This is a genomic window from Kingella negevensis, assembly GCF_030177895.1.
GTDB lineage: Bacteria > Pseudomonadota > Gammaproteobacteria > Burkholderiales > Neisseriaceae > Kingella_C > Kingella_C negevensis.
In genome coordinates this window covers 961,891-1,017,687 of the sequence record NZ_CP123448.1, presented here as the reverse complement: position 1 = coordinate 1,017,687, position 55,797 = coordinate 961,891, and the positions used below count along the sequence as shown (strand labels likewise).

The window sequence follows — 55,797 nt, the reverse complement described above, 5'->3', positions numbered from 1 at the left end:
GCGCGCGGGCGTTATGTGCAGTTTGTGGACAGCGATGATTATTTGCTGGGGCAACATCAATATCCTTCACTGATTGCGTTTTCTGATAGCAAAAAAGTGGACGTGGTGAAAACGTTGATAACCAGCGTGAGTCTTGAAGGTATGCCTTATATGACGATGTTGCCACTGACGCATTTTGCTTTATCGCAAGATGGCTTTTTTTGTTCAGGGCAGCAGTATTTGATTGCGCTGCTGGCAAATTGGTTTCCATCTGTTTGGAATGGTTTATTCCGCACGGAATATCTGCGTGAGCATGATATTGGGTTTGAGGAATCCATCAGCAATAGTGAAGACGGGATTTTTATGGTGGACGTGCTGACGCGTAGTCCTGAAGTGCTGGTGTTGGAATGCAAATTGGTAGGGTATGCGTATTGTCATCATGCGGGCAGTGCTTCTACTACGGTGAACGATTTGAAGGCGTTTGTTTCGCGTTGTGAAGCGGCAAAAATTTTGGGACAACGGGCAGCGGCGTTGGCAGAAAGAGATAAGCAGCCTGAAAATGTGAAATGGGTGGGGTATTATCAAGCGTTGTCTGAATTGGTCAATATGACGATGTTGGTGGAATATTCGGATATTTACGACCGTTGTTATGTGCATTTGAATGATGAGCAAAAGGCGGCTGTGCGGCATTATTTTTCTGATGAGGTGATGGCGAAGTTGCTGCCTATTCGGAAAACGCCGATGATTTTGTGATTTGTGTGGCAGCCTGAAAAATGTTTTTCAGGCTGCGATTATTTGAGAGGAATATGATGATTTTTGATTTAAACCGCTATTCTTGGAAAGATTGGCGACATGAAATGCGTGAGTTGTTAAGTTTGGCTTTGCCGATGATGATTGGACAAGTGGCGACGCTGGCGATTGGGGTGGCGGATACGGTGATGTCGGGTCGCGCGAGTAAGGCGGACTTGGCGGCGGTGGGCTTGGGCAGTTCGGTGTTTTCTACGGTGTTTATCACGCTGTTGGGTGTGATGGCGGCGTTGAACCCGATTATTGCGCAGTTGCATGGTTCGGGCAAAAAAGGGGAAGTGGGCGAATGCGGTCGGCAAGGACTTTGGTTTGGCTTGATTTGGGGCGTGGTGGGCGCGGCTTTGCTGGGCGTGTTGATTGAGCCAATGAAGAATTATTTGCAGCTTGATGATTATGTGAAGCAGCAATTGGGCGATTATTTGTTTTATGTGGCGTTGGGTATGCCTGCGGCGTTGCTTTATCGGGCGTTGCATGCGTATGCAAGCAGCCTGAATCAGCCTAAACCGATTATGTGGATTAGTTGGGCGGCGTTGTTGCTGAATATTCCGTTGAATTATGTGTTTATTTATGGGGAACTGGGTTTTCCAAAATTGGGCGGTTCGGGTACGGGTGTGGCGACTGCGGTGGTGTATTGGTTTAGTTTGGCTGCGCTGTGGTGGCATATTGCGCGTTCGCCGAAGTTTGGTGAATTTGGTTTGTTTGAGCGATTTAGTCGCCCTGATTTTGCGGCGTTGAAATCGTTTTGGCATTTGGGCTGGGTGATTGGGTTTTCTTACTTTTTGGAAGTGAGTTTGTTTAGCTTTATTGTGTGGCTGATTGCGCCTTTGGGGGCGAATTTTGTGGCGGCGCAGCAGGTGGTGATGAGCATTAGTGGCACGATTTATATGATTCCGCAGGCGGTGGGTGCGGCTGCGACGGTGCGTGTGGGTTATGCGATTGGGCGTCGGCAGTTTGCGCGTTCGCGTTATATTTCGGGCGTGGCTTTGGTGGTTGGGTGGCTGCTTTCTGTGGGGACGGTGCTGTTTATGGCGTTTGGGCGATTTGATTTGGTGGGGGCTTATACGAGTGATGTGGACGTGGCGAAATTGGCGGTGGTGTTGATGTTGTTTTCGGCGGCTTATCAGGTGGTGGACTTCACGCAAACGATTGCTTCTTATGCGCTGCGTGGCTATAAATTGACGCGTGTGCCGATGTGTATTCATGCGGTGGCGTTTTGGTTGTTGGGGTTGCTACCAGGGTATGTGTTGGCGTATCCGTTTGGTATGGGCATTTATGGCTTTTGGACGGCGTTGATTGTGTCGCTAACGGCGGCTGCGGTGGCGTTGGTTTGGTATTTGGAGAAGAGTAGTTTGTTGGCGAAAATTAATCGTGGATTGTGATGTGAAAAGCAGCCTGAAAAGTATTTTTCAGGCTGCTTTTTTTGAGTGTTGTATTTTTGTTAAATTTGTTAAGTTTTTGGTTGGATTTGATTACGTTTTGTAAAAATGGGTGTATGCTTGACTTTGTTTATTTAACAAAAACTGCAGCATCTGATGATAGTGATGAATATAAGCAAGTATATGAAAAAGCAAAAGAATTGTATGTTCAACGCCTAAAAGAACAAAATGAAGTAAATACTTATCATGCTGCTCATACTGCTTTCAACGGCGTTCTAGGCGAAACTAACACCAGCAAACCTAACGGTTCTCATAATTTGGTGGTGGAAAATAGCGGCAAAGAAGTGGTCAATGCACGTTTATCTTTGTTGAAATTGGAAAATGCTACGCAAACCAGCAATGACCTTAGCGTGAAGTTGAACAACGGCAAAGATGTGGATTTAGGTACTTATCGTTATACCTTATTAAACGAGAATAATGATTACCGACTATACAATCCAAAAGCAGAGGAGCAAATCAAAGAGGAAGAAGCCAAACGACAAGAAGAGGCTAAAAAAGCTGAAGAAGCCCACAAACGAGAAGAAGCCGTCAAAGCCGAACAGGCTCGATAAATTCAACCGCAACGCATACTTTCAATTAACGCAAAAATTCAACCGACAATTTATGCACGAATTGGGCTTTGGCATTTACTCAGGCGGCTGGCGTAACACGCTGTATGGCGGTTACAGCACAGGCAGCGAATCCGCTAAAAAACGCTTTGGCGGTTTCAAAACAGAGTATCAATGGTAAAACTGTAGCATGAAAAAACAGCCGTTATTCATCAAAGAATAACGGCTGTTTTATAGTTGATGTTAATACAAGGCGACAACGCCTGCCGTGTGCATTTAGCACATAAGGGCGTTGGCAACGCTGTATTAAAAGATAAGGGCATTAACTATATGTTTTCAGGCTGCGATAAAGATTAAATACCGTAGAATGGGCTTCAGCCCATCAAATCTCTTTTCGGGCTGCATTCGCCCCATATTTCTTCCAAGCCCACATCACATAGCCAGACAAGCTGTATCCCAAAAAGAACACAAACAAAACCAATGCAGGTTGCAAAATCAAGAACACAAACAGCAACATCAAGCCAATCATGCCAGCAAATGAAACGCGGCGGCGCAAGTTGAATTCCTTGAAGCTCCAAAACGGAATTTGCACCACCATAGATAAGCCAGCAAACAAGGTCAGCAACAACACCCAAACGCTCGCTTCATCAAACACGCCGTCAAAGCTGCGGTCTAGCCAAATCATGCCGACCATTAACGCGGCAGCAGACGGACTTGGCACACCGATAAACCATTTTTTGTCCACTTTACCAATCAGCGTGTTAAACAATGCTAAACGCAAAGCGGCACACGCGCAGTAAATAAACGCCACGCAATAGCCCAGTTTGCCGAAGTTATAAAGCTGCCAGTTATACACAATCAACGCAGGCGCAACACCAAAGCTGACCATATCCGCCAAACTGTCCAACTGTTCGCCAAATGCGCTTTGGCTGTTGGTTAACCGTGCTACACGACCGTCGCAGCCGTCCAAAATCATGGACAAACACACGGCAATCGCTGCGCTTTCAAAGCGTCCGTGCATGGATTGCGTAATCGCATAAAATGCGGAAAACAGTGCGGCAATCGTGAACGAGTTGGGCAGCAAATAAATGCTGTTTTGGCGGATTAACTGGCGTTTGGTGAGCTGTTTGGTTTGGGCTAATTTCTCACATTCTTTGATTAGCTCTTCACATTCCGTATCGTCTAGATTTTCATCAACCAAATTGTTTTCAGGCTGCGTGATTTCAGGTTCTTCAATGGGTTTGTTTTCCATTTTATTCTCCTTAGATTTTCAGGCTGCGATATAGATTTGTAGGTCGGATTCTTGAATCCAACATTCGCTATTTTTGTCGGATACGAGTATCTGACCTACATTCATGCAGCCTGAAAAATATGATTAACGGTTTTTTAAGCCCAACACGTCTTGCATGTCAAACAAACCTTTATCTTGGCTGCGCAACCAAACGGCAGCACGAACCGCACCTGCGGCAAACGTCATGCGGCTGCTGGCTTTGTGCGTGATTTCCACACGCTCGCCCTCAGTGGCAAACATCGCTGTGTGTTCGCCCACAATATCACCTGCGCGAACAGTCGCGAAACCGATGGTTTGTGCTTCAGGTGCGCCCGTGTGTCCTTCGCGACCATAAACCGCGCATTCTTTCAAATCGCGTCCCAACGCATTGGCAATCACTTCGCCCATACGCAACGCTGTGCCGCTTGGCGCATCGACTTTATGACGGTGGTGCGCTTCCAAAATTTCAATGTCGTAGCCTTCGTTCAGCACACGCGCAACGGTGTCCAAAATATGGAACGTCAAGTTCACGCCCAAGCTGTAATTTGCGGCAAACACGATACCGATTTTTTCAGCCGCAGCCTGAATCGCCGCTTTGCCGTCCGCGTCAAAACCTGTTGTACCGATAATCATCTTCACGCCTTTTTCTGCGCATTTGGCAATCAATGGCAAAGACACGTTGGCGCGTGTGAAGTCAATCATCAAATCTGCGTTTGCCAACACAGCGTCCACGTCTGCACTAATTGCCACGCCTGTTTTTACGCCCACTGCGTAACCAGCGTCCAAGCCCAAAGCGTTCGATTCAGCGTGTTCCAACGCGCCGACTAATACGGTGTTTGGGTTGGCTGCTACGGCTTGCACCAAAGTTTTGCCCATGCGACCGTTTGCGCCTGCAATGGCTACTTTTAATTGTGTCATGATGAAATCCTTGTGAATTATTGTTGAACTGGAGTCAATACCGTTTCAGGCTGCATTTGTGCTGGTGTACTGGCAGCTTGTGGCGTGTAAAGTGATGATTGAGCAGGCTCTTTGCCTTGCATTTGTTGGCGAGCTGCTTCCAATGCGTCGCCTTCCACGCTGCTTACAACGTCGCCATTAAAATGCACGGTTAGAGAAGTTTTCTGTTTGATTTTGCCGCCGCGCACAATTTCGTAAACATAATCCCAACGGTTTTCACGGAATACGGATTTAAGCAGTGGCGTACCCAATTCTAGGGCGACTTGTTGGCGTGTCATGCCTGGCTGGATAGACAAAACGGGTTGCGGGTCAAATGGCACGCCTTGCACCACGTCTAATTTGTAGTAGGGCAGTTTGTCTACTAAAACGGGGGTGCAAGCGTTTAATCCAACTAAGATGCTTGCGGCTAAAAGTAATGGTTTCAAGATGCTGCCTTTCGCGTAAATATCAGATAAAAATAAAGATACCACCAAAAAAGTTTATTGAAAACTTTTATTATTTAGACCAGTGGAAAAGTGCTATTATATACGCAATCTGTGTTCATCAATATCAATAGGAAAATCATGAAAAATATTTCGCAATTAAAAGACAATGGTTTGAAGGTTACGGGCCCGCGCCTGAAAATTTTGGATTTGTTTGAGCAACATGCTGATGAGCATTTGAGCGCGGAAGATGTGTATCGGATTTTGTTGGACGAGGGCATTGAAATTGGCGTGGCAACGATTTATCGCGTGCTGACGCAATTTGAACAGGCAGACATTTTGTTGCGCCACCATTTTGAAACGGGCAAGGCGGTTTATGAGCTGAACAAGGGCGGTCATCACGACCATTTGGTGTGTGTGAAATGCGGCTTGGTGTCTGAGTTTCATAATGAAGAGATTGAGAAGTTGCAAGACAAAATTGCAGCAGAAAATGGTTATCGTGTGGTAGACCATGCGCTGTATATGTATGGCGTGTGTGGGAAATGCCAGAAGAAAGAAAAACGTTGATTTAGTGATAAAAAAGCAGCCTGAAAAAGTTTTCAGGCTGCTTTTTTTCAGGCTGTATTTCACTTCATTGTCAGCAACATCATCAACAAGCGTTTTTCATCGGCGGTTAAATCGCTGCCTTTTTGCCGCAAAATTTGCACTTGTTCACGCGCTGCATCGCGCATTAAACGAGAAACGCCGTCTTGAAACTCGGTGCGCTTTTCTTCGCTGCAATCTTCCAATTCTTCATTGTTCAAACTGTGCAAGAAAATGTGTTCAATCGTGTGGGCAAATGGGCTATCGCGGAAATGTTCCATGGCTTGCGCAGCGGTGAATGTGGGGTGTGCGCGATACACGTCTGCCAGCGCAATCAGGCAGGCAAAATCGCCGTGCGCGGGCAAGTAATCAGGAAACACGACAAACTGCGCCCATTCGGGATTAAGCAGCAGCGTGCGAATTTGTTTTTGCACCAGTGTGGTGCTTTCAGGCTGCCTGAAACTTTCGCGCGGCAAACGGTAATTTTTCGCGCTAACGTGGCGTTGTGGTGCAGCTTGTCCCATTAAATGCGCGAGATTGGCTGGGTCAATCCCAACGAGTTCGCTGAGTTTTTGCTTGAGCAAAAAGGCGAGCGTGGGTGCGGTAATCTGTGCCAATAATGGCGTGGCGCGTTTGACGAGTTCGGCTTTGCTTTCTTGTGTGTTCAACTCTAAATCGGCTGTGAGCGCGTCCCAAAAGTATTGCGATAGGGGTTTGCTTTCGTGCAGCAGGGCTTGTTCAAATTGGTCTTTGCTGTATTGGCGGATGTAGCTGTCGGGGTCGTGTTCTGCTGGCAAAAAGAGAAAGTGTAGGGCTTTGTCGTCTTTGAGCTGCGGTAGGGCGTTTTCTAATGCTCTCCACGCGGCTTTTTTGCCTGCGCTGTCGCCGTCAAAACAGAAATAGATGCTGTCGGTTTGGCGCATGAGTAGTTTGACGTGTTCGGCGGTGGTGGCTGTGCCAAGCGCGGCGACGGCGTATCCAATGCCGAATTGGGCGAGCGCAACCACGTCCATATAACCTTCTACGACTAAAATTCGTCCTGCGTCTTTAACGGCGGCGCGGGCTTCCCATAATCCGTAGAGGTTTTTGCTTTTGTCAAACAAGGGTGTGTCGGGGGAGTTGAGGTATTTGGGTTTGCTGTCGTCTAATACGCGTCCGCCAAAGCCGATGATGTTGCCTGAAATGTTGCGAATGGGGAACATGAGGCGGTGGCGGAAGCGGTCGTATTGCTTGCCTTCGTTGTCTAACACCATGCCGCTGGTGATGAGTTCGGCGGTGGGATAGGGTTGGAAAACTTGGGCGAGCGGTGTCCAGCCTTCGGGTGCGTAGCCAATGCCGTAGTGGGCGATGATTTCGGGGGATAAGCCGCGTTTGTTGGCGTAGGCTTGGGCTTGGGCGTGGATTTTGAGTTGCGCGGCGTAATAGCTTGCGGCGGTTTGGACGGTGCTTTCTAGGGTTTGTTGTTGCTGTTTGCGGCGTGTGCGTTCTTCGGGGTTGTCATTCAGGCTGCCTTTGGTGCGTGGCACGGTCATGCCAACGCGGTCGGCGAGTTGTTGCACGGCTTCGGGAAAGGTTAAGCCTTGGTGTTCCATGATGAAGCCGATGGCTGAGCCGTGTGCGCCGCAACTGAAGCAGTGATAAAACTGTTTGCTGGGACTGACGGAGAAACTGGGGGTTTTTTCTTTGTGAAACGGGCAGCATGCCATGTAGTTTGCGCCGCCTTTTTTGAGTGGGACGTATTGGTCAATCACGTCTACGATGTCGGTTTTGGCTAGGAGTTCGTCTATGAAGTCGTGGGGTATCATGGTTTTTCAGGCTGCGTTTTTTTGGGGGAATAGGATTATAAATAGATTTAGGCAGCCTGAAAATTCAGGCTGCCATTTTTTGACACATTATGCACGGTTTAGGTGGATAGAGTGTGTGAATGGGGTGTGGATAACTGGGGTAATAGGTTGTTTTGTTATGGTTATTTTGTTTTTGCTTAAAATTTGTGCAGTTTTTTTAAACTTTCAGGCTGCTTGAGATTTGTCAAGCAGCCTGAAAGGGTTTTTTTATGGAATTATGTAGTGATACCAAGTAACGTGTCCCATGTTAAACACTTCTGCTGCTTTGTCTTGCTGGGCAAAAGGTGGCATATGGTCGCCTGCAATCACCACTTCTACACCTTTCATTTCTGGGCGGGTGTTGATGTCGGCAATTTGGTCGAGTAGTTGGGCTTGGAGTTGTAAATTGTGGCAGGCTTCTTCGGTTAGGGAAGGGTAGCGCGCGCAGTCAAAACGATGATTGATAATATCGGTTGTTTGGTAAGGGTAATGCCCGTTCAATGTCATCCAATAGAAGAATAATTTATCGTGTTGTGCAAATGCGCGGGTGATTTCTGGGGTTAATTCATAATCACATGCGCCGTCAAAAAGTGAGCATTGTTTATATTTGCTTAATTGGTCTACAAATAAAGTTTTTTGAAAACCTGCTTTTGGGTACCAATATAAACGCCCATAAATTGCGCTGTCTGCGTTGTGCATACCAATGGTGGTTAAACCTTTTTGTGCATATTGGTTAGGCAAACAGCTGGCATATTGTGATTTTGGTGCACGTGTGATTTGAATAGAGCTGATTTTGACGTGGCACACTTCGCGCATTTCACCTTCTACGGTTGAACTATCCACAGGCATATGTCCTGTGCTGAAGGATTTGATTTTACCTTCGGCTGCTTGCTTGTGGAGTAGTTTAGCAATGTCTTTTTGCAATACTTCATCTTTGGTTGAGCCTAATGATTCGGCTGTTATCATTAAGATTCGGTTTTGCTGTGGATTAAGTTGTGCGGAGGCAGGTTTAATTGGGTATGGGGTAAAAGTTGGGATTTCTGAATATTCTTTTTGTAGAGCCGCTTCGTGAGTCCATAATGCATTTGCTTGGCTTTTGCTATACACATATTTTGATTTATCTGCTAATGGGAGGTTATTCAAAGTTAATGTGGTGATTAAGCCTAAGGTAAACACCGCGATTAAACTTTCGCTTGTGCTTCGTTTGGTGATTTTTATGATAACAAAAGGCAGCACAATCAAATACACCACAAAAATAGCGGATAGCATGATATAAGTAGTGGGTGCAGTCGGTAAAAATGGGAGTAAATATAAGACACTTTCTAGATTTAAAAATGGGAAAATTTGCTGGATAAACTGAAAGCTGTCAATACTGCTGCTTAAAATAAGGCAAGCTACTGTAATGATAAAAATAGGTTTTTTGGGAAATTTTAACCAAATGGCTAGCAGTAGTAACAGCCAGCAATAATCCATATTTAGGATAGGTCTGGTTGTTCCTGTGTAAGAAGCGACTGCTAGAAAAATTATATTCGGCAACACTAAAATGCAGAGTGCTGCAATGATTGCTGGTGCATGGAGTGATTTTTTGGAAAAGAAACGAGAAAGCATAAAAGTAACCTTCAATAAAAATAAATCTGTATATGTAGCCTGAAAATACACACAGGCTGTGTTTTGCTACAAGGATAATATGTGGATAAGTTGATAAACTATTTGTTTTAAAATGTAAATTTTACTATGCTTAAAAATTAAGCAGTCTGAAAATCATTAATCAACTGCGCCAATTTAGGCAAATCCTGCAGCGTTAAACCTGTGTGTGGCTTACACAAATAAACGCGGTCTAAATGGCGACTGAAATAGCTGCGAACATCATCAAGCGCAATCCACGGCTCGGCTTCGCGCTGCGTGTCGTGCAGGTATTGCAAAATTTCTTGTTCGCGTGAACCGATGCGCGTGGTGGCGACATCTTCGGGTGTTTTGCCGATGATTCTGGCGGCGATGTCGGGTGAAAAGGGCTGGCGCAAAGCGTGCAAATCGCGCCCGTATCGCCATGTGGACGAAATCACGAATTGTATATTGGCGTTTTCAGGCTGCCTGAAAAATTGCTCAAATATGGGGATTTGGCTGTATAACTGTTTGGTATTGAAGGAATAGGCGGAATGGAGTACGCCGTCAAAGTCTAGGAATAGGAGCATGGATAAATCCTTTTTCAGGTTGCGTGAATTTGATGGAGAGTCGGTGAGCCGCTGACGCTCCAGTTTTTCGCTGTGTATAAAACGCAGCCTGAAAATACACACAGTTTGTGTTTTACACAGGGATAATCTGTGGATAAGCAGTTTATTTATTTGTTTCAGAAATGGTTTTTCAGGTTGCTTAAAATATAGGCAGTCTAAAAACTATTCAGGCTGATTCAGTCCAAAATGTTCAAACGCACTTGCCGTCGCCATGCGTCCGCGTGGTGTGCGCTGCAAAAAACCTTGTTGAATCAAATACGGTTCAATCACATCTTCAATCGTGTCCGTGCTTTCGCCAATCGCGGCAGCTACGTTATCCAAACCCACAGGCCCGCCTGAAAATTTCTGCAACACGGCTTCCAAAAATTTCCTGTCCATCATGTCCAAGCCAATTTTATCCACATCAAGCATCGACAGCGCGGCATCGGCAATTTCTGCGCCAATGCTGCCTGAATGTTTCACATCGGCATAATCGCGCACGCGGCGTAATAAACGGTTGGCAATGCGCGGCGTGCCACGACTTCTTTGCGCTACTTCCCACGCGCCGTTCTCGTCCAAATCCATGTTCAGTAATTGCGCGGAACGGCGGACGATGGTTGCCAAATCTTGCGTTTCGTAAAATTCCAAACGGGCAACGATGCCGAAACGGTCGCGCAAGGGATTGGTGAGCATGCCTGCGCGTGTGGTCGCGCCAATTAGGGTGAACGGCGGCAAATCAATTTTGACGCTGCGGGCGGCTGGACCTTCGCCAATCATAATATCAAGCTGATAATCTTCCATGGCGGGGTACAAAATTTCTTCCACGACGGGGCTAAGGCGATGAATTTCATCAATAAATAACACGTCATGCGGTTCAAGATTGGTGAGCAACGCCGCCAAATCGCCTGCGCGTTCCAGCACTGGCCCTGAGGTTTGGCGCAAATTCACGCCGAGTTCTCGCGCGACAATATTGGCGAGCGTGGTTTTGCCCAAGCCTGGCGGGCCAAACAGCAAAGTGTGGTCGAGTGCTTCGCTGCGCTTTTTGGCTGCCTGAATAAAAATGCCTAGCTGCTCTTTGGCTTTGTGTTGCCCGATGTATTCGTCCAAAAATTTGGGACGCAAGGCGCGTTCCAGTTGCTCTTCTTGGCTAGACTGGGTTTGCGGTGCGATGATACGAGTGGGCGCGGCGGCGGTGAGGTTGTCGGTTTGTAACATAGTATTTCAATTCGTTATTTTGTAGTCTGAAAACTTTTGTAAACGCGCTGTAGAGTGGGTTTTACCCAGACCCGACAAGTTCTTTTGTGGGGTGTGTGAACTTGTTCACGCACCATTTTAAAAGTCGCTAAAGCTTGTTTGGTGCGTGCGTACCGTACACCCCCTACAACAAGTATTAAAATTTACCGATTTTTAAAACTTGTCAGATCTGGAGGTTTTACCCACCAAAATGGCTATTTCCATGGTGAGTAGAACCACCCTACGAGGTATTGTAAAGTTTTTCAGGCTGCATTTTATTTTTTCAAAACCAAGCTGTTATCCAAAAATTTTGCGCCAAACATTTGCTGCAAATCTTGCACGGCTTTATCCGCTTGCAATGCTTGTCGCGCTTGTTCACGGCGTTCTAGCTGAATGCGCTCGCGGTGCATGGCAGGCGTTTCCCAGCCTTTGTTCGGCTCAAAACTGCACGTTTGAATGTGAACGGGCGTGTTATATGCTTGAGTGAGCGCGTGGGCGATGCGGTCAAAATAGGTTTTTTGCAACGTGTCGCGCGTGGTGTGGGCGTAGTCAATCGCCAAATGCAGCACGCCATCGGCAAAATCGATCCACGCCATGTGATTCAGCGACATCTGCGCGGCAGACACTTGTGCGCCAATTCTGCGCGTAATCGTTGCCCAGTTGGCGGCGGTAAATTCGGGCATGGGTTCGCTTGGGTCAATCGCTTCTTCTTCGATTGGCTCGGGTTCGTTTTCAGGCTGCGGTTCGGGCGTGTATGGCTCGGGCGGCAGGTCGTCAAACGGGGGATAATCGTATTCGGGATACGGGGCGTAGTCGGGTTTGGGCTGCCATTCGTTGGGTTCGCTGCCTGAAAAGGGTTGCGCAGGGGTTTCAGGCTGCGTTTCTACTTTTTCGCTGATGTTTTCAGGCTGCGTTTGCTGTGGCGACTCGGTTACAGATGTGTTCCATGGCGGCGAATCTTCGCTGTTTTGTGGTTCGATGGTTTCAGGCTGCGATTGTTCTACAATTTTTTCAGGCTGCGAAACAGGCTCAACCGCTTTTTCAGGCTGCATTTTCAGGCTGCCTGATTCAGCCATTTTTTTTTCCACAGGATTGTGCAGCTGCGTCCCTTCAATTGTGCTATCCACAGGCGTATTTTTCGCAGCAAACGGCGCAAATGCCAACATCCGCAGCAACGTCATCACAAAACCAGCGTATTCATCAGGCGCAAGAGGCAAATCCTGCTTTCCGTGAATAACACATTGATAATACAACTGAATTTGTTCATCACTAAAATATTGCGCCAACAGCAACAAACGCTCACGTTCAGGGTCGTCCGCCGCAATCGCACTCGGCACGGTTTTCAGCAACGCCAAACGCTGCAACAGCATCGCCAAATCATTTAACGCGCTATCAAAACCAATCGCATTCGCCGCCATTTCCTGCGCTTTCGCAATCAAACTTTCGCCGTCTTGCTCCATCAAAAACGTCAGCAATTCATACAGATAACGCTTATCCACTGCGCCAATCATGTGGCGGACATCAACTTCTTTCACGCTGCCTGAACCCATTGCAATCGCTTGGTCAAGCAAACTCAACGCATCGCGCATCGAACCATTCGCCGCCCGTCCCAGCAAGGTCAAAGCGGCAGGCTCAAACACAATCTGCTCCGTTTTCAAAACGTGCGCCAAGTGGTCGGCAACCTGCTGCGTGGTCATATTCCGCAAAACAAATTGCAAACAACGACTTAGTACCGTAATCGGCACTTTATGTGGGTCGGTGGTCGCCAAAATAAATTTAACGTGTTCGGGCGGTTCTTCCAGCGTTTTCAGCATCGCATTAAACGCCGATTTTGACAGCATATGCACTTCGTCAATAATATAAACCTTGTATTTTCCGACAGTTGGCGCGTATTGCGCGTTTTCCAACACTTCGCGGATATTATCAATGCCCGTGTTACTCGCCGCGTCAATTTCCAGCAAATCCACAAATCGCCCCGCGTCAATATCACGGCAGGATTGGCACACACCGCACGGTTCGCCGTGGGTTGCGTTTTCGCAGTTTAGGCTTTTCGCCAAAATCCGCGCAATCGTGGTTTTGCCTACGCCGCGTGTGCCTGTGAGCAAGTAGGCATGGTGCAATCGCCCTTTGTCTAGCGCGTTTTGCAAGGCTTTGACAACGTGTTGTTGTCCGACTAAATCGGCGAAGGTTTTGGGTCGCCATTTTCGGGCGAGAACTTGGTATGCTGCCATTTGGGTATCTTTAGGTAAATTTATCAATGCAGCCTGAAAACATTTTCAGGCGTAAAATGGGCTTATTTTAGCACGTTTAACTAGTTGAAATCTTTGTAAAGTGCTTTTCTATTTTGGGATAAATATCTAGTAGAACCAAGGGTGAAGACGTTTTACTTGGTATGAAATATGCTTGATAACGAGTACATCTATAACAATTAAGTAGTACTCTAGGAGTTTCAAAATGAAAAAATTATATTTAGCGACCGTATTAATGGCGGCCCAGTCGTGGGCATTGGCTGATAGCAGCGTGCAAGTGGGCGTTTTCCAAAATCAGAAAATGCACAACAACAGAAAGCAAGAGCGGCTTTAGTGGGCGTGGAAACGCAAATTACTACGCAAAAATTGAAAGATGGCGCAACTTTATACCGTGTGCATACGCCTTCTACTTCTAAGAATCGTGCGCAGGAAATGCAAAATCGCTTGCATTCTCGCAATGTTGATGCAATTGTGATTAGTAAATAACCCATAAAAAAAGCAGCCTGAAAACGGATTTTGTTTTCAGGCTGCTTTTTTGTTTGACTAAATTTGTCAGGTGCTAATATTCTAAATCAGTTTTCGCCCCAAACTTCTTTGGCGATTTCTTCCACCAAGCGAACTTTTGCCCATTGTTCGGCATCAGTCATAATGTTGCCTTCCTCAGTAGAGGCGAAACCGCATTGTGGGCTTAATGCCAACTGGTCTAACGGTACGATTTTAGCGGCTTCTGCAATACGTGCTTTCACAGCTTCTTTGTCTTCCAATTCTGGGAATTTTGATGTTACCAAACCCAATACAATGCGACCTTTGTGTGGATTGTTGTTAAAGTATTTCAATGGCTCAAAACCGCCTGCGCGTTCGGTGTCGTATTCCAAGAAGTAGCCGTCATACGTGGTTTGTCCGAACAATTCTGGGGCTACTGGGTCGTATGCGCCTGATAACAAATAGCTTGATTTGTAATTACCACGGCAAACGTGTGTGGTAATCGTTAAATCGGCTGGTTTGTCTGCCAAAATCGCTTGGATATTTTCCAAGGCGAATTTTTTGTTTTCTTCAAAGTCTGGTTTATCGTGGTTGTTGCACAATGTACCCCAGTAAACGTCGTCGATTTGCAAGTAGCGGCAGCCTGCGTCGTAGAATGCTTTAATCGCGTCTTTGTACGCTTGGCGCACGTCTTCGCAATAGGCTTGTTTGTTTTCATACACGCCTGTGTCCCAGATGAGTGGGTACATCAATTGGTTAGGGCTTGGAATGGTGTATTTTACTGTACCGCGGTCGCCAACGATTTCTGCTAAGGCTTTGTAGTGCGCGATGAATGGGTGATTTTCGTTCCAAGACACTTTGCCGCAGCAGCGTGTGTTGTATTTGCGAACTTCTGTGCCTTTGAATGCGTAGGCTTGTTCTGGAATGAAGCCTTCAATGCCGTTTAGGTTTTCCAAAAAGTCGATGTGCCACCATGAACGGCGGAATTCGCCGTCTGTCAGCACGCTGATACCTGCGTCTAATTGGGCTTGCACGAGTTTGGCGATTTCTTGGTCTTCTACTTGAGTGAGTTGTTCTCGGCTGATTTTGCCGTCTGCGAAATCAGCACGCGCTTGTTTTAATTCTGGTGTGCGTAAGTAGCTACCTACGGTGTCGGCGCGGCGTGGGAATGTTTGTGTCATGATGTGTTCCTTTGGTTGATTGAATGGATAGGGTTATATTACGTTTTTTGACGATTACCGACAAATGTTAAATTTTGTTGATGCACATGAATTGGTTTCATGTTTGTGAATATTGCGAAAGAATCTCTTTAGGTTATCATGCAGCCTGAAAACACGCACAAGGGAAAATAAATGGATATTCTGGATAAATTGATTGAATGGGCGCAGATTCGCGGATGTGTAGACATTCATTGTCGCTTTCAAGGCAAATGGTTTGTGCGACATGAAACGCGCAAAAAACAGGCATTGGTGCATATTGTTACCAGTGGTTCAGGCTGGCTGAAAGTGGACGGCGAGCCACAAGCGCGTCAATTAAAAGCGGGCGATGTGCTGTTTTTCCCGCGACTGGCAGCGCATACGTTGAGTAGTGAAACGGGTTGTGATAATACGCAAGACACGCCGTTGTCCACGCAACAAGGCGCGTTTACGCTGAAGCACATCGGCAATAAACAAGCGGATTTAACGCTGTTTTGTGCGCGATTTGAATACAACAAACATGCAGATTTATTGACAGGGCTGCCTGAAACGGTGTGTTTATCGATGCAGCAAACGGTATTAGAGCCGTTGGTGCAAATGCTGCAAAACGAGGCAGAGCAGGGCGGGCAAGGTTCAGCTTCTGTGATTGATGCGCTGTCTAATGTGTTGCTGGTGTCGATGATGCGCGCGTATTTATCGCAGCCTGAAACGGAGCAAAATTTAAATGGCGTGCTGCAGGGTCTGCAAGACAAGCGGTTGCGCGGCTTGATTCAAGTGGTGCTGGATGCGCCTGAGCAACCGTGGGCTGTTGAAAAGATGGTTGCGTTGGCGAATGTGTCGCGGGCGCAATTAATGCGATTGTTTAAGCAGCACGTGGGCATGAGTCCGCATGCGTTTGTGAACCATATTCGCGTGCAAAAAGCGGCGATGTTGCTCCGCAAAACACAGGACAGTATTTTGAAAATTGCGCTGGATTCTGGTTTTCAGTCGGAAACACATTTCGGGAAAATTTTTAAGAAACAGTATGAGATGACACCTGGGCAGTATCGGAAACAGGAAAACGCAGCCTAGAACTTTAAAACACGCTACAATCCTCGTTCCTCAACCTTTCTATCTGATTGAAAAAGTTATGCAAAAAATTCATATTAACGGGCGCGAAATCAGTGCCAACCAACCACCGTATATTATTGCAGAAATGTCCGCCAACCATAATGGCAGTCTAGAAACTGCGTTTAAAATCATTGAAGAAGCGAAAAAAGCAGGTGCGGACGCAGTGAAATTGCAAACCTACACCGCTGACACGATTACGCTCAACAGCCGCGCCCCTGAATTTATGATTCAAACAGGTGGTTTATGGGACGGTCAGTCGCTGCATGATTTGTATGCGAAAGCGCATATGCCTTGGGATTGGCATAAGCCTTTGTTTGAATTTGCAAAAGAGCAAGATATTACCATTTTTAGTTCGCCGTTTGATTTTAGTGCGGTGGATTTGCTGGAAAGTTTGGACGCGCCTGCGTATAAGATTGCATCGTTTGAAGTGATTGATTTGCCATTGATTCGCTATGTCGCGCAGACGGGCAAGCCGATGATTATTTCCACTGGCATGGCAGACGAAAATGAAATTGCCGAAGCGATTGCAACGGCGAAAGAAGCGGGCAACAAAGAATTGGTCGTGCTGCATTGTGTGAGCGGCTACCCTGCGCCTGCGGAAGATTATAATTTGCGCACTTTGCCTGATATGGCAGCGCGTTTTGGCACATTGGTGGGCTTGTCTGACCATACTTTGGATAATACGACGGCGATTATCAGCGTGGCTTTGGGCGCGTGTGCGATTGAAAAACATTTCACGCTAGACCGAAATGGCGGTGGCGCGGACGATAGTTTTTCGCTTGAACCTGCTGATTTGCAAGCCCTTTGCCGCGATAGCAAAACGGCTTGGCAAGCGTTGGGGAATGTGGAATACGCGCTGAAATCGAGTGAACAGGGGAATGCGCAATTCCGCCGTTCGCTGTATTTTGTGAAAGACATGAAAGCGGGCGATGTAATTGATGAAACGTGTATCCGCAGCGTGCGCCCTGGGTTTGGTTTGCCGCCAAAATTTTATGATGAATTGATTGGCAAACATGTGTCGCAAGATATTGTGGCGAATACGAAAACTAGCTGGGATTGTATTGAGAAATAGAAAAAGCAGCCTGAAAACATTTTCAGGCTGCTTTTTTTGTTTACACAAACGGACTGGCTTTTACCAAACACATAATATGTGCCTTGGCACTACTTGCCAAACTGCTCAATTTATAACCGCCCTCCAACACCGAAATAATCCGCCCTTGCGCGTGTCGGTTGGCAATCAACATAATTTTCTTAGTTAGCCATTCAAAATCGGCTTCCGTTAAATTCAAATGACCCAAATCATCATCACAGTGCGCGTCAAATCCTGCGGACAACAAAATCATTTGCGGCTGAAAACTCGCCAATCTCGGCAACCATTGCGCACGGACCAATTCACGAAATTCCTTGCTGCCATCGCCTGCTTTCAAAGGCGAGTTAATCACATTCGGATTGCTGCCTGAAAATGGTACGCCTGAAAACGGATAAAGCGGATGTTCAAACGATGATAACAACATCACACGCGGGTCATCACGGAAAATATCTTCAGTGCCATCGCCGTGGTGCAAATCAAAATCCACAATCGCTACACGTTCCAAGCGGTATTCTGCAATCGCGTGCATGGCGGCAACTGAAACGTTGTTGATGAAGCAAAATCCTGCGGCTTTGTCTGATGCGGCGTGATGACCTGGGGGGCGAATGGCACAAAAGGCGTTTTTCGCTTGTTTTTTCATTACCATATCCACAGCTTTAATCGCTGCACCTGCGGCGTGTTTGGCGGCGTTGAGCGTGTCGCGGCTAAGATAGGTGTCTTCGTTGATTTTGGTGCTGCCTGAAACGGGGACTTGGCTTTCTAGGCTGCTTAAATAGCTGCGTGTGTGGACGCGTGAAAGCTGAATATCGGTTACTTCGCTGGCTTCAATTTTTTGCAGTAAATGCCACAAACCTGATTTGCGCAAGGCTTGTTCAATCGCTTCTATGCGGCGCGGACTTTCGGGATGTTCCACGCTGACAAAATGTGCTAAACATTCGGGTGCGTAAATCCACGCTGTGCGTCCTTTGATGTCGAGCAGACGCAAAATTTTGGCGCGAACAAAGCGATATTGTTGCAGCAAAAGGTGGATTAGGAGAGGGGGCTTTTTATACATGATGAAATCGTTTTCAGGCTGCCTGAATGGTTAAATTGTGCCACGTTCAATTTCAATGCCCACGGCTTGAACATTGGGCAAAATCCCTGGTTTGGTAACGCGTACGCGGATAAATGCAGCCTGAAAACGCTCCAGCACTAAGTTGGCGATAAATTCGGCTAAACTTTCCAATAATTGAAACTGGCATTGCGCCAATTCTTCGCGAATGGTTTGGCAAACTTCGCCATAATGAATGGTGGTGGCGATATCGTCTGAAGCGTTTTCGCGCTTGGGTAAACCGATGTCTAAATCCAAGATTAGGGGTTGTAAATGCTGGCGTTCCCAGTCGTACACGCCAATCAGGGTTTCGGCTTTCATGCCGTGCAGGAAAATTTTGTCCATTTATCTAAAATTCCGTTAAAATAGGTTTTCTTTCAGGCTGCTTTTGTCTGATTCTGTTATTGTAAACGAAAATATTGGGAGCGGTTATATGTTCTTATTGGAAATCATGGTAGTAGTTGTCGCTTATTTGGTTGGTTCACTTTCGGCTGCGCTGATTGTCTCCAAAAAATTCGGTATGCCCGACCCACGAACTTACGGTTCAGGCAACCCAGGAGCGAGTAATATGTTGCGTAGCGGTCGCAAAGACGCGGCGGCTTGGACGTTGTTTGGTGATGCGTTGAAAGGCTTGGTAGTCGTGGCGATTGCGCGTTGCTTGATGGCGGCAGTGGGTTTACCTGCTGGTGCGGCGGGCTTGGCAGCGATTGCGGTGGTGTTGGGACACATGTACCCCATTTTCTTCGGTTTCCGTGGTGGCAAAGGCGTGGCAACTGCGCTGGGCGTGTTGCTCGGTATGTCTTTGGTGACTACTTTGTGGATTGTGGCGATTTGGGCGGTGGTAGCGTTTAAGTTTAAAAAATCATCAATGGCGGCTTTGGTAGCGGCTGCGGCTGCACCGTTTGCGGCGTTTATCATTATTCCGCAACCCACTTGGGGCTGGTCGATTACGTTGATTGCGATTTTAGTGATTTACCGTCATCGCGATAACATCAATCGTATGAAAGCAGGGAATGAATTAGGGATTGGTGAACCTGCGAAACCTTTGTAAATAAATAGAATGCAGCCTAAAAATTTGGTTTTCAGGCTGCGTTTTTACATTGATAAACACAATCGCAGCCTGAAGCAATCTTTCAGGCTGTATTTTTTAACTGTATAAAATACTTGACTGGTTTACTAGGATATTAGACAATTTCGTCTTCACAAGAAGACACAACCACAAACAAAATAACATCATGCGACTCACCACAAAAGGGCGTTTTGCCGTTACCGCCATGATAGATTTGGCGATGAACGCGCAATACAACGCCGTCAAACTCAACGCCATCAGCGAGCGTCAGAAAATATCCCTGTCGTATCTCGAACAATTATTCAGCAAATTGCGCCGCGCAGGACTGGTTGAAAGCATACGCGGACCAGGCGGCGGTTATATACTCGGCAAGCCTGCCGATCAAATCAATATTGCCCAAATCATCACCGCAGCAGAAGATAAATTAGATGCCACGCTGTGCAACCGAAAAGCCAACTGCCACGGTGGTGCGCCTTGTATCACACACAGCCTTTGGGAAAACCTCAATCAAACCATTGATAACTATTTAAGCAACATCACGCTGGCAAGTTTGCTGGAACAAGAAAACCAAAATAAAAACAGCGAACACGTTGTGAGCTTGACACATATTCATTAACAATAAATATTACAAGGACTTAAACCATGACCATCAAAATCCCAGTTTACTTAGACTACGCCGCAACCACACCCGTAGACAAACGCGTTGCCGAAAAAATGATTCCGTATTTGTGTGAAAAATTCGGCAATCCAGCATCAAGCAGCCACGCATTTGGTTGGGAAGCCGAAGAAGCCGTAGAAGAAGCGCGTAAACACATCGCCGATTTGATTAACGCCGACAGCAAAGAAATCGTGTTCACAAGCGGCGCGACTGAATCCAATAATTTAGCAATCAAAGGTGCAGCGCAATTCTACAAAACCAAAGGCAAACACCTGATTACCGTGAAAACCGAACACAAAGCTGTGTTGGACACCATGCGCGAGTTGGAGCGTCAAGGCTTTGAAGTAACTTATTTAAATGTGCAAGAAAACGGCTTGTTGGATTTGGAAGAATTAAAATCCGCCATTCGCCCCGACACGATTTTGATTTCTGTGATGTGGGTAAACAATGAAATTGGCGTAATCCAAAATATCCCAGAAATCGGCAAAATTTGTCGTGAAAACAAAATCGTATTCCATGTAGATGCGGCACAAGCCTGTGGCAAAACGCCTGTTGATGTGGAAGCGGCAAACGTGGATTTGCTGTCTATGTCGGGACACAAAATTTATGCACCGAAAGGCATTGGCGCGTTGTATGTGCGCCGTAAACCGCGTGTTCGCTTGGAAGCGCAAATGCACGGCGGCGGACACGAGCGCGGTTTCCGTTCAGGCACATTGCCAACGCACCAAATTGTTGGCATGGGCGAAGCGTTCCGTTTGGCAAAATTGGAATTGGAAAAAGACACGGCACACGCTTTAAAATTGCGCAAAATTTTCTTGCAAGGTATTAATGGTATTGAAGAAGTGTACATCAACGGCGATTTGGAAAACCGCGTGGCAACCAATTTGAACGTGAGCTTTAACTTTGTGGAAGGCGAAAGTTTGATTATGGCGGTCAAAGAATTGGCGGTATCTAGCGGTTCGGCGTGTACATCGGCAAGCCTTGAACCGAGCTATGTTTTACGCGCTTTGGGTCGCAATGACGAATTGGCGCATTCATCGCTACGCATTACGTTTGGTCGCATGACGACTGAAGAAGAAGTGAAATTTGCGGCTGAATTGATTAAGTCTAAAATCGGTAAATTGCGTGAATTATCGCCGCTTTGGGAGATGTTTAAAGATGGGATTGATTTGAGTACTGTGGAGTGGGCGGAACACTAAATTTCATACAAATAATGCTGCCTGAAAACTTGAAGTGATATTTTCAGGCAGCCTAAAAAGGTAAATTGAATGTATTACGTCTATGAATTAGAGCAACCGATTGATTTTTTTACTGGTGCAATCAAATTATCCAAATTTATTCAAATGTTGAACGATGAAATATCAACAGGGGAAAATTCAATGATGCCAGGGCAATTTATTGCCATGTATAGCGATGCTGAAATTGGATTTATTGAAAAGAGACTGGAATTTGTTAAAGCTTTTAATGCTGCTAAACAAGCGATAGAAGAACGAACCGATTGGAAATGTATTGACGGTTGGTTGCGACACGAACCTTACGTCTTTTCCGTTCCTAGTAATAATGGTGCATTTAATATTGGTTTTGTTTTTAAATTCGATACGAATGGAATAACGTGTATTGCAAGCCCAGTATGGCTAGAACATTTGAGTGAGTGCTTTTGTTATGATAAACAAAGTAGTCAAACTGAATAGGCTAATATTTCATTTTCAGGTAGCCTGAAACAAGGAAAACCCCATGCCTCCACATATTTTAGAACAACGCCAAAAAACTATATTAGAAGCCCATGCCAGCAATTTAATTGAAAATTTGGATATGGGCAGCGATTATTTGAATGAATTGCTTGAATTAGCCAAACAAAACATTAGCAATCAAGAGTTTGAACGCATTGCAATGGCAAAACTCATGCAGCCATATCAAAACCATGTATAACGCAAGATTGGCGCATGAACAGGCGGTTTATGACCGTTTGATTATTGCAGGAACGCCTTATTTCAAAAATAAATTGAATTTGCAAGGCGTTGAATTGGAAACATTTGAAGCGCGATTATTTGCTGTCAAAAGCATTACGCGCCCAATTTTGCAAACTTTTTCGCTGCCTGAAATTCAAGCATTGCACAAACATTTATTGGGCGATTTGTACGAATGGGCTGGCGAGTTGCGCCAGTACACGACAGGTCGCGGAGAAATTCCATTTTGTCGCCCTGAATTTATCGTTTCGTTTTATGGCGATGTGTGGCGAAAATTGAAAAACGAACAGTTTTTACGCGATTTGAGCCGTGAACAATTTGCCGAACGCAGCGCGTATTTTTGCAGCGAATTGAATGCGGTACACCCATTTATTGAAGGAAATGGCAGAATTACGCGCTTGTTTTTGCAAGATTTAGCCGCGCCAAATGGTTATTCGGTTTCCATGAAAATTTTAGAAGCGGATAAGGGCGCGTGGTATGCAGCAATGAAAACAGCGTTTGAAACAACAGATACGCGATTGTTGGCAACATTGATTTTGTCGGCATTGACATAATTTTCAGGCAGCCTGAAAATATTTTTGGTGGTGTCCTGAAAAGTGTGCTGTAAAACTAAACAATGCCAAAGTGAATATCAAAGAAAGCTAAATCAAAAACTTTCTTGTGATAAAACATACTTTTAGAAAAGCAACACGTTTTTCTAAACGCTCGCCTTACTTTGTGCCGTAAACGACAGTTATTACCCTCAATGCCAACTGTGTGTTGCTTACCAACTAGATGCCATTCTTCATTTGAAAAGACATTTAAAAATGCAGCCCAGTCGTCGGTCGCAATTCTGTCATAGGTTACACGCAACTCTTTCAAACGCCGTTTGAGTGCTCGCGCTGTTGCTAAATCGCGCTTACCCCAAACGTAAGCGACAATTTCGCCACTTTCTCTGTGATAGGCATAGACTAGCCATACTTTATTAGACTTGTTACCGACAAATGTCCAAAACTCGTCTATTTCAAGTGTAGAGTAATGTTTTTGTTTAGGAAATGGCTCAAACTCATGGCGTTTTAAGGCAGCCTGAACTTTGTCTTTGCTGTAACCCGTAATTGCTGCAATATCGCGAATGCCACAACCTCTAACGGTCATTCTCCAAACCTGTTCATCAGCTTTGGAATGACAACCCTTATAGGTAAGGTTATGGTCGCCAATAAAATTACGGCAGCAATCTTTACAAAAATACTTTTGTTTACGATTGCCAGAGTAGCCATTTTTCTTTATATTTTGTCCTTGGCAGCGAGGACATTTCAGAGTTATTTGTATTTTCACACATTCAATAATACTCTGTTCTCGCTGCTTTTTTATTGCTTATTTTTTACAGCACACTTTTCAGGACACCACCATATTTTTTAACAACATTTATTTAACAACAAAACCACAAGGAAACACATCATGGCATACAGCGATAAAGTGATTGACCACTACGAAAACCCACGCAATGTCGGTTCATTCAACAAAGACGACAACGATGTCGGCACAGGCATGGTTGGCGCACCTGCTTGCGGCGACGTGATGAAATTGCAAATCAAGGTAAACGAACAAGGCGTGATTGAAGACGCAAAATTCAAAACCTACGGTTGCGGTTCAGCGATTGCGTCTTCTAGCTTGATTACCGAATGGGTAAAAGGCAAATCTTTGGACGAAGCGTTGGCAATCAAAAACAGCGAAATCGCAGAAGAATTGGAATTGCCACCTGTGAAAATCCACTGCTCAATTTTGGCAGAAGACGCGGTAAAAGCCGCCGTTGCGGATTACAAGAAAAAACAAGGCGCATAATTTTTCAGGCAGCCTGAAAACGAAATCATATTTTCAGGCTGCATTTTATTTATAAGACCAAGGATTAGCGATGATTACAGTTACATCAAATGCAGCTACCCACATTCGTAATTATCTAACCAAACGCGGCAAAGGCGAAGGCATCCGCATTGGCGTGAAAACCAGCGGCTGTTCAGGCATGGCGTACACATTAGAATTTGTGGACGAAGTGCAGCCTGAAGACACCGTTTTTGAACAAGACGGCGTGAAAGTGTTTATCGACCCAAAAAGTTTGGTTTATTTGGACGGCACACAAGTTGATTACACCAAAGAAGGTTTGCAAGAAGGTTTCAAATTTGAAAACCCAAATGTGAAAGAAAGTTGCGGTTGCGGCGAAAGTTTCCATGTATAGTCGCTTAGCTAACTTTCCACGCAGCCTGAAAACTGCATTCGCCGCCGCATGGAAAACGTGCGCGGCGATTTTTGCATTGTTGCTGCTGTATGGCGCGGCAGCGTGGGGATTGGGCAACTGGAAAGTGCAGCAACGCGCACCGCTGCAATCAGGAATTGCGGTTTACATCATCAGCAACGGCGTACACACCGATATTGCCCTGCCCATCGAAACACCCCAATGGCATTGGCGCGATTGGGTACGCGAAACCGACACACGCCAGCTGCAACTTGTCGCCCAATATGTCGCCATAGGTTGGGGCGACCGTGGATTTTATTTGGAAACGCCTACTTGGGCAGACTTAAAAGCCAGTACCGCATTCAAAGCCATTTCGGGGTTAAACCAAACCGCCATGCATGTTACCTTTTACGCGCATGAACCGCTTGAAGAACCCAAACGCAGCCTGAAAATCATCGTATCGCCTGAAGAATATCAGCGTTTGGCGCAGCAAATTTCCCAAAGTTTCGCCACAAAACAAGGGAAAACGCAGCCAATCACAGGAGCGCATTATCACGAAACAGACGCGTTTTACGAAGCTAATGGGCGATACAGCGCATTCAAAACGTGCAACACTTGGACAAATTCACAGTTCAAAAATAGCGGTTTGCCAGCACGATTTTGGACACCGTTTTCAGGGGTGTTAGTTTCGCCATAATCGGCAATGATTGGTTGTGCAGCCTGAAAATAAAGTAACAAATCCAATAGCGTTTTCAGGCTGCCTGAAACCCCGTTTTCCCGTATAATTCACGCATTTTTATAACCATTTTTATTTTCAGGCTGCATTTTGAAAAGTAGGCTGGGTCGTGACCCAGCTAACAACAAATTATTTCGCTGGGTTATAACCCAGCCTACTCAAAACGCAGCCTGAAAAATCCAATCTTATGAAACCATCAATTTTAGCCAAATTACAAACCCTATCAGAGCGTTTAGAAGAAGTAACCGCCTTGCTCGGCTCGCCAGAAGCCACAGCAAATATGGATAACTACCGCAAACTCAACCAAGAACACGCGGAACTCACGCCAATCGTGGAAACCTACCAACAATATCGCCAAGCCGAAAGCGATTTGACGGACGCGCAAGAAATGTTGTCTGACCCCGACATGAAAGAATTTGCCACCGAAGAAATTGAAGCCGCCAAAATCAAAATTGAACAGCTTGATTTTGAATTACAAAAATTGCTGCTGCCAAAAGATGCGGACGATGATAAAAATATTTTCATTGAAATTCGCGCAGGCACAGGCGGCGATGAAGCGGCATTATTTGCAGGCGATTTATTGAGAATGTATAGCCGATTTGCCGAGCGCAATCGTTGGCAAACGGAAATCGTGTCCGCCAGCGAAAGCGATTTGGGCGGCTATAAGGAAGTGATTGTGCGTTTAATCGGTTTGGGTGCGTACAGCAAATTGAAATTTGAATCGGGCGGACACCGTGTTCAGCGTGTGCCAGCAACCGAAAGCCAAGGGCGCATTCACACGTCCGCGTGTACCGTTGCTGTGATGCCCGAAGCGGACGAATTGGAAGAAATTCAGTTAAATCCCAATGATTTACGCATTGATACATTCCGCGCAAGTGGCGCAGGTGGTCAGCACATCAACAAAACGGATTCCGCGATTCGCATTACCCACTTGCCCACAGGCATGGTGGTGGAATGCCAAGACGGTCGCAGCCAACACGCCAACAAAGCGCAAGCGATGAAAGTTTTGGCGGCGCGTTTGAACGACAAGCAAAAACGCGAAGCCCAAGCCAAAGAAGCCGCTGAGCGCAAATCGTTGATTGGTAGCGGCGACCGTAGCGAGCGCATTCGCACGTACAACTATCCGCAAGGGCGCGTAACCGACCACCGTATCAATTTGACCTTGCATAAATTGGATTTTGTGATGGACGGCGATATGGAAGAAATTACCAGCGCGTTGATTGCGGAACATCAGGCGGAATTGTTGGCGGCAATGGGGGATTAAAGCAAAAAGCAGCCTGCACATTTGATGCAGGCTGCTTTGAAAGGGAAAATCATGAAGAAATATTTGACTGGATTATGCTTGGCAATTTGGCATTTATTGATGCCTAATTCTGCGTTGGCGCAAAAGCCCATTCAGCAGCCTGAAATATCCACAATTCCTGATAATCCGATTGCATTTGGTTTTAAAGCAAATTGGTTAGCCATTAAATCGGATTCAGCCGAAACGGTTTTGCAAAAATTGCCTGTTCAATGATATGGAATAATTTTCAGGCAGCCTGAAAGGAATATCATGCAAAATTCATCATTACCCAAATGGTTTTGGAAATTGCTGCCGTTTTTAACTGGTCGCCAATCGGCAGCCGATTTTGAACAATGGCTAAATACGGATTGCGCGAAAAATCATTTTCCTGATGAAATTTATACAAAATTGTGGTGGGTGAATTATCGTGGTAATCAAGTGAAAAATGATATTCTTCAAATAATTAGTAATCAATATGGGCATGATGAAAAAATGCTTGTTATCCGAGAAATGCTAGATTTACTAGCAAATAAATTAGATTATTTGAAAATAGATAGTCCAGTTTGGGAAATTTTGCCGTTTTCTACTGAATATCAAGAAAATTTATATAGCATGATATTGGTGCGTAGCGAAATAGAAATGTTTATTGATAATGAAAATATGCAAAAAATTTATCATCAAAAGACTGCAAAATTTTTCGCTAAATTATGCGATGCGTTGGCAAATGATAGAGTTTTGCCTGAATTGCCAATAATGGGAAATTAGCTTTTCAGGTAGCCTGAAAGGAAAATATCATGCAAATTATCCAAAAATGGATTGGATTTTTAAATCAATCGTTTGATGTACCTGATGATTTTGATAATTTGGCGAATGATAAAATCAACCAATTATTTTCAGGTTCTGACGATGATATTTTGTTAGAACCAGACGTTCAGATAATTTAAAATCCACCTATTAACTAATTTAAAAACAGAAAGAGACTTTTAAAAAATGGCAGTTATCATCACCACCCCAGAAGAACAAGACAAAATGCGCGAACTCGGTCGTTTGGTTGCCGAAGCATTGGATTATATTGGCGATTTTATCAAACCAGGCATCACCACCAACGAAATTGACAAACTGGTTTACGATTACCATGTAAACGTACAAGGCGGCTACCCAGCACCTTTGCACTACGGCAATCCGCCGTATCCAAAATCATGCTGCACATCAGTGAACCACGTGATTTGCCATGGCATTCCAGACGACAAACCGCTCAAAGAAGGCGACATCATCAATATCGACTTAACCATCAAAAAAGACGGTTTCCACGGCGACAGTAGCCGTATGTTTGCAGTGGGCAAAATCAGCCCACAAGCGCAACGCCTGATTGACGTAACCCACGAATCCATGATGGCAGGCATTGCCGCTGTGAAAGCAGGCGCAACTTTGGGCGACGTTGGTTACGCGTGTCAGCAAGTGGCTGAAAACGCAGGTTATTCTGTGGTGCAGGAATTTTGTGGACACGGCATTGGGCGCGAATTTCACTGCGAACCGCAAGTGCTGCACTACGGTCGCAAAGGCACAGGTTTGGTGCTGAAACCCGGTATGATTTTCACGATTGAGCCGATGATTAACCAAGGTAAACGCCACCTGCGCATTTTGGACGACGGCTGGACTGTTGTTACCAAAGACCGCAAATTGTCCGCACAATGGGAACACGAAGTTTTGGTAACCGAAACAGGGTGCGAAATTTTGACGATTTCTCCGCGTACAGGTCGTCCATAAAACACTTTCAGGCTGCTTGATATTTTCAGGCAGCCTGAAAACACGAAATCAATAAATATGTTATACATCAAAAACTTAATCTATTGGATTATTCTCACCCTTTCCATGCCCATTATGTTCATCTGCGTGATTTTCGCGCTGCCGTTTGACAAAGGCGTGAACAAAGTCGGCTTGGCATGGGTGAAAATGCTGCTGTGGGTGCTGAAAAACATTGTGGGGCTGAACTATGTGGTGCGCGGCGCAGAAAATATCCCCAGCACGCCGTCTATCATTTGCGCGAAACACCAGAGCGGCTGGGAAACGCTGGCGTTGCAAGAAATTTTCCCATTGCAAATCTATGTCGCCAAAAAAGAATTGTTCAACATTCCCTTTTTTGGCTGGGGCTTGAAACTGGCGAAAACCATCGGCATCGACCGCAAAGCAGGTGCGAAAGCCACGCAAATGTTGTTGGAACAAGGTATGGCGCGTAAAAACGAGGGCTTTTGGATTGCGATTTTCCCTGAAGGCACGCGCATGCCTGCTGGCGAACGCGGTCGCTATAAATTGGGCGGCGCGCGCATGGCAAAATTGTTTGAAATGGATTTGGTGCCTGTGGCGCACAATAGTGGCGAATATTGGGCGCGTAATGCGTTTTTGAAATACCCCGGAACGATTGAAGTGGTCATAGGCAAACCGATTGCGCACGGTTCGGGCGATGAAGTGGCATTGATGGCGGCTTGCGAGGACTGGATTGAAACGCAACAAGTTGAAATTTCAGGAAAAGGCCCGTGCGCGAAAAAGGCAGCCTGAAAAATGAATACGATGATTTGCACGGTTTCAGGCTGCGCGATTACGTTGCACATTAAGCGCAATACGAAGAAAAACATTATCGTGCGCCCGAATGATAATCGCAGCCTGAAAATTGGGATTCCGAACTGGTTCACGCAAAAAGATTTGTTGGCGTGGCTGGATAAAAATGAAGCGGTTTTGCAGCGTTTGCTGGCGAAGCGTGCGCCTGAACCTGCGATGTCGCAGCCTGAAAATGTGGGTTTTATGGGCAAGACTTATGCGCTGGTGTCTGTGCCTGTTTCGCAAATTGAGCGTGATGAGGCAAACTTGGTTTTCAGGCTGCCTGAAAGTTTATCGCAAACGCAACAATTTGATTTGTTGCGTGAATATTTTTTTCAGGCTGCGGAAAAGCATTTGTTGGCAAAACTGGAATATTGGATTGGGCAGACGAAGTTGAAACCTGTGGCGATTGGCTTAACCAACGCGAAGACGTTTTGGGGTGTCTGCCGTCCGCACACAGGGATTCGGATTAACTGGCGGCTGATTGCTGCGCCTGAATTTGTGCAAGATTGTGTGTGCGTGCATGAACTGTGCCATTTGAAACATACCAATCACAGCGCGGCTTTTTGGGCGTTGCTGCGACAGGAATTTCCGCAAATGGATAGCGCGGAGGCGTGGCTGAAAGAGCAGGGGAAAACCTTGTTTGTGCTTGGTTGATTTTCAGGCTGCGTTCCCCATATAGGTGTTTTCAGGCAGCCTGAAAATATACGAGAAAAATGGAGCATTGGCGGCTCGCCGACAAAATCTTTGATAATTAAATTGAAAATGTGTCGGTGAGCCGCCGACGCTCTATTGCGTACTCAAACGCAGCCTGAAAACAGTAAACAAAGGATTTAAAGAAACATGAATAAAAAGTTGATTTCATTAGCTGTGATAACAGCTTTGGCGGTCTCTGCTTGCGGCGATAAACAAGAAACAGACAATCAAGCGGCTTCACAAGCGTTTGTGAAAGAGGCGAAACCTGCTCAAGCAGACGGCACGGTGGGCATGTTGTTGCCAAACTTTACGGAATTGGTGGCACGTGAAGGCAGCACCGTTGTCAATATTCAGGCAGACAGCGACCCTGAAGCACAAACCGCTCAAAACAAAATAGAAGAAGATTCATCAGAAGACCCGTTTGCAGAATTTTTCAAACGCATTGTGCCAAATCAGCCTGATTCGCCCGAACAATCAGAAGAGGAATCCAATTTCGGTTCAGGCGTGATTATCAGCGCGGACGGTTATGTACTGACGAACACGCACGTGATTAAAGGCATGAACAATATTAAAGTGGTCTTGAATGATAAGCGTGAATATCCTGCTAAATTGGTGGGTTCTGATGAAAAATCAGATATTGCCTTGCTGAAAATTGATGCAAAAGACTTGCCTGCTGCGAAAATTGGTAGCCCGAATGAATTGAAATCAGGCGAATGGGTGGTAGCGATTGGTGCGCCGTTTGGCTTTGAAAACAGCGTAACTGCAGGGATTGTGTCGGCAAAAAACCGCACCTTGCCTGCTGATAATTACATGCCGTTTATTCAAACTGATGTGGCGATTAACCCTGGTAATTCGGGCGGTCCATTGTTTAATTTGAAAGGGCAAGTAGTCGGGATTAACTCGCAGATTTACAGCCGAAGCGGTGGCTTTATGGGCATTTCGTTTGCCATTCCAATTGATGTGGCGATGAATGTGGCTGAGCAACTGAAAACGACAGGACGCGTTCAGCGTGGTCAATTAGGCTTGGTGATTCAAGAGGTTACTTATAATTTGGCGCAATCGTTTGGTTTGGATAAACCAACGGGCGCATTGGTGGTGAAAGTGGTGGAAGGCGGTCCAGCTGCTCAAGCGGGCTTGCAGTTGGGCGACATTATTCGCAGCGTGGATAACGAAACCGTAAAATCATCTAGTGATTTGCCCGCTATGATTGGTTCCATGTCGCCTGGCAAAAAAATCAAGTTGGGTGTGTGGCGTGAGGGCAAATTGATTGAATTAACCGCCGTTTTGAATGAACAAAAAGATGCCAATAATGAAAGCGCAGAAAGCAACATTAATCAACCTAGCGCGCACGATGTGAGTAGTTTTGAATTTGTTGATGCTGGCTTAACCATTGGCGTGGAAAATGATGGCTTGCTGGTGGTTCGCAATGTGAAAGGCATTGCCGCGCGCGCAGGTTTACGCCGTGGTGATGTGATTGAACAAGTGGCAGGTATCCCCGTTCACAACCAAGAAGAATTTGTCCAAGCCGTTACCAAATCAGGCAAAAATATCCCGATTTTGGTGCAGCGCGCAGGTTCAACCATTTTCTTTGCGTTGATTCTGCCATAACCCGTTTTTCAGGCTGCCTGAAAATTACGCAGCCTGAAAACCCTATTTTTGCGTTAAAATACGCGCTATTTTGTAGGAAAAAACTATGTCTAACACAACAGAACAAAAACCGTTAATTGAATTTCCAACCCATTTTGATTTAAAAATTATGGGTGCGCAACACCCTGATTTTTCAAGTGAAATTTTGAAAACTGTGCAACAACATTCACCAAGCACCACAGAAGCACACATCAAACTGCGCCCAAGTTCAAAAGGCAATTACGTTGGCGCAACCGTAACCGTGTACGCCGAAAACCAAGAGCATTTGGACAATATTTACCGCGCAGTAACCTCGCATCACATGGTAAAAGTCGTATTCTAAGGCAGCCTGAAATGAAAATTATCAAACTTGGTTTGGTGGACTATCAGCCCACGTTTGAAGCCATGAAAAAATTTAACGCCGAGCGCACGCCCGAAACTGAAGATGAACTGTGGCTGGTGGAACATCCGCCTGTATTTACGCAAGGCTTGGCAGGTAAACCCGAACACCTTTTGCTCACAAGCGATATTCCCGTGGTGCAAATCGACCGCGGCGGACAAATCACTTATCACGGACCAGGGCAACTGGTGGTTTACACGATGATAAATTTCAAACGCCGCCACACAAGCGTGCGCAAAATCGTGTCCGCGTTGGAAAACAGCATTATCGCCACGCTTGCAGAATACGGCATTGATTCTGCTAACGACCCCGACCGTCCAGGCGTTTACGTTGGCAATCGCAAAATCGCATCACTCGGGCTTCGGATTAAAGATGGTTCGGTGTATCACGGTTTGGCGTTGAATGTGAACATGGATTTAGAGCCGTTTCATCAGATTAACCCGTGCGGTTACGCAGGCTTGGAAATGGCACAAATCCGCGATTATTTGAATCCTTGCCCCACTTGGGACGAAGTGGCAGAGAAATTGAGCAAGCATTTGCTTAGCGAATTGGATTACGAAAAATTGAAATTGTGATTTCAGGCAGCCTGAAAACCCAAGTGAAAGATAAAATCATGGAAAATCAAAAATATATTCCAACTGGCTAAGTTCGCACATTTGGCACAATGGGCGTTCCTTATTTGGTAGGGCAGCCTGAAAAAGAATTGCCTAATGGCGATATTTTGGTGCAGATTGAATTATTGGAAAGAGGTGAGCGCGAGTATTATCCGCTTTCCAACTTATTGAATGACCCGAAAGCCAATTAAATGTACGCAATTTCCTTTGATTTAGTCGTTTCCGAAACGCAGCAAGCCCACCCAAAAGGCGTGAGTCAAGCCTATCAAGACATGGGGACAACCTTGTCGCAATATGGATTTCAGCGCGTACAAGGCAGCTTGTATATCAACAACAATGAAGATATGGCGAACTTGTTTACCGCTATTTAAGCCTTGAAAACGTTACCTTGGTTTCCCATTTCTGTGCGAGATATTCGGGTGTTCAGAATTGAACAATGGTCAGATTTCACGCAATTTGTAAAATCGTAAGCTAAACGTAGCCTGAAAAACGAAGAGAAATAAAGAATGAAATTAAACGGACACACCGTCTTAATCACAGGCGGCGCGACAGGTATTGGCTTTGCGCTTGCCAAAAAATTCCACACCGCAGGCAACCAAATTATTTTGGTGGGCAGACGCGAAGACGTTTTGCAGCAAGCTGCCGCGCAACTTTCAGGCTGCCGCATCGCCGTTGCAGACGTTTCCAAAACCGAAGACCGCGAACGCTTGGTGCGTGATTTTCCCGAAGTCAGCGTGTTGGTAAACAACGCAGGTATCCAATTCACCAAACGCTTGGACGCGCAAAACGATGATGAAATCGCCCAAGAAATCAACATCAATTTAACCGCGCCCGCCCAGCTCACACGCGCCTTTCTGCCGATTTTAACCGCGAAACAAGAATCCGCCGTGATTAACGTATCGTCAGGTTTGGCGATTGTGCCAAAAGAAACCTGCGCCCTGTATTGCGCGACCAAAGCCGCGTTGCACAGCTTTTCGCAAGTGTTGCGCTGGCAAATGGAAAACACATCGTTGCGCGTGTTTGAAATTATGCCCCCGATGGTTGCCACGCCGATGTCGCAAGGCAAAGGACACGCGAATTTGAAAATCTCTCCCGATGAATTGGCAGACGAATTTTGGCGTGATTTTGAACGCAATCATTTTGAAATCATGGCTGGTAAAACCAAACTTTTATACTGGATTAACCGTATTTCTGCGACTTTGGGTCAAAGGATTATGCGAAAAGGATTGTAGTTTTCAGGCAGCCTGAAAATGGATAGATAGTCGTAGGGTGTACCCCGCGCACCAGCATTTTTAAACAACTTAAAAATTTGCTTATTGTGCAAAAATAGTGTGTATGGCACACCCTACGCAGGATATTGTTATCCATTAAAAAAGCAGCCTGAAAACCAAAAATTAACCCCAAAACCGTTTTTAGGCAGCCTGAAAACGCACTTATGAAAGAAGAAAGATGTCATCAGAAACCAAACCCAATATGCAAGGCGTCAAACTAAAAGGCGCAGAAAAAACCGCACGCATTCCAATTAAAGTCGTTCCATTGGAGCAAAAAATCAAAAAACCTGAATGGATTAAAGCCAAAATCCCGACAAGCAAAAAATTCTTTGAAATCAAAGATATTTTGCGTAACCAAAAAATGCACACCGTGTGCGAAGAAGCATCTTGCCCGAATATTGGCGAATGTTTCAGCTACGGCACAGCCACTTTTATGATTATGGGCGATATTTGTACGCGCCGTTGTCCGTTCTGCGATGTGGGACACGGTCGCCCAAATGAATTGGACGCGAACGAGCCGAAACACTTGGCGGAATCCGTTGCGGCAATGGGTTTGAAATACGTTGTGATTACTTCGGTTGACCGCGATGATTTGCGCGATGGCGGCGCACAACACTTCGCGGATTGCATTAACGAAATCCGTAAAACCAGCCCAAACACAAAAATTGAAATTCTTGTGCCAGACTTCCGAGGTCGCTTGGATATTGCGCTGGAAATTTTGGCGAAAAATCCGCCTGATGTGATGAATCACAATTTGGAAACGCACCCACGTTTGTATAAACAAGCGCGCCCTGGGGCGGATTACAAACACTCGCTGGAATTGTTGCGCCGTTACCGAGAAATGATGCCGCATATCCCAACGAAATCAGGCATTATGGTTGGCTTGGGCGAAACGGACGAAGAAGTGCGCGAAATCATGCGCGATATGCGTGAAAACAATATTGAGATGATTACGGTCGGTCAATATTTGCAACCGTCTGATAGCCATTTGCCTGTTTTGCGCTATGTAACGCCAGAGCAGTTCAAAGAGTTTGAAAAAGAAGCGTATGAAATGGGCTTTACTAACGCGGCGATTGGCGCGATGGTTCGTTCGAGTTACCACGCGGATATGCAAGCGCATGAAGTGCTGGATAGCAAAAACGGTAACGGTGGCTGTTGTCATCACTAAAAAGTCATTCAGAACGCCTGAAAAATCAGTATAATGCGCGTTCGTTTATTTTCAGGCTGCTTGTGTATTTTCAGGCAGCCTGAAAATATTTTCATCAATCAGCTCCGCAATTACGGGCTACCTGACAATAAAGTTATACAAACCATGAAAAAAGTATTTATCCGCACCTTTGGCTGCCAAATGAACGAATACGACAGCGAAAAAATGCTTGCTGTATTAGCCGAAGAACACGGCGGTATTGAACAAGTTGCCGAACCCGAAGGCGCAGACATTATTTTGTTTAACACTTGCTCGGTGCGCGAAAAAGCACAAGAAAAAGTGTTTTCTGATTTGGGTCGCGTGAAACATTTGAAAAAAGACAATCCGCAGTTAATCATTGGCGTGGCAGGTTGCGTGGCTTCGCAAGAGGGCGAGGCGATTATTGAACGTGCGCCGTATGTGGATGTCGTTTTCGGGCCGCAAACTTTGCACCGCTTGCCTAAAATGATTGTGGACAAAGAAACCACAGGCTTGTCGCAAGTGGATATTTCGTTCCCCGAAATTGAAAAATTTGACCACTTGCCGCCAGCGCGTGTGGAAGGCGGCAGTGCGTTTATTTCCATTATGGAAGGCTGTTCAAAATATTGCTCATTCTGCGTTGTGCCTTATACGCGCGGCGAAGAATTTTCACGCCCACTCAATGATGTGCTGACGGAAATCGCGAACTTGGCGCAACAAGGTGTAAAAGAAATCAATCTGTTAGGACAAAACGTAAACGCCTATCGCGGCGAAATGGACAACGGCGAAATTTGCGATTTTGCGACTTTATTGCGTATCGTGCATGAAATCCCTGGCATTGAACGTATGCGTTTCACAACTAGCCACCCACGCGAATTTTCGGACGCGATTATTGAATGCTATCGCGATTTGCCGAAATTGGTTTCGCATTTGCATTTGCCAATTCAAAGCGGTTCTGACCGCGTGTTGAGCGCGATGAAACGCGGTTACACGGCGTTGGAATACAAATCCATTATTCGCAAATTACGCGCCATTCGCCCTGATTTGTGTTTGAGTTCGGATTTTATTGTTGGTTTCCCCGGCGAAACGGAGCGCGAATTTGAACAAACGCTAAAATTGGTTAAAGACATCGCCTTTGATTTGAGTTTCGTGTTTATTTACAGTCCGCGCCCTGGTACGCCAGCCGCGAATTTGCCAGACGACACGCCACACGAAGAAAAAGTGCGTCGTTTGGAAGCGTTAAATGAAGTGATTGAAGCGGAAACAGCGCGTATTAACCAAACGATGCTTGGCACAATCCAACGCTGCTTGGTGGAAGGTGTATCCAAAAAAGACCCTGACCAACTGCAAGCGCGTACCACCAACAATCGCGTGGTGAATTTCTACGGCACACCTGACTTGATTAACCAAATGGTAGAATTGGAAATTACGGACGCGCGTACGTTCTCTTTGAGCGGCGAATTGGTTTAATCTCAAACGCAGCCTGAAAATAGTTTTCAGGCTGCATTTTCAAAGGAAAAAATAAAAATGAATAAGGCAATTTTCAGACTGCCTGCTTTGGTGATTTTATGTTTATTGTTGCAAGGTTGTGTGGTGGGCGCGGTGGCGGATTTGGCGGCGACTACGGTGGTAACGGCTGGCAAATTGGCGGTTAAAGGAACGGGCGCGGTGATTGGTGCAATGATTCCTGATGGCGATAAGGATGAGAAGAAGTCTAAGAAAAAAGAGGAAACGGTGCAAACTGTGCCTAAAGCTGTGGAAGTGTCGCAGCCTGAAAAAGTGGTTTCGCAGCCTGAAACAGTTACGCAAACGCAACCTGTGGTTTCTGCTGAACCTAAGTTGATTGACCGCCAGACTGATGTGCATGTGGCTGAACCTGTGGTGGTTGAGCATGATGGTTGGACGGAAACGCGCCAGTCTGAAACGCACACTGAAACGCAAATTTGGAAGTAGTAAATTCAAAATAAAATAGTGCAATTCTAATTTTATCTTTAAGGTGCATAAAATGGCATATTCAATTGATTTACGAGAAAAAGCATTAAATTGTTACAAGCAATGTAACAATGCAAGTAAAGTTGCCAAAACCTATGGTATCTCAAGAAATACGCTTTACCTTTGGATTAAATTAGAAGAACAAACAGGTAGCCTGAAACATCAAGTCAAAGGGCAAAATGCCACTAAATTGGATACGCAAGCACTCAAACAATATATTGAACAAAATCCTGATGCTTATCTCTATGAAATGGCTGAAATGTTTAGTTGCTCCACATCAACTATTTTTTATGCGCTCAAAAAATTAGGTATCACGCGTAAAAAAAAGACCCAGAAAAAGTAGCTCATTATTTAGCTCAGTTAGCCCAATTTTCGGACTACCCGCTTGTTTATTTGGATGAAACAGGATTGGATACCTATTTCTTTCGTCCGTATGCTCGTAGTCCGAAAGGGGAAATCGTTAAAACCAAGATAAGCGGTAGAAAATACCAACGCTTATCATTAGTTGCAGCGCAAATTGGGCACAATTTAATTGTGCCAATGATTTATCAAAATACAATGACCAGCGATTTTTTTGAAGCATGGTTTGAAACTATGCTATTGCCCAATTTACCTGAAAAGTCATTGATTATTTTAGATAATGCTAGATTTTACAGAATGGGTATTCTGCAAGAAATGGGGCATCATTTGGGGTATAAAATGCTACCGCTTGCACCTTATTCGCCTGAATTAAATCCAATAGAAAAAACATGGGCAAATATTAAGAAATATATGCGTTCAATTTTGCCTAGTTATGATAATTTTACAGATGTGTTACTATCCTATTTTTATTTTAATTAACTATAAAACCGTTGATTTGTATATTTTTTACAACAGTTCATTTTTGGACAAAATCGTCCACTGTGGATTAGTTTGATTCATACAAAATACGTCCACAAAACGTACACGGCAAAAAATAAAGAGTTAGGTATTTAACCTAACTCTTTGATTTATCTGGTGGGTCGTGAGCGATTCGAACGCTCGACCAACGGATTAAAAGTCCGCTGCTCTACCGACTGAGCTAACGACCCGAAGTCGCGAATAATACAGATTAAATTTAAATTCCGCAAGCGTTTTATTATAAATAAATTTTAAATCATTGAATTTAATTAAAATAAATTGCTAATACTATCGCTTTCAGAGTTTGATTTAGTTCGATTTGGGCGTTCAACAGGTTTTAATTCTCGTTCACCCGTTTGTTTAGATTCAATAGTTCTTTCTGGACGACGAGCTGGCTTAGCGACTGTTGGCACATCATTTTTAGGCTTACTTTCTTGCTTATTACCTGATGGTACATTAGTTGGTATTAACTCACGTTCACCAGTTGTTTCATTCGCTGGGTGAGTTTTTGAAACATCAGCATTTTGTTTAACTGACTTAGGCGCAGGTTTTTTAGGCTGTATATTTGCCCCGCCTGACAATATTGCCTTGTTGATTTTAGTATTATCTGATTCTTCCGGCACTGAAGCTGCTTGAGCTTCTGCATTTTCCTTAGAAGCTACAGGAGTTTCACCTGCTTCTTTCTCAACCACTTCACCTTTACCACGATTAGTTGGTGATAACTTTTCTACTTTAATTTTTTCAGGCTGCGTACTATCAGCCTGAAAATTAGCGGCTGTTCTCTCAGGTGTTTTGGAAATTTCCAGATATAGCACCGCCATTAGCCCGATAACGATAAATAAGCCCAATACTAATAGCGACATCAAAATGTTGCCAAATGTTATTCCGCTTTGTTTTTTGTTTAATTTTGCCATGAGTGTTCCAAATTTCAGGCAGCCTGAAAACTGCCTGAATGCTTGATTCCTACTTAATAACTTATTTTGTTGTCGCTACCTGAAGAATAGTTTTCATACAAAGTAACAACACGTTGAACGCCAGATGTGGTGCGAACAATCTCAGTAACAGTTGCTTGTTGCTCTGGAGTGAGCAATCCCAACACATAAGTTGTTCCGTTAAAAGTGGCTACTTTTACATGACCTGGATAAACTTTCAAACTTAAGCCTAACAATCGTGCGCGTACTTTAGAAGTAATCCAAGTATCCGCATTGATATTAGCCAGCGTTCGTTTTGCAGGCAGCACTTGCACATAGTTATAAACTTGTTTCACAGCAGGTTCTGAATGTGCTGCACGTTCAATCAGTGCATATTCGTTATCATTTGCTGCTTGCCCCATCAGCAGCACGTTATGGTTATAGCTGATAACTGAGAACGTTGTGGTGCTGGCTGAATTGGCTTGTTTCACTAAGCTGCTGGCGTTGCTTTTAATACGCAGTTCCAACGCCTCGTCATCAATTTTGCTGCCCATGCTTCTTCTGTCTACTGCAAAATCGGTTGCAGAACCTACTCCAGCCACTGTGGCTGTAGTGGCAACAGCTGCTGTGGTACACGCACCCAAACCGCTAGCCGCAACAATCGCTAAAGTGAGTACTTTTAAGTTTTTCGGTAATTGCTTCATTAAATAACCTCCAGTTTTCAGGCTGCCTGATTTAGGCAACGCCTTCGGTTAGCATGGTGTCAATGCAATCACACATCGCGTGAATCAGCAAAATATGCACTTCTTGAATACGTGCGGTGCGTGGATAAGGCACATTCAGTAAAACGTCGCCATCTTTGAGCATGGCTGCGATTTTGCCGCCGTCTCGCCCTGTCATGGCGATGATGTTCATGTCGCGTTCGTGGGCGGCTTTGATGGCTTCAATCACGTTGGCAGAGTTGCCTGATGTGGAAATGCCCACCAGCACGTCGCCTGCGCGTCCTAATGCGCGAACTTGTTTGCTGAAAATATGGTCAAAACCGTAATCATTGCCGATGGCTGTGAGTGCGGAAGTGTCGGTTGTCAGCGCAATCGCGGCTAATTCCATGCGTTCTTTTTCAAAACGACCTGTCATTTCGGCTGCGAAGTGTTGCGCGTCTGCGGCTGAACCACCGTTGCCACAAATTAGGAATTTGCCGTCATTGGCTAATGCGTTAAACAGCAACATGGCGGCTTCGGCAGTGGCTTCCGTCATCACTTCTTGCGCGATTTGTTTGGTTTTAATGCTTTCTTCAAAGTGCGCGGCGACACGTTCGTTTAAAGTAGTCATCTGTTTATCCTGTAATGTTGGTTATCCATTGCGGTGGGGCGTTGCCTTCTATCAACACGGCATCGAGTCGGCAAGCTCCGTTGTGGGGATTTTGCTGTAAATAAAACTCTGCGCTGCGTTGTATTTTGTTTAACTTGCTGGGCGTTATGCTGTACGCTGCGCCGCCAAATTGTTTATTTTTGCGGTATTTTACTTCTATAAACAACAAAATGCAGCCTGAAAGCATAATTAAATCGATTTCGCCATAAGGGCAATGCCAGTTTCTTGTGATGAGCTGACAGCCGTTTGCTTGCAAAAATTGCAGGGCTTGGTCTTCGGCGACTTTGCCTTTGGGGTGCGTGAGTTTCATATTTTCAGGCTGCCTGAAATTTTTTAGCTGATTGTTCGGCAGCCGTCAGCGCGATTTTGTCGCGGACGTATAATAATTCTGCGTGTTCGGGAGCGGTGGCGGTGTATCGCTCGGTTTGCGCCAGCGCGAGATAATCGGCTGCGGTGGGCATTTGTGCGCTGCCTGAAAATTGTGGGGCGTTGGGTAAGGCAAATGCGTTGCCTACGCCAATCACTTGCTCGGCACGATAGTTTTCAGGCTGCGTGATATCTTCGGGTTTGCCCACTTGATAGGGGCTGAGCCGTTTGTGATTTTTGGTGTCAAAAAAGGCGTAAAACACTTCGTTCATGCGTGCGTCTGTGGCGGCTAATACGCATTCGTTTTCAGGCTGCAAATAGGCAACTGCGTCTTGGCAGGGTATGCCGATAAGCGGTGTGTTGAATGGCGTTGCCAAGCCTTGCGCCACGCCAATGCCAATGCGTAATCCTGTGAACGCGCCTGCGCCTTGTGCGTAAACAATCGCGTCTAAATCGGCTACGATGCATTGTGCTTGCGCGAGCAATGCGCTGATTTGTGGCAAGATATAGCTGGATTGTTGATTGCCTACTTCTTCGTGATACGTGTACAACTTGCCTTTGGCTTGCAGGGCAAGGGATAGGAAGGTGGTGCTGGTATCAATGGCGAGTAGATTTTTTTCAGGCTGCATGATGGTTGCGCTTTACATAAATAGTGCGGATTATATCATGCTCTAATTAACAGGCTGCAATATAAACTTTTTTTGAATGGATTGAACAATGAAGAAACCAATTTGCGTAGTATTAAGCGGAGCTGGGATTAGCGTGGAAAGTGGCTTATCCACATTTCGCGGCAATGGTGGCTTGTGGGCAGGCTATCGTATTGAAGACGTTTGCACGCCCGAAGGCTTCAAGCGCGACCCACAACAAGTGCTGGATTTTTACAACACTCGCCATCAGCAAGCGGAGTTAGCGCAACCCAACGCAGCGCATAAATTGTTAGCAGAACTAGAATCCGTGTTTGAAATGAAGATTGTTACTCAAAATGTGGACGACTTACACGAGCGCGGTGGCAGCAGCGAAGTTTTGCACTTGCATGGCGAACTGAACAAAATGCGTAGTACGGTGGACACGGATTATATTGTGCCATGTACAAAAGACATCACACGTGATGACAAAGACCCGAATGGGTTTGCCATGCGTCCGCATATTGTGTGGTTTGGCGAATCCGTGCCGCTTTTGGATACCGCAATTGAATGGGCGCAAACAGCTGATGTAATGTTGATTATTGGCACGTCTTTGCAAGTGTATCCTGCGAATACGTTGCTCAATTATGTATCGCCAGACGTGCCGATTTTTGTGATTGACCCTGCGCCTATGGAACAAGCAGCGATGGCAAATGTGGAATTTGTGAAAAATACTGCTTCTGCTGGATTAGCTTCGTTGAAACCGTATTTATTGAAATTGGCGAATGCAGCCTGAAAAATAAATTATTTTTATTTTATTAATTAACATTATTTCACGATTCATTTTTTTAACTTACAGTCTTGTTAAAAACGTAAATCAATTGTTAAAATGTATTGATATATGTCAATTTCTGGCTAGCTACTAAAATAATTTAGTTATTCACTTTTAATTAAAATAAAAAGGTTATTTCCATCAAAAAAATCCTTACTTGTTGTGTCTATCTTGTTGGCTTTATCAGCTTGTGGTGGTCAAGAGTCTGCCAATCAAACTCCTGCAGCGCAAGCAAGCAGTGCTTCCGCAAGCGATACCGCGACTGCTTCTGATGCAGAGAAAAAAGCCGAGCATTACATCGGTGGTACCGATGCTAGCTTCCCTCCATTTGACTTCAAAGAAAAAGATGGCAGTATTGCAGGCTTTGACGTAGAAATTTTAAATGCTATTGCACAAGACCAAAACTTCTCTGCTAGTTTTTTGGCAATTTTGGCTTTTAACTTTTGCCAATTTTTAGAAAATTTGGTCTTGTTTTTGAAACGTTTTTGTAGTTTCGCTAATTTGCCTTTTAGGTTCTTAAATGCGTTAATCGGCTCAAAATATTCGCCATTGGACAAAGTAGCAAAACGAACGATGCCTATATCAATACCGATTTCTCCGCCGTTGGGTTTTGGCGTTTCGGTCTCAAATTCTGTTTGAATAGAAACATACCACTTACCGCATTTTTGGCTGACGGTTACATTTTTCAGGCTGCTTGAAATAGCTCGGCTATTGAAATAGCTTGGCTATTGCGATAACGCACCCAACCTATTTTTGGCAAATAGATACGGTTATTGTGCTGTTCCAATTTGCAGCCTTGAGGAAAGCGAAAACTGTCTTTATCGCCTTTACGTTTGAACTTTGGGAAGTCGCCGCGTTTTGCAAAAAAGTTTTTAAACGCACTTTCCAAGTCTTTTAGACTTTGTTGCAAAACTTGGCTGTGGCAATCCTTTAACCACACTAGCTCACGTTTCCATTCAGGCAGCAAATTCGCAATTTTGGCGTAACTGAATTTGAAAGAGTTATCTTTTTGATATTGTTCATTTTGATACGCCAAAGCGCGATTGAATACGAAACGTGAACAGCCGCAAAATTGTTTCATTTTGTGGACTTGTTCTCCGTTGGGCATTCATTCAAATTTGAACGCTTTGAGTATCAACATTTTTAGGTTTCAGTTTTAAAAAATTGGCTAAATTTTAACATTGATTGGACTGCTTCGCAGTCCGCGCCTGATATCTCCGCCGTGAACGGCGCATTCGGATAAATTCCATAAATAGCTCCAAAACAGATATTTCTATTAATCTATCTCAATAATTAGCGTATTTAATCTATTTTTTATCTCCAACACTTGCTAGAATTCTTATAACTTTAAATTATCTCTTTTTTTGACAAATATTTCTGATATGGATAAAACCTCTCAACCCGCCCTATCTGCGTTAATTATCCTTGCGCACTATCACGGTATCGCCGCCAATCCAGCTGACATTTCTCATCATTTTTCAGGCAGCCTGAACAATGATTTAAGCGAAACCGAATGGCTTTTAGCCGCCAAAAAACTGGAACTCAAAGCCAAAGTCGTGAAACAACCCATTTCACGCTTACCTATGGCTTCACTACCCGCCCTTGTTTGGCGCGAAGATGGAGACCATTTTTTACTCGCCAAAATAGACGGCACAGGCGAAGCTACGCAATATCTTATTCACGATTTAAGCGAAAGCCGCCCAATCATTCTCAATGCCAGCGAATTTGCCGCACGATATTCAGGCAAAATGATTTTTGTCGCATCTCGCGCATCCGTGTTGGGCAGCTTGGCAAAATTTGACTTCACTTGGTTTATCCCAGCCGTGATTAAATATCGCCGCATTTTTTTAGAAGTGCTGCTGGTGTCCGTTGTTTTGCAGATTTTCGCGCTTATCACACCTTTGTTTTTCCAAATTGTGATGGATAAAGTATTGGTTCATCGCGGCTTTTCTACTTTGGACGTGGTCGCTGTTGCGCTGTTGGTGGTTAGCTTGTTTGAAATTATGCTAGGCGGTTTGCGCACCTACATTTTCGCGCACACCACTTCACGGATTGACGTGGAACTGGGCGCGAGACTATTCCGCCATTTGCTCGCCTTGCCATTGGCGTATTTTGAAAATCGCCGCGTAGGCGACACCGTAGCGCGTGTACGCGAGTTGGAGCAAATCCGCAATTTTTTAACGGGTCAGGCTTTGACTTCAGTATTGGATTTGGTGTTCTCGTTTATCTTTTTGCTAGTGATGTGGTATTACAGCCCGACTCTCACGCTAGTCGTGATGGCATCGTTGCCAGCGTATGCGTTTTGGTCGGCATTTATCAGCCCGATTTTGCGGACACGATTGAACGACAAATTTGCGCGAAATGCCGATAATCAGTCGTTTTTAGTGGAAAGTATGACAGCGGTCGGCACAATTAAAGCAATGGCAGTTGAGCCACAAATGACGCGCCGTTGGGATAATCAACTGGCGGCTTACGTTGCGTCCAGTTTTAAAGTAACCAAACTCGCCGTGATTGGACAACAAGGCGTGCAACTGATTCAAAAATTGGTTTCGGTGGCGACTTTGTGGATTGGGGCGCGATTGGTGATTGAAGGAAAATTGTCTGTTGGGCAACTGATTGCGTTCAATATGCTGGCAGGACAGGTGGCTGCGCCTGTGATTCGCTTGGCGCAGTTGTGGCAGGATTTTCAGCAAGTGGGGATTTCGGTGGCGCGTTTGGGCGATATTTTGAATGCACCGACTGAAAATCCGCAATCGCGTTTGGCGTTGCCCGATATTCAAGGCGACATTACTTTTGAACACGTTGATTTTAGATACAAAGCCGATGGGCGTTTGATTTTGCAGGATTTGAATTTACAGATTCAGGCAGGCGAAGTGTTAGGGATTGTTGGGCGTTCAGGCTCGGGAAAATCCACGCTAACGAAACTGGTTCAACGCTTATACACACCTGAAAACGGACGTGTTTTGGTGGACGGTAACGATTTAGCATTGGCAGACCCTGCGTGGTTGCGCCGACAAGTGGGCGTGGTGCTACAAGAAAATGTGTTACTCAATCGCAGTATCCGAGACAACATCGCGCTAACCGATACAGGTATGCCGTTGGAACAGATTATTCAGGCTGCCAAATTAGCAGGCGCACACGATTTCATTATGGAATTGTCGGAAGGTTACGACACAATGGTAGGTGAACAAGGCGCAGGTTTATCGGGTGGACAGCGCCAACGCATTGCGATTGCTCGTGCGTTGATTACCAATCCGCGCATTTTGATTTTTGACGAGGCAACCAGTGCGCTGGACTATGAAAGTGAACGTGCGATTATGCAAAATATGCAAGCGATTTGTCAGGGACGGACGGTACTGATTATCGCGCACCGATTATCTACGGTTCGCCACGCGCATCGGATTATTGCAATGGATAAGGGCAAGATTGTGGAACAAGGAACGCATCAGGCTTTATTGCAAAAAGCAGATGGATATTATCGTTATTTGTATGATTTACAGAATGGGTAAGTTTTTCAGGCTGCCTGAAAAGAAATCAATATTCAGGCTGCCTGAAAAATGCAGCCTGAAAATATCAAAAGGTTATCAAAATGTGGTTTTCTGCACTAAAAGACTTTTTCTCTCGTTATCTAACCGTATGGCGTAACGTATGGGCGGTACGCGACCAACTTGACCCGCCGCCACGTAGTGAAGATGAACGTGCTTTTTTACCTGCTCATTTGGAGCTGACTGAAACGCCGCTTTCTGCTGCCCCTAAAGTAGCGGCAAGATTGATTATGTTGTTTACCGTATTGGCACTGGTTTGGTCTTGGTTTGGTCATATTGATATTGTCGCCACTGCATCGGGTAAAACATCTTCAGGCAGCCGCAGTAAAATCATTCAGCCTTTGGAAACGGCTGTGGTGAAAGCGGTTCACGTTCGTGATGGACAACACGTTCAAGCGAATGAAACGCTGCTTGAATTAGAAGCAGTCGGCACGGATAGCGATGTGGCGCAATCGGAGCAGGCTTTGCAAGCGGCGCAGTTGTCTAAATTGCGCTATGAATCCGTATTAAACGCGCTGCAAACACATACTGCGCCGCGTATGGACTGGGCTACTGCCAAAACGTTTCATATTTCAGAAACCGATTTTCAGGCTGCTCAAATTCTCGCGCAAAACCAATATCAAGCGTGGGCTGCACAAGACGAACAATTACAATCCGTCTTGCGAGGGCATCAAGCAGAATTGCAATCAGCACGAGCGCAAGAGCAAAAATTGGTTTCGGTGGGCGCGATTGAGCAGCAAAAAACTGCCGATTATCAAAAACTCAAAGCTGAAAATTTTATTTCGGAACACACTTATTTGGAGCAGGAAAGTAAATCTGTCAGCAATCAAAATGATTTACGCAGCACGCGCGGTCAAATTCAACAAATTCAGGCTGCCATCGCGCAAGCGGAGCAAAATCGCACTTTGAACACGCAAAATCTCAAACGTGATACTTTGGACGCGCTCCGTCAAGCTAATGAACAAATTGACCAATATCGCAGCCAGACGGATAAGGCCAAGCAGCGCAAGCAACTGATGACGTTACAATCGCCTGTCAATGGTACGGTTCAAGAGTTGGCAACTTATACGATTGGCGGAGTGGTTCAGGCTGCACAAAAAATTATGGTGGTTGTGCCTGATGATGAAAAAATGGAAGTGGAGGCTCTTGTTTTAAACAAAGACATTGGTTTTGTGGAACAAGGTCAAGATGCTGTGATTAAAATTGAGAGTTTCCCGTATACACGCTATGGCTATCTGACAGGCAAAGTGAAAAGCATCAGCCACGATGCGACCACGCATGAGCAACTGGGTTTGGTTTATACCGCGATTGTTTCGCTGGATAAAAATCATTTGAATATTGATGGGAAAACGGTAAACCTGACCGCAGGTATGAACGTGAGTGCGGAGATTAAAACAGGGAAACGCCGCGTTTTGGATTACTTGTTGAGTCCATTGCAAACTAAGATAGATGAAAGTTTCAGAGAACGATGATTTGATGATTCTTCAGGCTGCCTGAAAACAAAAAAGCAACCAAAATTCTTTGGTTGCTTTCTCTTATTTTCAATAAGAGACAGTAAAAATCCAAATAGGATTTATATTTCATGAAATTATTTATGCATTTTTTTCTATTTTTTAAAATAAAAATGCGCATCTAAGCAATTATTTTAGAAAAAATAAAATACTTTGATTTATATTAATCAATATGTTGGATTAAGTAGAATAGAGACTCAACTTTTTGATACAATCTATCAATTAAAAAAATAGTATTAGGAGTCTACAAATGGATAAATTTTCAGAACTAGGCAGCATCGCGTGGTTATGGACAAATTCAGAATTACACCAAAATTGGCCTTTATCGCTTTTTTCAACCAATGTTATTCCAGCTATTGAAACGCAACAGTATGTATTGTTGGTTCGAGATGGGATGCCTATTGCCTATTGCAGTTGGGCAAGGTTGAATTTAGAAACGGAAGTGAAATACATCAATGATGTTACTTCTCTTAAATTGGAAGATTGGCAATCTGGCGACCGATATTGGTTTATCGATTGGATTGCACCGTTTGGCGATAGTTATCTTTTAACAAAACATATGAGAAAGTTATTTTCTGATGGTTTGTTTAGGGCTATTCGAGTGGACGCAGGTTCGTCGAATGGGAAGATTTCTGAATTTTATGGGAGAAATGTTGATGCAAAATTAGCTATGCAATCTTTTGAACAGTATCAAAAAGAGCTGATGAATGCATTATCTCAACAGGATAATTTTATCATCAGTACATCAAAATAATTTTTTAACAACAAATGGATAGAACAGCTTGAATGGTTTCAGGCTGCCTGAAACCATTTTAATAATGTCTATTCAAATTTGAAAATTGAGGTGAATTATGAACTTAGTAACAACAAAAGCTAAATTAAAATCTGGCGCACAAGCAGGTGTACAAGCTTTGAACAAAGCTGGACACGCAGCTAAAACAGGTACAGTAGCAGCAGGTAAAGCAACCGTAGCAGGTGCAAAATCTTTATATCTTACCATCCCTAAAGATTATGACATTGAAAAAGTAGGCAGTCTGAACGAACTTATAAAAGCAGCAGATGAACTAGGGATTGCTCGATTACAAGAAGATGCTAACAATATTGAAAGTGCTAAAAAATCAATTGATACAGTAGAAAAACTTTTAAGCTTTACTCAAACTGGTGTAGCCGTTTCTGCTAAAAAATTGGATGAACTTTTGCAAAAATATTCTTCAAGTCAATTAGCAAAAAGCCTAGGCAGTTCAGCAAATATTGATTCTAAATTAACCAAAACCAATCAGATTTTATCTACTTTAAGTTCTTTCTTAGGTACTGCTTTGGCTGGTATGGATTTGGATTCACTGGTAAAACAAGGTGATGCCAGTGCAACTGACTTGGCAAAAGCAAGCCTTGACTTGATTAATGAATTGGTCAATAACATTTCAAATAGCGTTCAATCAATAGAAGCATTTTCTGAACAGTTGGGCAGATTGGGAGCAGCGATTTCTCAAACCAAAGGTTTATCAGGTTTGGGCAACAAATTGCAAAACTTACCTAATTTTGGCAAAGCAAATTTGGGCTTAGAAATGATTAGCGGTTTGTTGTCAGGCATTTCAGCTGGTTTTACTTTGGCAGATAAAAACGCCTCTACTGAGAAAAAAGTAGCAGCAGGCTTTGAATTAAGCAATCAAGTAATTGGTAATGTTACCAAAGCCATTTCATCTTATGTTTTGGCACAACGTGCTGCTGCGGGCTTATCAACCACAGGCGCAGTTGCCAGTCTAATTACTGCTTCTATTATGTTGGCAATCAGCCCATTGGCGTTTATGAATGCCGCAGATAAATTTAAAAATGCTTCTCTAATTGATGAATTTGCTAAACAATTCAAAAAATTTGGTTACGATGGTGATAGTCTATTAGCTGAATACCAACGCGGGGCTGGTACAATTGAAGCTTCTTTGACTGCAATTAATACAGCATTGGGTGCAGTATCTGCTGGTGTATCTGCTGCGGCAGTAGGCTCAGTTGTAGGTTCTCCTGTTGCTTTGTTGGTTGCTGGTGTAACAGGTTTGATTTCAGGCATTTTGGAAGCTTCTAAACAAGCAATGTTTGAAAGCGTTGCGAATCGTTTACAAAGCAAAATCTTGGCTTGGGAAAAAGAAAATGGTGGTAAAAACTATTTTGAAAATGGATATGATGCCCGTCACGCGCATTATTTAGAACGCAATTTAAAATTACTGTCTGAATTGAATAAAGAATTGCAGGCTGAACGTGTTATTGCGATTACGCAACAACGTTGGGATGCAAATATTGGCGAATTAGCTGGCATCACCAAATTGGGCGACCGTGTAAGCAGTGGTAAAGCTTATGCTGATGCATTTGAAGATGGCAAAAAATTAGATGGCGCTTCAAATGTTACTGTGGACACAAGAACAGGTGTGGTTGATATTAGCAATGCTAATGGTAAAAAAACACAAGCTTTGCATTTCACATCACCATTACTGACAGCGGGTACTGAAACTCGTGAGCGTGTTCAAAATGGTAAATATTCTTACATCAATCAATTAAAATTTAACCGTGTGAAATCGTGGACAGTTAAAGATGGTGAAGCTAATTCACGTTTGGATTTCTCAAAAGTTATTCAACACGTTGCCTTTAATGATGAAGATGGACGTTTAAACGGTAAAACAGAGGAAATTGCTTTGAATGTGAATGCAGGTTCGGGCAATGATGATATTTTTGCTGGTCAAGGTAAAATGAATGTGGACGGCGGTGCTGGTCACGACCGCGTGTTTTACAGTAAAGATGGTGGTTTGGGGCAAGTTAATGTGGATGGTACTAAAGCTACAGAAGCTGGCAGCTACACAGTAAACCGCTCGATTAACAATGGGTCGTTCTACCACGAAGTAATTAAACGCCAAACTACACAAGTTGGTAAACGTACAGAAACGCTGGAATATCGCGATTTTGAATTAAAACGTCCTGAACATGGCTATCAAACAACTGATACATTAAAATCAGTAGAAGAGATTGTAGGTAGTCAATTTAGTGATACATTCAAAGGTTCTAAATTTGCTGATATCTTCCATGGTGGCGATGGTAATGATACACTGGAAGGTAATGATGGCGATGACCGTTTATTTGGTGGTAATGGTGATGACCATTTATATGGCGGAAACGGGGATGACTTATTAGATGGCGGTAAAGGTAATGATGTAATAAATGGTGGGGACGGCAATGATGTCTACATTTCTCGTAAAGGTGATGGCAATGACACGCTGTATGACTCACATGGTAGTGATAAATTAGCGTTTGCTGATGCAGATTTATCTGAATTGACTATTGAGCGCACTGCGCAAGGTATCATGATTAAACGCAATGATGGTTCAGGCAGCATCAATATGGCTGAATGGTATAAAACACTATCTCGACCAAATTATCATGGCAATGCGACTGATGACAAAATCGAACAAATCATCGGTAAAAACGGTGACTATATTACGTCAGAACAAATTGATAAATTGCTAAAAGATAAGCAAACTGGAACCATTACTTCCGCTCAATTGCAACAATTAGCGCAAGAGAATAAGAGCAAATCTATTGACTCTGGTAATCTTGCGAGCACATTGAATAAATTGATTGAATCTATGGCTTCATTTGGTTCACGTGGTGCAACGGCTTCAAATTATTTGCAGCCTGCGCACAAATCACCGCAAAATGTATTAGCACCTAGCGCAGTGTAAATAATGCGATAGCACCATTTGCCCATTTTCATTTTACGAAAATGGGCAAATGATAATTTTGTGTTCAACCATTTATTTTCAGGCTGCCTGAAATATCAATACCATTAATAACAAACTCAATATGAAAAAAATTTCACCTTTATATTTGATATTTAGTCTATTTTGTACTCAATCTGTCAATGCATTTACACTACAAGAAGCGTGGGCAGCAGCTAAGGAATACTCAGCAGATTATCAATCAGCTCAATTTCAACGTGATGCCAGTATGGAGCAACGTAAACAAGCAAGAGCTGCTTTTTTGCCACATATTGCAGCAAATGCTAATTATCAGCATCAGCCCCCTTCTGTGTCTAGCACAAAAAAATCTAAAACTTGGAATATACAACTGAGTCAAACATTATTTGATGCCAGTAAAATGGCACAATATCGTCAAAGCAAATATAACAGCCAAGCAGCTGAACAACGATTCAATGCTAAAAGTGAAGATTTATTATTGAAAGTAAGCGAAACTTATTTTAATTTATTGCTAAGCAAAGATACTGTTTCAGCACACGCTTCTGAAAAAGCCGCTTATGCTCAACAGGTTAAACAAGCACAAGAAATGTTTAAACGTGGTGCAGCTGTTGCACTAGACATTCACGAAGCGCAAGCAGGTTATGATAATGCGTTGGCACAAGAAATTGCCGCTATTGCAGAAAAACAGGTTTTAGAAAATCAATTAAATAACTACACAGGTTTAGATAGCAAAACCATTTCACCCATTCACACTCAAAATTTGATTGAGCAGTATTTGCCAAAATTTCAGCAATACAGTTTGGCAGAATGGCAACAAATGGCTCTTCTCAATAATCCTGAATATCAAACGCAATTATTGACTGTGCGAAGTGCGGAAGAGGCTATAAATGTCGCTAAAAATAGCCGTTTTCCAACAGTTACAGCTAATGTTGGTTATCAAAGCCTCACTCAAAAGTCATCTAACCAAAGCCGTAATTATCGCTATCACGGTGAAGGACCTGTTGTTTCTGTACAATTAAGCCTCCCTTTGTATACTGGTGGCGAATTAAGCAGCAAAATCCGAGAAAATAGTGCACGCTATGAATCGGAAAATGCTCAATTAATTGAGATGGAACGTAAAATTAAACTAGCAGTTCGCCAAGCCCATACAGAAGGAAATGCTACCCATTACCAAATTCTAGCGCAAGAACGCGTATTAGCAAGCAGCCGATTAAAACTAAAATCTACCGAGACTGGACAGCAGCATGGTATGAGAAATCGTTTAGAAGTTATTCGTGCTAGACAAGAAGTTGCCCAAGCAGAACAAAAGTTAGCACAAGTTCGCTATCGTTTTTTGATTGCTTATTTAACGCTAGTGAAAGAAAGTGGATTGGGTGTAGAAAGTATTGAGAATATATGATTTCAACCGTGATACCCGCTATAAAAGAAAAGATTAATTACGTAATTTAAAAATAGGGCAGCCTGAAAAGATTTTTCAGGCTGCTTGCATATAAAATATGCACAATTGACAGCGATAAATAAAAAAGGGCTGTCCTAGATAACTAGGGAAATTCAAATTAAGTTAGAATTATCCCTATGAGAAAAAGTCGTCTAAGCCAGTATAAACAAAACAAACTCATTGAGCTATTTGTTGCAGGTGTAACTGCAAGAACAGCAGCAGAGTTAGTAAGTGTTAATAAAAACACCACTGCCTATTACTTTCATCGTTTACGATTACTTAATTTATCAAAACAGTCCACATTTAGAAATGTTTGATGGCGAAGTAGAAGCAGATGAAAGTTATTTGGTGGTGTCCTGAAAAGTGTGCTGTAAAACTAAACAATGCCAAAGTGAATATCAAAGAAAGCCAAATCAAAAACTTTCTTATGATAAAACATACTTTTAGAAAAGCAACACGTTTTTCTAAACGCTCGCCTTACTTTGTGCCGTAAACGACAGTTATTACCCTCAATGCCAACTGTGTGTTGCTTACCAACTAGATGCCATTCTTCATTTGAAAAGACATTTAAAAATGCAGCCCAGTCGTCGGTCGCCATTCTGTCGTAAGTTATGCGTAATTCTTTTAAACGCTGTTTGAGTGCTCGCGCTGTTGCTAAATCGTGCTTACCCCAAACGTAAGCGACAATTTCGCCACTTTCTCTGTGATAGGCATAGACTAGCCACACTTTATTAGACTTGTTACCGACAAATGTCCAAAACTCGTCTATTTCAAGTGTAGAGTAATGTTTTTGTTTAGGAAATGGCTCAAACTCATGGCGTTTTAAGGCAGCCTGAACTTTGTCTTTGCTGTAACCCGTAATTGCTGCAATATCGCGAATGCCACAACCTCTAACGGTCATTCTCCAAACCTGTTCATCAGCTTTGGAATGACAACCCTTATAGGTAAGGTTATGGTCGCCAATAAAATTACGGCAGCAATCTTTACAAAAATACTTTTGTTTACGATTGCCAGAGTAGCCATTTTTCTTTATATTTTGTCCTTGGCAGCGAGGACAAATTAGAGTTATTTCTGTTTTCACACACTCAAATATACTCTGTTTTCGCTGCTTTTTTATTGCTTATTTTTTACAGCACACTTTTCAGGATACCACCCAATTTTGCCTAGTTATGATAATTTCACAGATCCATTACTGTCCTATTTTTATTTTAATTAACTATAATTGAGTAAAAGCAGCCTGAAACGTTTTCAGGCTGCTTTTTTATTGATTATTTAATCTGGCAATGCTTAGCGCGTTTAGGTCGTCAAAATCAATATTGGTTTGTGTTTGGGTGGTGGGTGTGATTTGGGCAACTTGTTTGGCTAGCACAATACCGTGAATGGTTGCACCTTGTGTCCAGAGGTATTCTCCTGCATATTCAATCAGTTGCCAGTTTTCAGGCTGCCTGAATGGGGGAAGGTGGTTGATGAATTTGACTTTTTCTATTTGCCATTGAGCGGATTGGGCGTGTTGTTGTATGTGGCTGAGTGACAGGCTTTTGCTGACGTTGGGTAGCTGGGCTGTGCGCCAAAATCGCCAGAGGGAATAGGGATTGAAACTGGTAAGTAATAAGTGTCCTTGTGGGGTAGTAATGCGGTAGAGTTCGGCTAGGATTTGGGTGAGTTGGGGTTCGGTTTCGGGTAGGTGAGCGGTGATGATGCAGTCAAAAGTGTTGCTGCGCCATGGCAGGGTTTGTGCGCTGGCGATGATTTCAGCAGGGAGATATTCGCTTTGGGTGATGCTGTTTTCAGGCTGCATTTTTTGGGCGATGTGGGTGGATAGGTCGCCAAGCCATAGGGTGCGATAGGGGCGGTATTTGCTGAGGGCGGTTTGAATGAAGTCTTGCTCTTGTATGATGAGATAGCTGCCGAGTGTGTCGTGGGTAAACCAGTCGTATAGGAATTGTTTGTCTAGCATTTTGGTTTTCTCTTGGACTGCGGTGGAGAAAAAATTATAGTGGATTTTGTGTTTTTCAGGCTGCTTGTTTGGGATTTTTACACGATGATTTTAGTGAATTTTTTTCGTTTTTTTAAATGTTTAGCTAGTTGGCTGTAACTTGACAGTAGGGGGCAATGGCTTTACGATTATGGATTATTTTTTTGTTATTACGATACTTTTTCTATGAAACACACGAAAACCATTGCGCTGGCGATTAGCGGCTTGTTTATTTTACCTAATTTGGCTTATGGTAAAGAGTTTCAGCCTGCGCAAACGAGTGCTGCGATGATGCGCATGCAAACTTTTCCTTTTAGTGCGTCTTCTAGCTCGACTGGTTTTGTCAGTAGCTTGTTTGGCTCTGGCGATATTTGGGGAAATTTGCGTAAAAATTTCCGTATGAATGAGGTGAATTCTTCGTTGGTTCGTAGTCATGAAAGTAAGTTTGTGAATAACAGTGCTTATTTTAATCGGACGATTCAGCGTAGTACGCCTTATATGTACCACATCGCGAATGAGGTGAATAAACGCAATATGCCTGCGGAAGTGGCTTTGTTGCCGTTTATTGAGAGTGCGTATGTAACGAAGGCTAAATCTCATGTGGGTGCGTCTGGTTTGTGGCAGTTTATGCCTGCTACGGGTCGCCATTATGGTTTGGAGCAAACGCCTTTGTATGATGGTCGTCATGATGTGTATGCGGCGACTGACGCGGCTTTGGACTATTTGCAATATTTGTATGGTTTGTTTGGCGATTGGTCTTTGGCTCTAGCAGCTTATAACTGGGGTGAGGGCAATATGAGCCGCGCGGTGAACCGTGCAATGGCTGCTGGTTTGCCGCCTACTTATGAAAATTTGCGTATGCCAAATGAAACGCGTAATTATGTGCCTAAATTGTTGGCAGTACGTAATTTGGTTCGCAATCCGCAGTCTTATGGTTTGAGTTTGCCTGATATTAAATCTGAGCCGTATTTTAAGGCGGTTGAAGTGAAAACGCCGATGGATATTATGGCGGCGGCTCATTTGGCGAATATCTCTGAAGATGAGTTTTTGCGTTTGAATCCTGCTTTTAAAACGCCTGTTTTTATTCCGAAAGACAATCGCCGCATGTTATTGCCTGTGGATTCTGTGCGTACGTTTGAAAGCAATTATAAAGATGCGGATAAAAAGGCGTTGTTGTCTTGGGATGTGTTTACACCTGATTCGCGTATGGCATTGACGGATATTGCTAATCAAACGGGTAGTAGTGTGTCTGAACTGAAGCAATTGAATGGTGTGAGTGGTACGCATATTAATGCGGGTCGTAGTATTTTAGTGGCTAAGAATCGTGCATCGGGCATTCGTTCTATTGCAGATTTTGCTAAAGCGGATGTGGACAATACGCCTGATACATTTGTTGAGCAGCAACCTGTATTAAGAGCGGGTGCTTTGAATACGGTTGTTCCTGTTGCTCGCACTACACCAGTTGTGGCTACTAGCAATCAAATTAAAGCACCTGTTCAAGAGGTTGTTGCGACTACATCTGTGGCTACTTCAGTAGTAACTGAGGCTGTTTATACGTCTGTTGCACAGCCTGCCCCAAAAGCAGAAGTGGCTCAAGCCAATACTGTTGAAGCGTCTACACCTGTTGAAACAACTGTAACTCAAGTAATTAATATTCCAGTTATTCCTGAAGAAAGTGAAGCTACTCGTTTGACTCAAGAAGCTCAAGAACGTGCTGAAACGCAAGAGCGTATTCGTGTTGCACTGGCAAAAGCTGATGCTGAAGAGGCTAAAGCTCGTGCCATTTCGGAACTGCGTGCTGCTGAAGAGCGTAAGCGTCAGCAACAAATTGCGGCTGCTGAAAA

61 protein-coding genes, 1 tRNA gene and 3 pseudogenes (2 of these 65 cut by a window edge) are annotated in these 55,797 nt (G+C 44.3%); 43 read left to right on the top strand and 22 right to left on the bottom strand.

Annotated elements, in window-relative coordinates; all coding sequences use genetic code 11:
- From QEO93_RS05710 to QEO93_RS05695, 4 genes are all read left to right on the top strand, one after another.
- Positions 1–732 carry the 3' portion of a glycosyltransferase gene (locus QEO93_RS05710; RefSeq protein ID WP_157686309.1) on the top strand. It extends 237 nt beyond the left edge of the window, so the window shows 732 of its 969 coding nt (coding positions 238–969); its start codon lies beyond the left edge, outside the window; it ends in the stop codon at positions 730–732.
- A 56-nt stretch (positions 733–788) separates the two neighbouring features.
- Complete coding sequence (locus tag QEO93_RS05705; protein WP_032137279.1) at positions 789–2,165, top strand: MATE family efflux transporter; 1,377 nt, start codon at positions 789–791, stop codon at positions 2,163–2,165.
- A gap of 113 nt (positions 2,166–2,278) precedes the next feature.
- Entirely contained in the window at positions 2,279–2,773 is a 495-nt protein-coding gene (locus tag QEO93_RS05700; protein ID WP_143445761.1) for a pertactin-like passenger domain-containing protein, read from the top strand.
- A gap of 52 nt (positions 2,774–2,825) precedes the next feature.
- A complete protein-coding gene (locus tag QEO93_RS05695) occupies positions 2,826–2,951 on the top strand; it encodes a hypothetical protein (protein WP_257874979.1) in 126 nt (41 codons plus the stop codon).
- A gap of 201 nt (positions 2,952–3,152) precedes the next feature.
- Here the strand turns inward: QEO93_RS05695 and pssA are convergent, their stop codons facing one another.
- The 3 genes from pssA to QEO93_RS05680 form a co-directional block, all read right to left on the bottom strand.
- Positions 3,153–4,022 (bottom strand): CDP-diacylglycerol--serine O-phosphatidyltransferase, encoded by an 870-nt coding sequence (pssA, locus tag QEO93_RS05690; RefSeq protein WP_081906931.1) that lies wholly within the window; start codon positions 4,020–4,022, stop codon positions 3,153–3,155.
- Positions 4,023–4,145: 123 nt separating this feature from the next.
- Positions 4,146–4,958 (bottom strand): 4-hydroxy-tetrahydrodipicolinate reductase, encoded by an 813-nt coding sequence (gene dapB, locus QEO93_RS05685; protein ID WP_032137177.1) that lies wholly within the window; start codon positions 4,956–4,958, stop codon positions 4,146–4,148.
- Positions 4,959–4,975: 17 nt separating this feature from the next.
- Positions 4,976–5,422, bottom strand: a complete 447-nt coding sequence (locus QEO93_RS05680; protein ID WP_081906930.1) for an outer membrane protein assembly factor BamE — start codon at positions 5,420–5,422, stop codon at positions 4,976–4,978.
- Positions 5,423–5,560: 138 nt separating this feature from the next.
- On the opposite strand from QEO93_RS05680, the gene fur reads away from it, so the two are divergent.
- Positions 5,561–5,986: a ferric iron uptake transcriptional regulator gene (gene fur, locus QEO93_RS05675; RefSeq protein WP_032137176.1), complete on the top strand. Its 426-nt coding sequence runs from the start codon at positions 5,561–5,563 to the stop codon at positions 5,984–5,986.
- A gap of 59 nt (positions 5,987–6,045) precedes the next feature.
- On the opposite strand, the gene dnaG is transcribed toward fur, so the two are convergent.
- From dnaG to dnaX, 5 genes are all read right to left on the bottom strand, one after another.
- Positions 6,046–7,806, bottom strand: a complete 1,761-nt coding sequence (gene dnaG / locus QEO93_RS05670) for a DNA primase (RefSeq protein ID WP_032137175.1) — start codon at positions 7,804–7,806, stop codon at positions 6,046–6,048.
- A 246-nt stretch (positions 7,807–8,052) separates the two neighbouring features.
- On the bottom strand, positions 8,053–9,093 hold the full coding sequence (locus tag QEO93_RS05665; protein ID WP_143445760.1) for a sulfatase-like hydrolase/transferase: 1,041 nt from the start codon (positions 9,091–9,093) through the stop codon (positions 8,053–8,055).
- A gap of 476 nt (positions 9,094–9,569) precedes the next feature.
- Positions 9,570–10,016, bottom strand: coding sequence for an HAD domain-containing protein (locus tag QEO93_RS05660; RefSeq protein WP_032137172.1), 447 nt, complete (start codon positions 10,014–10,016; stop codon positions 9,570–9,572).
- A 201-nt stretch (positions 10,017–10,217) separates the two neighbouring features.
- Positions 10,218–11,249 (bottom strand): Holliday junction branch migration DNA helicase RuvB, encoded by a 1,032-nt coding sequence (gene ruvB / locus QEO93_RS05655; protein ID WP_032137171.1) that lies wholly within the window; start codon positions 11,247–11,249, stop codon positions 10,218–10,220.
- 293 nt (positions 11,250–11,542) lie between these two features.
- The gene (dnaX, locus tag QEO93_RS05650) at positions 11,543–13,498 is read right to left on the bottom strand and encodes a DNA polymerase III subunit gamma/tau (RefSeq protein WP_032137170.1); all 1,956 of its coding nucleotides are present in this window, start codon (positions 13,496–13,498) and stop codon (positions 11,543–11,545) included.
- Positions 13,499–13,849: 351 nt separating this feature from the next.
- Here dnaX and QEO93_RS05645 point away from each other — a divergent pair, with 351 nt between their 5' ends.
- Entirely contained in the window at positions 13,850–14,002 is a 153-nt protein-coding gene (locus QEO93_RS05645) for a hypothetical protein (protein WP_081906929.1), read from the top strand.
- A gap of 86 nt (positions 14,003–14,088) precedes the next feature.
- On the opposite strand, the gene QEO93_RS05640 is transcribed toward QEO93_RS05645, so the two are convergent.
- Entirely contained in the window at positions 14,089–15,180 is a 1,092-nt protein-coding gene (locus QEO93_RS05640; protein WP_032137169.1) for a 5-methyltetrahydropteroyltriglutamate--homocysteine S-methyltransferase, read from the bottom strand.
- A 171-nt stretch (positions 15,181–15,351) separates the two neighbouring features.
- Between QEO93_RS05640 and QEO93_RS05635 the strand changes: the two genes are divergently transcribed.
- The gene (locus tag QEO93_RS05635) at positions 15,352–16,266 is read left to right on the top strand and encodes a cupin domain-containing protein (RefSeq protein WP_032137168.1); all 915 of its coding nucleotides are present in this window, start codon (positions 15,352–15,354) and stop codon (positions 16,264–16,266) included.
- 58 nt (positions 16,267–16,324) lie between these two features.
- Positions 16,325–17,377, top strand: coding sequence for a pseudaminic acid synthase (gene pseI, locus QEO93_RS05630; protein ID WP_032137167.1), 1,053 nt, complete (start codon positions 16,325–16,327; stop codon positions 17,375–17,377).
- 40 nt (positions 17,378–17,417) lie between these two features.
- Here pseI and QEO93_RS05625 read toward each other — a convergent pair whose 3' ends face one another.
- The gene (locus QEO93_RS05625; protein ID WP_081906928.1) at positions 17,418–18,449 is read right to left on the bottom strand and encodes a histone deacetylase family protein; all 1,032 of its coding nucleotides are present in this window, start codon (positions 18,447–18,449) and stop codon (positions 17,418–17,420) included.
- 30 nt (positions 18,450–18,479) lie between these two features.
- The gene (gene folB, locus QEO93_RS05620; RefSeq protein ID WP_032137166.1) at positions 18,480–18,830 is read right to left on the bottom strand and encodes a dihydroneopterin aldolase; all 351 of its coding nucleotides are present in this window, start codon (positions 18,828–18,830) and stop codon (positions 18,480–18,482) included.
- A gap of 88 nt (positions 18,831–18,918) precedes the next feature.
- Between folB and plsY the strand changes: the two genes are divergently transcribed.
- The 6 genes from plsY to QEO93_RS05590 all read left to right on the top strand — a co-directional run bounded on the left by plsY (position 18,919) and on the right by QEO93_RS05590 (position 22,733).
- A complete protein-coding gene (gene plsY, locus QEO93_RS05615; protein WP_032137275.1) occupies positions 18,919–19,536 on the top strand; it encodes a glycerol-3-phosphate 1-O-acyltransferase PlsY in 618 nt (205 codons plus the stop codon).
- 184 nt (positions 19,537–19,720) lie between these two features.
- On the top strand, positions 19,721–20,170 hold the full coding sequence (gene iscR, locus QEO93_RS05610; protein ID WP_032137165.1) for a Fe-S cluster assembly transcriptional regulator IscR: 450 nt from the start codon (positions 19,721–19,723) through the stop codon (positions 20,168–20,170).
- 26 nt (positions 20,171–20,196) lie between these two features.
- The gene (locus QEO93_RS05605; protein WP_032137164.1) at positions 20,197–21,411 is read left to right on the top strand and encodes an IscS subfamily cysteine desulfurase; all 1,215 of its coding nucleotides are present in this window, start codon (positions 20,197–20,199) and stop codon (positions 21,409–21,411) included.
- Between the two features lie 69 nt (positions 21,412–21,480).
- Complete coding sequence (locus QEO93_RS05600) at positions 21,481–21,903, top strand: hypothetical protein (protein ID WP_032137163.1); 423 nt, start codon at positions 21,481–21,483, stop codon at positions 21,901–21,903.
- Between the two features lie 43 nt (positions 21,904–21,946).
- The gene (locus QEO93_RS05595; protein ID WP_032137162.1) at positions 21,947–22,141 is read left to right on the top strand and encodes a hypothetical protein; all 195 of its coding nucleotides are present in this window, start codon (positions 21,947–21,949) and stop codon (positions 22,139–22,141) included.
- A complete protein-coding gene (locus tag QEO93_RS05590; protein ID WP_081906925.1) occupies positions 22,134–22,733 on the top strand; it encodes a Fic/DOC family protein in 600 nt (199 codons plus the stop codon). Before QEO93_RS05595 ends, QEO93_RS05590 begins: the two co-directional genes overlap by 8 nt.
- Positions 22,734–22,788: 55 nt before the next feature.
- Here the strand turns inward: QEO93_RS05590 and QEO93_RS05585 are convergent, their stop codons facing one another.
- Entirely contained in the window at positions 22,789–23,493 is a 705-nt protein-coding gene (locus QEO93_RS05585) for an IS1 family transposase (RefSeq protein WP_085815405.1), read from the bottom strand.
- Positions 23,494–23,616: 123 nt separating this feature from the next.
- On the opposite strand from QEO93_RS05585, the gene iscU reads away from it, so the two are divergent.
- The 20 genes and pseudogenes from iscU to QEO93_RS05485 all read left to right on the top strand — a co-directional run bounded on the left by iscU (position 23,617) and on the right by QEO93_RS05485 (position 37,605).
- On the top strand, positions 23,617–24,000 hold the full coding sequence (iscU, locus tag QEO93_RS05580) for a Fe-S cluster assembly scaffold IscU (RefSeq protein ID WP_003787748.1): 384 nt from the start codon (positions 23,617–23,619) through the stop codon (positions 23,998–24,000).
- A 70-nt stretch (positions 24,001–24,070) separates the two neighbouring features.
- Entirely contained in the window at positions 24,071–24,391 is a 321-nt protein-coding gene (iscA, locus tag QEO93_RS05575) for an iron-sulfur cluster assembly protein IscA (protein WP_032136256.1), read from the top strand.
- Complete coding sequence (locus tag QEO93_RS05570; RefSeq protein WP_052368606.1) at positions 24,384–25,085, top strand: TIGR02117 family protein; 702 nt, start codon at positions 24,384–24,386, stop codon at positions 25,083–25,085. Before iscA ends, QEO93_RS05570 begins: the two co-directional genes overlap by 8 nt.
- A gap of 226 nt (positions 25,086–25,311) precedes the next feature.
- Positions 25,312–26,388 (top strand): peptide chain release factor 1, encoded by a 1,077-nt coding sequence (prfA, locus tag QEO93_RS05565; RefSeq protein WP_032136255.1) that lies wholly within the window; start codon positions 25,312–25,314, stop codon positions 26,386–26,388.
- Between the two features lie 51 nt (positions 26,389–26,439).
- The gene (locus tag QEO93_RS05560; protein ID WP_230471695.1) at positions 26,440–26,640 is read left to right on the top strand and encodes an acyl-phosphate glycerol 3-phosphate acyltransferase; all 201 of its coding nucleotides are present in this window, start codon (positions 26,440–26,442) and stop codon (positions 26,638–26,640) included.
- 36 nt (positions 26,641–26,676) lie between these two features.
- The gene (locus tag QEO93_RS05555; RefSeq protein ID WP_032136253.1) at positions 26,677–27,171 is read left to right on the top strand and encodes a hypothetical protein; all 495 of its coding nucleotides are present in this window, start codon (positions 26,677–26,679) and stop codon (positions 27,169–27,171) included.
- A 29-nt stretch (positions 27,172–27,200) separates the two neighbouring features.
- Positions 27,201–27,350 (top strand): hypothetical protein, encoded by a 150-nt coding sequence (locus QEO93_RS05550; RefSeq protein WP_157686214.1) that lies wholly within the window; start codon positions 27,201–27,203, stop codon positions 27,348–27,350.
- 46 nt (positions 27,351–27,396) lie between these two features.
- Positions 27,397–28,173, top strand: a complete 777-nt coding sequence (gene map, locus QEO93_RS05545) for a type I methionyl aminopeptidase (RefSeq protein ID WP_003790932.1) — start codon at positions 27,397–27,399, stop codon at positions 28,171–28,173.
- 57 nt (positions 28,174–28,230) lie between these two features.
- Positions 28,231–28,962 carry a lysophospholipid acyltransferase family protein gene (locus tag QEO93_RS05540; RefSeq protein WP_032136252.1) on the top strand — a complete coding sequence of 244 codons (732 nt, stop codon included), beginning with the start codon at positions 28,231–28,233 and terminating at the stop codon, positions 28,960–28,962.
- Positions 28,963–28,965: 3 nt separating this feature from the next.
- The gene (locus QEO93_RS05535) at positions 28,966–29,658 is read left to right on the top strand and encodes a M48 family metallopeptidase (RefSeq protein WP_032136251.1); all 693 of its coding nucleotides are present in this window, start codon (positions 28,966–28,968) and stop codon (positions 29,656–29,658) included.
- Positions 29,659–29,844: 186 nt separating this feature from the next.
- A complete protein-coding gene (locus QEO93_RS05530; protein ID WP_032136250.1) occupies positions 29,845–31,305 on the top strand; it encodes a DegQ family serine endoprotease in 1,461 nt (486 codons plus the stop codon).
- Between the two features lie 85 nt (positions 31,306–31,390).
- Entirely contained in the window at positions 31,391–31,666 is a 276-nt protein-coding gene (locus tag QEO93_RS05525; protein ID WP_032136249.1) for a YbeD family protein, read from the top strand.
- A gap of 11 nt (positions 31,667–31,677) precedes the next feature.
- The gene (lipB, locus tag QEO93_RS05520; RefSeq protein ID WP_032136248.1) at positions 31,678–32,298 is read left to right on the top strand and encodes a lipoyl(octanoyl) transferase LipB; all 621 of its coding nucleotides are present in this window, start codon (positions 31,678–31,680) and stop codon (positions 32,296–32,298) included.
- A gap of 89 nt (positions 32,299–32,387) precedes the next feature.
- On the top strand, positions 32,388–32,528 hold the full coding sequence (locus QEO93_RS05515; RefSeq protein ID WP_245190602.1) for a DUF5397 family protein: 141 nt from the start codon (positions 32,388–32,390) through the stop codon (positions 32,526–32,528).
- Positions 32,529–32,708, top strand: a complete 180-nt coding sequence (locus tag QEO93_RS05510) for a hypothetical protein (protein WP_280642227.1) — start codon at positions 32,529–32,531, stop codon at positions 32,706–32,708.
- Positions 32,709–32,843: 135 nt separating this feature from the next.
- Positions 32,844–33,569, top strand: a complete 726-nt coding sequence (locus tag QEO93_RS05505) for an SDR family oxidoreductase (protein WP_032136247.1) — start codon at positions 32,844–32,846, stop codon at positions 33,567–33,569.
- Positions 33,570–33,786: 217 nt separating this feature from the next.
- Positions 33,787–34,776, top strand: coding sequence for a lipoyl synthase (lipA, locus tag QEO93_RS05500; protein WP_032136246.1), 990 nt, complete (start codon positions 33,787–33,789; stop codon positions 34,774–34,776).
- A 144-nt stretch (positions 34,777–34,920) separates the two neighbouring features.
- Entirely contained in the window at positions 34,921–36,243 is a 1,323-nt protein-coding gene (gene miaB / locus QEO93_RS05495; protein ID WP_032136262.1) for a tRNA (N6-isopentenyl adenosine(37)-C2)-methylthiotransferase MiaB, read from the top strand.
- Positions 36,244–36,300: 57 nt separating this feature from the next.
- Positions 36,301–36,726, top strand: a complete 426-nt coding sequence (locus QEO93_RS11610) for an NF038104 family lipoprotein (protein WP_179184671.1) — start codon at positions 36,301–36,303, stop codon at positions 36,724–36,726.
- Positions 36,727–36,778: 52 nt separating this feature from the next.
- A pseudogene (locus QEO93_RS05485) lies at positions 36,779–37,605 on the top strand (IS630 family transposase).
- 154 nt (positions 37,606–37,759) lie between these two features.
- On the opposite strand, the gene QEO93_RS05480 reads toward QEO93_RS05485, so the two are convergent.
- From QEO93_RS05480 to tsaB, 6 genes are all read right to left on the bottom strand, one after another.
- Positions 37,760–37,835: transfer RNA gene (locus QEO93_RS05480), tRNA-Lys, on the bottom strand.
- A gap of 78 nt (positions 37,836–37,913) precedes the next feature.
- Positions 37,914–38,558: a hypothetical protein gene (locus tag QEO93_RS05475; RefSeq protein ID WP_052368604.1), complete on the bottom strand. Its 645-nt coding sequence runs from the start codon at positions 38,556–38,558 to the stop codon at positions 37,914–37,916.
- A 53-nt stretch (positions 38,559–38,611) separates the two neighbouring features.
- Entirely contained in the window at positions 38,612–39,259 is a 648-nt protein-coding gene (locus tag QEO93_RS05470) for a BON domain-containing protein (protein ID WP_032136243.1), read from the bottom strand.
- Positions 39,260–39,290: 31 nt separating this feature from the next.
- A complete protein-coding gene (locus QEO93_RS05465; RefSeq protein ID WP_032136242.1) occupies positions 39,291–39,887 on the bottom strand; it encodes a phosphoheptose isomerase in 597 nt (198 codons plus the stop codon).
- A gap of 4 nt (positions 39,888–39,891) precedes the next feature.
- On the bottom strand, positions 39,892–40,236 hold the full coding sequence (locus QEO93_RS05460) for a YraN family protein (RefSeq protein ID WP_032136241.1): 345 nt from the start codon (positions 40,234–40,236) through the stop codon (positions 39,892–39,894).
- A gap of 4 nt (positions 40,237–40,240) precedes the next feature.
- Positions 40,241–40,921: a tRNA (adenosine(37)-N6)-threonylcarbamoyltransferase complex dimerization subunit type 1 TsaB gene (tsaB, locus tag QEO93_RS05455; RefSeq protein WP_032136240.1), complete on the bottom strand. Its 681-nt coding sequence runs from the start codon at positions 40,919–40,921 to the stop codon at positions 40,241–40,243.
- Positions 40,922–41,009: 88 nt separating this feature from the next.
- On the opposite strand from tsaB, the gene QEO93_RS05450 reads away from it, so the two are divergent.
- Both QEO93_RS05450 and QEO93_RS11605 read left to right on the top strand, forming a co-directional pair.
- Positions 41,010–41,711 (top strand): Sir2 family NAD-dependent protein deacetylase, encoded by a 702-nt coding sequence (locus tag QEO93_RS05450; protein WP_032136239.1) that lies wholly within the window; start codon positions 41,010–41,012, stop codon positions 41,709–41,711.
- Positions 41,712–41,909: 198 nt separating this feature from the next.
- A pseudogene (locus QEO93_RS11605) lies at positions 41,910–42,113 on the top strand (amino acid ABC transporter substrate-binding protein); the annotation flags it as partial.
- Here QEO93_RS11605 and QEO93_RS05445 read toward each other — a convergent pair.
- Positions 42,041–42,334: a transposase gene (locus QEO93_RS05445; protein WP_342446720.1), complete on the bottom strand. Its 294-nt coding sequence runs from the start codon at positions 42,332–42,334 to the stop codon at positions 42,041–42,043. The pseudogene QEO93_RS11605 and the gene QEO93_RS05445 overlap by 73 nt on opposite strands.
- A 98-nt stretch (positions 42,335–42,432) precedes the next feature.
- Complete coding sequence (locus QEO93_RS05440) at positions 42,433–42,828, bottom strand: RNA-guided endonuclease InsQ/TnpB family protein (RefSeq protein WP_245190601.1); 396 nt, start codon at positions 42,826–42,828, stop codon at positions 42,433–42,435.
- A 301-nt stretch (positions 42,829–43,129) separates the two neighbouring features.
- On the opposite strand from QEO93_RS05440, the gene QEO93_RS05435 reads away from it, so the two are divergent.
- The 6 genes and pseudogenes from QEO93_RS05435 to QEO93_RS05410 form a co-directional block, all read left to right on the top strand.
- On the top strand, positions 43,130–45,256 hold the full coding sequence (locus tag QEO93_RS05435) for a type I secretion system permease/ATPase (protein ID WP_003788051.1): 2,127 nt from the start codon (positions 43,130–43,132) through the stop codon (positions 45,254–45,256).
- An 80-nt stretch (positions 45,257–45,336) separates the two neighbouring features.
- Positions 45,337–46,764 (top strand): HlyD family type I secretion periplasmic adaptor subunit, encoded by a 1,428-nt coding sequence (locus QEO93_RS05430; protein WP_003788049.1) that lies wholly within the window; start codon positions 45,337–45,339, stop codon positions 46,762–46,764.
- Positions 46,765–47,053: 289 nt separating this feature from the next.
- Positions 47,054–47,557, top strand: a complete 504-nt coding sequence (locus QEO93_RS05425) for a toxin-activating lysine-acyltransferase (RefSeq protein ID WP_032136238.1) — start codon at positions 47,054–47,056, stop codon at positions 47,555–47,557.
- 97 nt (positions 47,558–47,654) lie between these two features.
- Entirely contained in the window at positions 47,655–50,525 is a 2,871-nt protein-coding gene (gene rtxA / locus QEO93_RS05420) for a hemolysin RtxA (protein ID WP_032136237.1), read from the top strand.
- Positions 50,526–50,646: 121 nt separating this feature from the next.
- Positions 50,647–51,939 carry a TolC family protein gene (locus QEO93_RS05415; RefSeq protein WP_032132903.1) on the top strand — a complete coding sequence of 431 codons (1,293 nt, stop codon included), beginning with the start codon at positions 50,647–50,649 and terminating at the stop codon, positions 51,937–51,939.
- 176 nt (positions 51,940–52,115) lie between these two features.
- Positions 52,116–52,323: pseudogene (locus tag QEO93_RS05410) on the top strand (IS1595 family transposase); the annotation flags it as partial.
- A 31-nt stretch (positions 52,324–52,354) separates the two neighbouring features.
- On the opposite strand, the gene QEO93_RS05405 reads toward QEO93_RS05410, so the two are convergent.
- Entirely contained in the window at positions 52,355–53,059 is a 705-nt protein-coding gene (locus QEO93_RS05405; protein WP_284627637.1) for an IS1 family transposase, read from the bottom strand.
- A gap of 180 nt (positions 53,060–53,239) precedes the next feature.
- On the bottom strand, positions 53,240–53,935 hold the full coding sequence (locus QEO93_RS05400; RefSeq protein ID WP_032137773.1) for a class I SAM-dependent methyltransferase: 696 nt from the start codon (positions 53,933–53,935) through the stop codon (positions 53,240–53,242).
- A gap of 243 nt (positions 53,936–54,178) precedes the next feature.
- Here QEO93_RS05400 and QEO93_RS05395 point away from each other — a divergent pair, with 243 nt between their 5' ends.
- Positions 54,179–55,797 carry the 5' portion of a LysM peptidoglycan-binding domain-containing protein gene (locus QEO93_RS05395; RefSeq protein ID WP_308201115.1) on the top strand. The gene runs 643 nt beyond the window's last position, so the window shows 1,619 of its 2,262 coding nt (coding positions 1–1,619); its start codon is at positions 54,179–54,181; its stop codon lies off the right edge, out of view.

What these genes read in the sequence shown, in the direction of transcription:
- QEO93_RS05705 (WP_032137279.1), top strand. Translation starts at nt 789, where the DNA reads ATGATTTTTGATTTAAACCGCTATTCTTGGAAAGATTGGCGACATGAA.
- QEO93_RS05700 (WP_143445761.1), top strand. Translation starts at nt 2,279, where the DNA reads ATGCTTGACTTTGTTTATTTAACAAAAACTGCAGCATCTGATGATAGT.
- QEO93_RS05695 (WP_257874979.1), top strand. Translation starts at nt 2,826, where the DNA reads ATGCACGAATTGGGCTTTGGCATTTACTCAGGCGGCTGGCGTAACACG.
- pssA (WP_081906931.1), bottom strand. Translation starts at nt 4,022, where the DNA reads ATGGAAAACAAACCCATTGAAGAACCTGAAATCACGCAGCCTGAAAAC.
- dapB (WP_032137177.1), bottom strand. Translation starts at nt 4,958, where the DNA reads ATGACACAATTAAAAGTAGCCATTGCAGGCGCAAACGGTCGCATGGGC.
- fur (WP_032137176.1), top strand. Translation starts at nt 5,561, where the DNA reads ATGAAAAATATTTCGCAATTAAAAGACAATGGTTTGAAGGTTACGGGC.
- dnaG (WP_032137175.1), bottom strand. Translation starts at nt 7,806, where the DNA reads ATGATACCCCACGACTTCATAGACGAACTCCTAGCCAAAACCGACATC.
- QEO93_RS05665 (WP_143445760.1), bottom strand. Translation starts at nt 9,093, where the DNA reads ATGCTATCCGCTATTTTTGTGGTGTATTTGATTGTGCTGCCTTTTGTT.
- QEO93_RS05660 (WP_032137172.1), bottom strand. Translation starts at nt 10,016, where the DNA reads ATGCTCCTATTCCTAGACTTTGACGGCGTACTCCATTCCGCCTATTCC.
- ruvB (WP_032137171.1), bottom strand. Translation starts at nt 11,249, where the DNA reads ATGTTACAAACCGACAACCTCACCGCCGCCGCGCCCACTCGTATCATC.
- dnaX (WP_032137170.1), bottom strand. Translation starts at nt 13,498, where the DNA reads ATGGCAGCATACCAAGTTCTCGCCCGAAAATGGCGACCCAAAACCTTC.
- QEO93_RS05640 (WP_032137169.1), bottom strand. Translation starts at nt 15,180, where the DNA reads ATGACACAAACATTCCCACGCCGCGCCGACACCGTAGGTAGCTACTTA.
- QEO93_RS05635 (WP_032137168.1), top strand. Translation starts at nt 15,352, where the DNA reads ATGGATATTCTGGATAAATTGATTGAATGGGCGCAGATTCGCGGATGT.
- pseI (WP_032137167.1), top strand. Translation starts at nt 16,325, where the DNA reads ATGCAAAAAATTCATATTAACGGGCGCGAAATCAGTGCCAACCAACCA.
- QEO93_RS05625 (WP_081906928.1), bottom strand. Translation starts at nt 18,449, where the DNA reads ATGTATAAAAAGCCCCCTCTCCTAATCCACCTTTTGCTGCAACAATAT.
- folB (WP_032137166.1), bottom strand. Translation starts at nt 18,830, where the DNA reads ATGGACAAAATTTTCCTGCACGGCATGAAAGCCGAAACCCTGATTGGC.
- plsY (WP_032137275.1), top strand. Translation starts at nt 18,919, where the DNA reads ATGTTCTTATTGGAAATCATGGTAGTAGTTGTCGCTTATTTGGTTGGT.
- iscR (WP_032137165.1), top strand. Translation starts at nt 19,721, where the DNA reads ATGCGACTCACCACAAAAGGGCGTTTTGCCGTTACCGCCATGATAGAT.
- QEO93_RS05605 (WP_032137164.1), top strand. Translation starts at nt 20,197, where the DNA reads ATGACCATCAAAATCCCAGTTTACTTAGACTACGCCGCAACCACACCC.
- QEO93_RS05600 (WP_032137163.1), top strand. Translation starts at nt 21,481, where the DNA reads ATGTATTACGTCTATGAATTAGAGCAACCGATTGATTTTTTTACTGGT.
- QEO93_RS05595 (WP_032137162.1), top strand. Translation starts at nt 21,947, where the DNA reads ATGCCTCCACATATTTTAGAACAACGCCAAAAAACTATATTAGAAGCC.
- QEO93_RS05590 (WP_081906925.1), top strand. Translation starts at nt 22,134, where the DNA reads ATGTATAACGCAAGATTGGCGCATGAACAGGCGGTTTATGACCGTTTG.
- iscU (WP_003787748.1), top strand. Translation starts at nt 23,617, where the DNA reads ATGGCATACAGCGATAAAGTGATTGACCACTACGAAAACCCACGCAAT.
- iscA (WP_032136256.1), top strand. Translation starts at nt 24,071, where the DNA reads ATGATTACAGTTACATCAAATGCAGCTACCCACATTCGTAATTATCTA.
- QEO93_RS05570 (WP_052368606.1), top strand. Translation starts at nt 24,384, where the DNA reads ATGTATAGTCGCTTAGCTAACTTTCCACGCAGCCTGAAAACTGCATTC.
- prfA (WP_032136255.1), top strand. Translation starts at nt 25,312, where the DNA reads ATGAAACCATCAATTTTAGCCAAATTACAAACCCTATCAGAGCGTTTA.
- QEO93_RS05560 (WP_230471695.1), top strand. Translation starts at nt 26,440, where the DNA reads ATGAAGAAATATTTGACTGGATTATGCTTGGCAATTTGGCATTTATTG.
- QEO93_RS05555 (WP_032136253.1), top strand. Translation starts at nt 26,677, where the DNA reads ATGCAAAATTCATCATTACCCAAATGGTTTTGGAAATTGCTGCCGTTT.
- QEO93_RS05550 (WP_157686214.1), top strand. Translation starts at nt 27,201, where the DNA reads ATGCAAATTATCCAAAAATGGATTGGATTTTTAAATCAATCGTTTGAT.
- map (WP_003790932.1), top strand. Translation starts at nt 27,397, where the DNA reads ATGGCAGTTATCATCACCACCCCAGAAGAACAAGACAAAATGCGCGAA.
- QEO93_RS05540 (WP_032136252.1), top strand. Translation starts at nt 28,231, where the DNA reads ATGTTATACATCAAAAACTTAATCTATTGGATTATTCTCACCCTTTCC.
- QEO93_RS05535 (WP_032136251.1), top strand. Translation starts at nt 28,966, where the DNA reads ATGAATACGATGATTTGCACGGTTTCAGGCTGCGCGATTACGTTGCAC.
- QEO93_RS05530 (WP_032136250.1), top strand. Translation starts at nt 29,845, where the DNA reads ATGAATAAAAAGTTGATTTCATTAGCTGTGATAACAGCTTTGGCGGTC.
- QEO93_RS05525 (WP_032136249.1), top strand. Translation starts at nt 31,391, where the DNA reads ATGTCTAACACAACAGAACAAAAACCGTTAATTGAATTTCCAACCCAT.
- lipB (WP_032136248.1), top strand. Translation starts at nt 31,678, where the DNA reads ATGAAAATTATCAAACTTGGTTTGGTGGACTATCAGCCCACGTTTGAA.
- QEO93_RS05515 (WP_245190602.1), top strand. Translation starts at nt 32,388, where the DNA reads ATGGGCGTTCCTTATTTGGTAGGGCAGCCTGAAAAAGAATTGCCTAAT.
- QEO93_RS05510 (WP_280642227.1), top strand. Translation starts at nt 32,529, where the DNA reads ATGTACGCAATTTCCTTTGATTTAGTCGTTTCCGAAACGCAGCAAGCC.
- QEO93_RS05505 (WP_032136247.1), top strand. Translation starts at nt 32,844, where the DNA reads ATGAAATTAAACGGACACACCGTCTTAATCACAGGCGGCGCGACAGGT.
- lipA (WP_032136246.1), top strand. Translation starts at nt 33,787, where the DNA reads ATGTCATCAGAAACCAAACCCAATATGCAAGGCGTCAAACTAAAAGGC.
- miaB (WP_032136262.1), top strand. Translation starts at nt 34,921, where the DNA reads ATGAAAAAAGTATTTATCCGCACCTTTGGCTGCCAAATGAACGAATAC.
- QEO93_RS11610 (WP_179184671.1), top strand. Translation starts at nt 36,301, where the DNA reads ATGAATAAGGCAATTTTCAGACTGCCTGCTTTGGTGATTTTATGTTTA.
- QEO93_RS05475 (WP_052368604.1), bottom strand. Translation starts at nt 38,558, where the DNA reads ATGGCAAAATTAAACAAAAAACAAAGCGGAATAACATTTGGCAACATT.
- QEO93_RS05470 (WP_032136243.1), bottom strand. Translation starts at nt 39,259, where the DNA reads ATGAAGCAATTACCGAAAAACTTAAAAGTACTCACTTTAGCGATTGTT.
- QEO93_RS05465 (WP_032136242.1), bottom strand. Translation starts at nt 39,887, where the DNA reads ATGACTACTTTAAACGAACGTGTCGCCGCGCACTTTGAAGAAAGCATT.
- QEO93_RS05460 (WP_032136241.1), bottom strand. Translation starts at nt 40,236, where the DNA reads ATGAAACTCACGCACCCCAAAGGCAAAGTCGCCGAAGACCAAGCCCTG.
- tsaB (WP_032136240.1), bottom strand. Translation starts at nt 40,921, where the DNA reads ATGCAGCCTGAAAAAAATCTACTCGCCATTGATACCAGCACCACCTTC.
- QEO93_RS05450 (WP_032136239.1), top strand. Translation starts at nt 41,010, where the DNA reads ATGAAGAAACCAATTTGCGTAGTATTAAGCGGAGCTGGGATTAGCGTG.
- QEO93_RS05440 (WP_245190601.1), bottom strand. Translation starts at nt 42,828, where the DNA reads ATGAAACAATTTTGCGGCTGTTCACGTTTCGTATTCAATCGCGCTTTG.
- QEO93_RS05435 (WP_003788051.1), top strand. Translation starts at nt 43,130, where the DNA reads ATGGATAAAACCTCTCAACCCGCCCTATCTGCGTTAATTATCCTTGCG.
- QEO93_RS05430 (WP_003788049.1), top strand. Translation starts at nt 45,337, where the DNA reads ATGTGGTTTTCTGCACTAAAAGACTTTTTCTCTCGTTATCTAACCGTA.
- QEO93_RS05425 (WP_032136238.1), top strand. Translation starts at nt 47,054, where the DNA reads ATGGATAAATTTTCAGAACTAGGCAGCATCGCGTGGTTATGGACAAAT.
- rtxA (WP_032136237.1), top strand. Translation starts at nt 47,655, where the DNA reads ATGAACTTAGTAACAACAAAAGCTAAATTAAAATCTGGCGCACAAGCA.
- QEO93_RS05415 (WP_032132903.1), top strand. Translation starts at nt 50,647, where the DNA reads ATGAAAAAAATTTCACCTTTATATTTGATATTTAGTCTATTTTGTACT.
- QEO93_RS05400 (WP_032137773.1), bottom strand. Translation starts at nt 53,935, where the DNA reads ATGCTAGACAAACAATTCCTATACGACTGGTTTACCCACGACACACTC.